We start from the raw sequence: 57,671 nt of genomic DNA, 5'->3' as shown, positions 1-57,671 counted from the left end.
AACCGGCTGGAGCTGCGGCTGGGCGACACCATGGACTCGGAGTTCGACCGTCGGGTGGCGGCGAACGTTCCCGCCGGAGTCCCCGGGCGGGGCCAGACCCCCGAGCGCCTGCACTTCATGGGTGCCCTGCCCCGGTTGGACGGCAGCGCCGAGCAGGAGGACCTCTCCGAGGCCACGGCGCAGCTGTGCCGTACCGTCCGCCAGCACTGGTCCGGCCCGTCCGCGCCGTCGGTGCGGCTGCTGCCCCGGGAGTTGTCCGCCGACCAGTTGCCGGCCGGTGGCGGCCCGGAGCGGGGGGTGGCCTTCGGGATCGACGAGACCAACCTGGAGCCGGTGTTCGTGGACTTCGACACCGACCCGTTCTTCCTGGTGTTCGGTGACAGCGAGTCCGGCAAGACCAACGTGCTGCGGCTGTTGGCGAAGCAGATCGCCGAACGGTATCCAGAGGGCAGCGCGCAGATCGTGGTGGGTGACTACCGCCGAGCGCTGCTGGGCGAGATCCCGGAGTCGCACCTGCTGGAGTACGCGCCGATGGCCAACTCCCTGGAGGGGCACATGAAGGCGCTCGCGGACCTGATGCGCCGGCGTGCCCCGGCGGACGACGTCACCCCGGAACAGCTGCGGGACCGCAGCTGGTGGCAGGGGCCGAGGATCTTCATCATCATCGACGACTACGAACTGGTCGCCACCTCCAGCGGCAACCCCCTGTCCCACCTGGTCGAACACTTCCCGTTCGCCCGGGACATCGGGGTGCACTTCATCATCGCCCGCAGCGCGGCCGGCGCCTCGCGGACCATGTTCGAGCCGGTGATGCAGCGCATCAAGGAACTGGGCGCCCAGGGGCTGGTGTTGTCCGGGGACCCGGGCGAGGGGGACATCCTCGGCAACGTACGGGCCCGTCCCATGCCCCCGGGTCGGGGGCACTTCGTCTCGCGCCGACGGGGCGCGCCGCTGGTCCAGGTGGCCTGGTTGCCGCACCGGATCTGAGAACGGCGTACGGGGGTCCGCCTCGCCCCGGACAATGGGGACGCGAAGCGGCAGCACCCGGCACCGTGCCCGCTCAGTGCCACACAACGAACGCAGGAAGGACATCCATGGGGACGCAGCAGGAGAAGGACGAGCTGTACGCGATGGACATCTCCGACGCCGTCTGGGAGAGCGCTCCCGGAGGGCCGGAGGAGGAGAAGGTGGAGATCGCCCACCTGCCGGGCGGGGCGGTGGCCATGCGTAACTCCAAGGACCCCGACACCGTGCTGCGGTACACGGCGGCTGAGTGGCACGCGTTCGTCCTCGGTGTCAGGGACGGGGAGTTCGACATCGAGCCGTGAGCCGTACCGCCCGAGGGTCACCCGTCCGTGGGCGGCGACGTCGCGCCCCGAACTCGCGTCACCGCGGCGCGGCTTCGGGGCGTCAGCCCTCCCTGGTGGCCGGACGGGTCGGGGTACGCGGCGGAACGTGCGGACCGCCCGGTGCCGGTAGCGGCGTGGTCGGGGCGGAGCCACCGGGGGAACCATACGAAGGGGCTGTGTGCCAGCGGCGTGGAGACGCCCACTGGTACACAGCCCCTGTCAACGCGCGGGCGGCCGGGGGTGAGGACCCTCGGCCGGGAGCCCGACGCGGTCACCCTCCGAAGAGGCCGGCCGCCTTCTTGTCGGTGGCGCGGTAGTCACCGGAGGCGACCTTGAGTTCGGCGGCGATGCTCAGCAGAACGTTCTGCAGGTGGTCGGCCTTGAGGTCCCAGGTGTGCTGCACCTGCCGGTAGACGGTCTTGGCCTCGCCCTCCCACACGTCGTCCACCTGACGGATGGCCGCCTGGATGTCCTCCAGGTCCTTGCGCAGGTGCTTGGCCTCGGTCTGGATCTGCTGTGCCGCCTCCTCCAGGGAGGAGTAGGTGACGGTGAGCTGTGACGGATCGTGGGCCATGTGCCCTCCCTACGGGCGATGGTGAAGATGGGAAAACTGTCGGACGTGGCCGGGGCTCAGTAGCGGTCGAGCTTGGAGGCCAGGCTGCCCTGGGTGCTGGAGTCGCCGGCCGAGGTGTTGGAGGACAGTCCCCCGTCGACACTGATCCCGTTCATGCGCTGCAGCACGTCGTCGTCGGTGTTTCCGCTGAGGGTGCGGGTGTCGTGGATCGAGTTCTTGAACCCGTCCAGCATCTTCGCCAGGGCCTGCACGTCCTGGTTGATCATCATCTGCTTGTGGTTGAAGGCGCTGGCGCCGACACCCTGCCACCGGCCCTCCTGGGCGTCGATGACCCTCTGGAGGGTGGCCACCCGGGCGCGGAAGGCGTGGAACTTCGCCTCCAGTTCGCCCTCCAGCTTCTTCAGGCTGACACCATTTACCTTCTGCACAGCCATAACGGAGTCTCTCCTTCTCTCGTGGTGCCCCCGTACTCCGCCGGCACGCAGACACAAGTTGCGCGGTCCATCGAGCCGTGAACCGTGTGGGGCGGACGTGCTGGTTCCGCAGCGCGGCGTCTGCCCGCCACCTGCCGTCCCGGCCGGTCCACAGCGTCCTACGTCCGTGTGGTCCGCCCGCCCTTCCCCCGTACGATCCGATCGACGGCGTCACGACCAGTGACACCCTAGTCACGACCGGGGCCGGCGCCAACTGCCCTTTCCTCGTTGGGGACTTGACCCCTGAGATACGCAAGGGCAAACCCCCGGGAATCCTCCACCCCGCTCAGCCCCGGGCCTGGTCACGCCTCCGCCGTGGTGGTCCGGCTGCTACGTCGGCGCCAGTCACGGACCACCAGCGCTCCCCCGGCGATCACCGCCACCAGCACTCCCCCCGAGATCAGCGCGTAGGTGCCCAACCGCTCGTTGCGTTCCTGGGCCGTCTCGCCCTCGGCCAGTTCGATCCGGTCCGGGGGCTTCCCCTGGGCCAGCCCCTCGTGAGCCACGGGGTTGTCGATCGGGTGGCTGTCCTCGGTGAGCGCGCGGACCGGGTCCACCACGCCCCAGCCGACGTTGCGGTCCCGCCTGTCGACCGAGCGTTCAGCGGTCTGCATGATCTGGGCGGAGATGTGGTGTGGCCGCCATTTCGGGTGCTTGGCCGCCAGCAGGGCGGCCACACCGGCGACGTACGGGGCGGCGAAGCTGGTGCCGTTGTCCGGGCAGTGCCCGGAGATGGGGACGGTGGAGACCATGTCCACGCCCGGGGCCGCGACGTCGACGAAGTCGCCGGCCTGGGAGAACGGGGCGCGTTCGTTGTTGCGGTCGGAGGCGCCGACCGCCAGCACGTTCTCGTAGGCGGCCGGATAGGTCTTCTTGACCTGACCGCCCAGCCCGTCGTTGCCGGCTGAGGCGACGACCACGGTGCCCCGGGACACCGCGTGGTTGACGGCCTGTTCCAGTGCCGAATCGCTCTCCAGGGGACGTTCGGTGTCCTGGGAGATGTTGATGACGTCCACCCGCTGACTCACCGCGTAGCGGATGGCCCTGGCCAGGGAATCGGTGTCTCCGTTGCCGTTCTCGTCGTTCTGGATGATCGGGATGACGGTGGCCCGGGGAGCCAGCCCCACGAACCCGGTCCCGTCCATCTTGCGGGCCGCGATGATCCCCGCCACCTTGGTGCCGTGGCCCACCCGGTCGGAGGTGCCGTTCTTCCTGCCGCGTGGAGGCCGCTGACCGTACTTGTCCTTGGAGAGCTTGGCGGGCAGGTAGTTGGCCCCGTTCTTGGTGTCCACCGCTTTCCTCAACTGTGGGTTCCGGGGGTCGACACCGGTGTCGATCACGGCGACCCGGGCGCCCTCGCCCTTGGTCTCCCGCCACAGGTCGCTGAGCATCACCCGTTGCAGGGACCAGGGGGTGCCCTTGGTCGGCCGGGAGCCGAACTGGCACTGGCCAGCACCCTCGGCGTGAGCGGTGGGGGCCACGGCGCCCAGCGCACTCACGGTCAGCGCCGTCGCCGCCACCACGGACCACGGCCGCCGGGCGCGGACACACCTCCGCACGATCGGCCACTTCGCGAAGGTGTAGGGCGAGCGCGTGCCCTGAGACGATGTCATCGCTGTCCGCTTCTCCCCGATCCTCAATGACGGTTGCCGGGTTCGAGGCGTACCACGGTGCCGGTCCGCCGAACCCGGCCCCTACTATGCCTGTCGGTAGTCGCGCACTCCCCCTCGGGTAAGGTGACGACGGCTCAACACCCTTGAAAAACAGGGCGAATCAGACAAGAGGGGGACAGCTGGCGATGCCAGGCGCCACCACCACGCGCGCAGCCGGAAGGGGTCACCGACAGCCGGCACCGACGCCGGCCCAGCCGGCCTCCCCGGCGCCGGCCACCAGAGCTCCGGCGTCCACCCTGCTACGGCCGGAACCCCGGACCAGCCGGGTCGGACCGTTTCAGTTGCAACAACTCGTACTGTTCCAACTGGCACTGGCCACCCTCCTCGTGGCCGCGGCGGTGCACCGCTGGCTGCTGGTACCGGCGCTGCTGGTCGCCGCCGCGCTGGTGCTGTTCGCCGTGCTGCGCAGGAACCAGCGGAGCCTGAGGGACTGGTACGCCACCCGCGCCGAACTGCGCGCACGGCAGCGCCTCGCCCAGGGGCCGCCGCCCAGCGACGTGGACCCGGGGCTGGCTCCGGTCGCCGAGTGCGTACCGGGCCTGCGCACCCACGGATACGTCGACCGGGACCGTCGCACCGTGGGCATGGTCGGCGACGGCACCTTCCTCACCACGGTCCTCCGCGTCGAGGCCAAGGTCAGCGCGCTACGCCCACCAGGGGGCTCCCGAGCCCTGCCCCTGCGTCTGCTCCACGACGCCCTGGAGGTCGACGGCATACGCCTGGCCTCCGTCCAGGTCGTCCAGCACGTACAGCCGGCGCCCGCGACCCACCTGCCGGCCCAGGCGGTCGCTCGTACCAGCTACGCGCCGCTCCAGGAACGCTGCGGGGCCCCGGCCATGCGGCTGATGTGGGTCGCCCTGCGGCTCGACCCCGAACTGTGCCCCGAGGCGGTGGAGGCCCGGGGCGGCGGCCAGGAGGGAGCGCAACGCTGTCTGCTGCGCGCGGCCGACCAGTTGGCCAGCCGGCTGGTCGGAAGCGGCTTCGCGGCGACGGTGCTGGCGGAGGACGAGTTGGTGGCCGCGCTGGCCACCTCGGCCTGCGTCAACCCGCTGGAGAGCGCCCGCGCCGCGCAACCGGGAAGCCCCTCGGTGCGGCGCACCGAGGAGTCCGCCCAGAGTTGGCGCTGCGACGACCGCCTGCACTCCTCGTACGCGGTCAGCGGCTGGCCCGAGCTGGGGCGCGCGGCGACGCCGCTGCCCCGACTGGTCTCCCTGATCACCTCGACTCCCACCCTGACCACCACGTTCAGCCTCACCCTGGGCCGGGGCAGGCTGCGGAACGCGGTCGGGGTGTCGGGCTGCGTACGGGTCACCGCCCGCTCACCCGAGGAACTCACCCAGGCCCGACGGCACCTGGAGCACAGCGCCCGGGACGCCGGGGTCGGGCTGACCCGGCTGGACCGGGAGCAACTCCCCGGCGTACTGGCCACGTTGCCGCTGGGAGGCACCCACTGATGGTCACCACACCTCGCGGGCTACAGGGCCCCCGACGTGCCCGCCACGTGATGTCCGCCCAGGACCTGGGCGCGCTCACCCTGCCCATCGGCGACGACGGCGTGGTGGTCGGCGAGGACGCGGGCGGACGCCCGGCGATCCTCAGCTTCCACCACCCCGCCCCGTACGACGTGGTGTTGATCGGCGGACTGTGGACCGCCCAGGCGCTGGTCCTGCGCTGCGCGGGCACCGGGAGCAGGGTCGCGGTGGAGACCGGGCGCTCCCCGGCCTGGACCGGTCTGGCCCGGGCGGCCGGCGTCGGCGCGGGTGCGGGGGTGGACTACGTGACGGTTCACGACGTGGGCCAGGTCCCCCCGATGGGCCCGACGGTGGGCAGCCCGGTCCTGGTCGTGAGGGACTGCGGGATGCGTCCGCCCCGGGGGCGGGTGGCCTCGGCGGCCTGGCAGTCCGTCCTGACCCTGTTGCCGTACTTCAGTCCGTCGGCACCGCGTCTGATGGCTGGGGCCTCGCTGGTGGGCGTACAGCGGGTCTCTCCCGAAGAGGCCCGCGAGATCGGCCGGTTGATGTCCCTGCCCGCCGAGGACGTGGAGGCGCTGCCCACGCTGGGGGACGGCGTCACCCTGTGGTGCACCCGTCGCGACCGCCAGTACGTGGTCACCACACCCACCGACCCCGAGTCGGGTCTGCTGGGTGTCGCCCGACGGCTCGACTGAGTACGGAACCCGTCGCGTGGAGGGCCTCAATCCGGTCCCGACGGAGTTCGTTACACCGGTGTTGAAAAGCCTGTGACCTGCACCGTCACCGTACCCGGAAACCCGGGAACGTCGAGGTGGCCGGCCGCTGCCGGATCGCTCTGCCCACCGTTGCTCACGGCGACTACGCTGGGGCCGGCGTGAAGTAGTCCATTATCCGGTTACTGACCGGTTCGGCAGGAGGCGTTGTGAGCAGCGATCGGGATGAGATCCGCGTCGGGGAGCATGAGCCCGATACCGGTCGGCTCGAATCGGACAGTGATTCTGGACGTGAGTCGACGGGGCAGTTCACCATCGACTACACGCCCCCGGCCTGGTACACGGAGGAGGAAGGGCGTTCCTCGGGTGAGGAGTCGGCGTCCTCGGACGGGGACCGGACCCAGCACGGCGGTATCCCGGACGACGGCGGGGAGTTGCCGGCGATGCCGGCCACGGCGCCTCCCCTCCCCTCCTTCAGCCCGGACGCCGCGGAGGTCCGGGACGAGGAGCCGAACCGGAGCGGGGACCAGGAGCCGGAGGGGAACGCGGGGGCTCCTCTCGTCTCCGAGACGCCCCAGGACGCCGTCTCCGACCACACGTTCACCTTCACCCCGCCGAAGGACATCGCGGGGCGGCGGGCCGGAGCCGAGGACTCGGACGAGGCGTCCCGGACCGAAGAACCGCGCGCTGCCGACGCCGGAGCGGCGGAGGACACCGCGGAGAACGACGACGAGGTGGGGGGCCACTCCACCATGCGCTTCTACGTGGGCGACGTGAAGCGCCAACTGGCCGAACGGGAGGGCCCCTTGCCCTCCGGGGGCACTTCTTCCGAGGAGCCGGCCGACCGGATTCCCGAGTCCCACACACGCGAGGTGCCGACGCCGCCCCAGGGCCTGGGGCCGGACCCCCGGGCGGAGCGGCCCGCACCCGAGCCCGAGGACGCTCGGCCGGCCGAACCCCAGGACGCTCCGCCGTCCACGCCGCAGCCCGAGGACGCGTGGGCGCCCTCTTCCGGTCAGGGGCTTCCGCAGGGCCTTCCCCCGTTGCCGCCCCACTACCAGCCCGCCTCGATAAGTGACGCGGTGAGCGCTCCGATGTCGCAGCGTTCGGTCAGTCCCGGACAGGCCGGCCACACTCCCGGACAGCAGCCTGCCGGTCCGCAGCCACCGGCCGCGCCAACGCCCCCGGCAGAGGTTCAGCAGGGCCCGTCGAGCGCGCCGAACGCCCCCCTTCCGGGGCCTCCGTGGCAGGGCGACGGTCAGACGCCGCCCACCCCCTCCCCCACGCCTCCTGCTGCCGGTTCGCACCCCGCGCCCCAGCAGCAGGGCTACGGCTATCCCCAGGGCCAGCTCCCCGCACAGCGGACGGAGGGTTACGGCTACCCGCAGGGCCAGGAAAGCGGGTACGGGTACCCCCAGGGACATCCGGGCGCCCAGCAGCCCGGGGGGCCCCAGCGGTCCGCCCTCCCGGCGGCGAACCAGGTGCCCCAGCCGCCCGCCGTGCCCTCGCCGCCGCCTCCGTCGCAGCCGCAGCAGGGCGGTGTTCCGGTGCCTCCCACCGGCCTGCCGTCCCAGGCCCAGCCACCCCAGCAGGGCTTCCCGGGAGGCCCGCCGATGCCCGGCCAACCGCAGGGCGGTCCGGGGCTGCCCGCGCCCCTGGACTCCCAGGGTGGCGGTCCGTCGACACAGCAGCCGCAGAGCAACACCCAGCTGGGGTACACCGCCAACGTCGAGTTGACCTCGGACCGGCTGATCAACCAGAAGAAGAAGCCCAAGCCCCAGTCCGGGCGCTCCTTCTTCCGGTTCGGGGGCAAGGCGGCCGAGGAGGAGCGGCAGCGCAAGCTGTCCCTCATCCGCACGCCGGTGCTCTCCTGCTACCGCATCGCCGTGATCAGCCTCAAGGGCGGCGTGGGGAAGACGACGACCACCACGGCTCTGGGGTCGACGCTCGCGACCGAGCGGCAGGACAAGGTCATCGCCATCGACGCCAACCCCGACGCGGGCACGCTGGGCCGCCGGGTGCGCCGGGAGACCGGTGCGACCATCCGTGACCTGGTGACGGCCATCCCCTACCTGAACAGCTACATGGACATCCGCCGGTTCACCTCCCAGGCCCCGTCGGGTCTGGAGATCCTGGCGAACGACGTCGACCCGGCCGTCTCCACGACCTTCAACGACCAGGACTACCGCCGGGTGATCGACGTCCTGGGCAAGCAGTACCCGATCATCCTCACCGACTCGGGTACGGGCCTCCTCTACAGCGCCATGCGTGGAGTACTCGACCTGGCCGACCAGTTGATCATCATCTCCACCCCGTCCGTGGACGGGGCGTCCAGCGCCAGCACCACCCTGGACTGGCTGGCCGCGCACGGCTACGGAGATCTGGTGCGGCGGAGCGTCACGGTGATCTCCGGCGTCCGGGAGACCGGAAAGATGATCAAGGTCGACGACATCGTCAACCACTTCGAGACCCGGTGCCGTGGCGTGGTCGTCATCCCGTTCGACGAGCACCTGGCCGCCGGAGCCGAACTGGACCTGGAGCTGATGCGACCCAAGACCAGGGACGCGTACTTCAACCTGTCGGCGATGATCGCCGAGGACTTCTCCCGGGCCCAGAAGGAACAGGGGTTGTGGACCGGTGGTGCGGGCGCCCCACCCCCGCAACTGGCTCCCCCACTGCCCGGGCAGGGCGGTTACCCGGGGCAGGCCGGCGCACCGCAGCAGCTGCCGCAGGGCGGCCAGTACCCGCAGCCGCCCGGTATGGGGCAGCAACAGGGCTGGTGACCGTACGCGTCGGCACAGCGCCGTCGGCGCTGGCCTCGCGAGCCGGTGTCACGTGAGGGGGGTGGGACCCGGTTCGGTCCCACCCCCCTCACGTGGACGGCGCGGGGCACCGACGGTGCGTACCGCGCCGTCCACGCGTCAGAGAAGGACGACCGTTGAGGGCCGAGGCGCGTCAGTACCGTTCCGGCGTGGACGCCGCGTGAGGCCCCGGTCGGAGTGGGGCGTGGGGACCGGTCGTTCGCGACCGGTCTGCCGGGACTCAGTGGCGGTCAGCCCGGGCCACCAGGGCGCGGGCGCGATCCACGTCGTGGGCCATGCGTTCCAGCAGGGCGTCAAGGGTCTCGAACTTCTCCTGGCCTCGCAGGAAGGCGAGGAACTCCACGGCCACGTGGAGCCCGTACAGGTCCAGGCCGACACGGTCGATGGCGTACGCCTCGACGGTGCGCTCGGTGCCGTCGAACTGTGGGTTGGTGCCCACGGAGATCGCGGCCGGCATCGCCTCCCCCTCCACCACCAGCCAGCCGGCGTAGACCCCGTCCGCAGGGACGGCGGTGTGGGGCAGGGTCTCCACGTTGGCCGTCGGGTAGCCGAGTTCGCGCCCACGCTGGGCGCCCCGTACCACCACGCCCTCCACCCGGTGGGGACGCCCCAACACCCGCGCGGCGTCGGCGACGTCGCCGGCGGCGATCAGGCGCCGTACCAGGGTGGAGGAGTAGGGCTGGCCGTCCCGCCCCTCTCCGGCGCCGAGGTCGAGGACGGTCACGTCGAAGTCGTAGGTGTCGCCCAGTTCCTCCAGCAGCGCGACGTCACCGGCGGCCCGGTGGCCGAACCGGAAGTTCGGCCCCTCCACCACGGAGCGGGCGTGAAGCTTCTCTACGAGGATCTTCACCACGAAATCGGCGGGTGACAGCTTGGAGAACCCGGCGGTGAACGGGATCACCAGCACGGCGTCCACGCCCAGTTCCGCCATCAGTTCGGCCCTGCGCGGGTGCGGCGCGAGCAGTGGGGGATGGCTTCCCGGCCGTACCACCTCGTTGGGGTGCGGATCGAAGGTGACGACCACCGAGGGCAGTCCCAGTTGGCGGGCGCGCTCGACCGTACGGCCGATGATCAGCTGGTGGCCACGGTGTACCCCGTCGTAGGAGCCGATGGTGACAACGCTTCGCCCCCAACCCTCGGGGATGTCCTCCAAGCCACGCCAGCGCTGCACCGTGCCTGCTCCTTGCCTTGTGAGTTCCCTGCGTTCGCCGCTCCAAGACTGCCATGCCGCTGGTCCTGACCATGCATCGGACCCGTGTCCGCACGGCGTTCGCGGCGACGGCGCCCCAGAGCCCCGAGCCGGTCCCGGAACACCGTCCGTTCGGCTGCGTCGTCGCGGCCACGAGAGCGGCGACGGGGCGCCACCGCGAGCGCAACGCCCTTGCCACGCCGGTCACTTCCGCCACCGCCGCGCACCGCGTCGACGGCGCGGGGGCGCGCACCAGAGCGCGGGCGGCACGCTGAAGGCGGACGGGGGAGAACGCCAGTGCCCCCGAGCAACGCGCGTCCTCCGTGCGCCCCGGAGGTGCAACCGCCGCTCAGACGGGGAAGTGAATGCTTGGCTCCAAATGGATATGGAGACAAAGAAATAAGGAGGGGAGCCGTGGGGTGGACCATCGAACCCAGTGATCCGCCCCACGGTCAACTCCCTCCAGTCCCCAGGACGTTGGCGGGAGTTGCCCACCGGGAGCCAGTGGTTCCGACCACACGCCGGAGGCTCTCGGAAGGTCGGAGCAACGCGTACCGGGCCCGAGGACTTCCGGGAACCGCCCCCACCGCCTCGTACGTGCTTAGACAGGCCAGCACCGGTGTCGGCGGGTATCAGACGAAGACGGCCAGGCTCTTGGACCTACCGTCGTGCCGCTCTACCAGGGCCAGGAACTCCCCGCCCGGCCCGAACACTGCCACCGGACCTCCCTCACCCACCTCGGGCATCGGGATGCGCGCACCGTTGCCCAGCAACCGCGCGTGCTCGGCGTTCACCCGCCACTGGGGGAACGCGGCAGCGGCGGCATCGCCCAGGGGGATCACCGGCATCCCCCGTCCCGGCTCCCACTCCTGGTCCCGGTCACCGGACCGCTCCGACGGCGCGCCCTCCTCCGCCTCGGCCCGCGCCTCGTCCACGCCCTTCTGCAACTCCTCCAGCCCTCGGGCCGCGTCCAGTCCGTAGGGGCCGACCCGGGTACGCCGCAGCGCGGTCAGGTGGCCGCCCACTCCGAGGTCGGCACCCAGGTCGCGGGCCAGGGCGCGTACGTAGGTGCCCGAAGAGCACACCACCGAGACCAGCAGGTCCACCACGGGGCTGCCGTCGTCGGTGCTCTCCTCGTGGAAGGCGTGCAGGTCGAAGCGGGAGACCGTGACCGTCCGTGCGGCCAACTCCACCTCTTCCCCCTCGCGGACCCGCGCGTAGGAACGCTTGCCGTCCACCTTCACCGCGCTGACCTTCGAGGGAACCTGCTTGATCTCACCGGTGAGCCTGGCGATCGCCTCCTCGACCCGTTTCCGGGTCACCCCGGCCACCGGCTCGGTGGCCAGTACCTCGCCCTCGGCGTCGTCCGTGACCGTCGCCTGTCCCAGGCGCACCGTGGCCACGTACTCCTTCTCCGTGAGCGCCAGGTGCCCCAGGAGCCGCGTCGCCCGCTCCAGGCCCACCACCAGCACCCCGGTGGCCAGGGGGTCCAGTGTCCCCGCGTGGCCGACGCGTCGGGTACGGGCCATCCCACGGACCTTCGCCACGATGTCGTGTGAGGTGAATCCCGACGGCTTGTCGACGATCAGCAACCCGCCGGGACCGTTGTCACGCTTCCTCGCCATGGGTCAGGCGCCCTCGTCCCCTGGGGTCCGTTCCGACTCGTCGTCCGTCGCCGGCTTGGCGTAGGGATCCGCGTCCCCCGCGTAGGTGGCTCCGGTGGAGCGCTCGCGTACCTCGGCGTCAGCCGCCCTCGCCCGGTCCAGGAGATCGTCGATGGTGCGGGCGTTCTCCGGCAGGGCATCCAGCACGAAGGTCAGCGAGGGGGTGTGCCGCACCCCGGTCTGCCTGCCGACCTCGGAACGGAGCACCCCCTTGGCGCTCTCCAGGGCGGCTGCCGAGGAGACGCGTTCCTCCTCGTCGCCGTACACGGTGTAGAAGACCGTGGCCTCCCTGAGGTCACCGGTCACCCTGGCGTCGGTGACCGTGACATAGCCGAGCCGTGGGTCCTTGATACGTCGCTGGAGCGTCTCGGCGACCACGACCCTGATGCGGTCAGCGAGTTTGCGTGCCCGCGCGGTGTCGGCCATGCGCTTCTTCCTCTTCTCGGTACGAACGGGCCACCGGGGCCCGCCTTGTTACTCGTCTTCATCTCCGTGGAAGCGCCGTCGGACCGACAGCAACTCCACCTCTGGACGTGCGGCGACCATGCGCTCGCAAGCGTCCAGCACCTCAGTGATGTGGGCCGGGTCCCCGGAGACCACACCCAGGCCGATCACGGCCCTTCGATACAGGTCCTGCTCCCCCACTTCCGCGGCACTCACCGCGTACTTCCGTCGCAGCTCGGCGACGAGGGGGCGGACCACGGAACGCTTCTGCTTCAACGACCGTACGTCGCCCAACAGAAGATCGAACGACAGGGTTCCGAAATACATGCGGTACGGGTCAGAGCCGACCCGGAAGGCCTCGTCAGACGTCCCGTCGATCAACGGGACAGCAGCACGGTACACGGCGCGCTCAGGGTGATCGAGGGAATTGCGGTACGAGGGGTGGCCCCACGCGGTACGGGGCCGCCGACGCACCGAGTGCGCCGACGGCCCCGTCACCTGGGGATCAGCCGCGCGGCTTCTCCCTCATCTCGTAGGTGGCGATGACGTCGTCCACCTTGATGTCGTTGTAGCTGCCGAGGTTGATACCGCCCTCGAAGCCTTCCCGAATCTCGGTGACGTCGTCCTTGAAGCGGCGCAGACCCTCGATGTTGAGGTTCTCCGCGACGACCTTGCCGTCACGCAGCAGCCGCGCCTTGGTGTTCCTCTTGACCTCACCGCTGCGGATGAGGACACCGGCGATGTTGCCCAGCTTGGAGGAGCGGAAGACCTCGCGGATCTCCGCGGTGCCCAGCTCGACCTCCTCGTACTCGGGCTTGAGCATCCCCTTCAGGGCCGCCTCGATCTCCTCGATGACCTGGTAGATCACCGAGTAGTAGCGGACGTCGACACCCTCGCGCTCGGCCATCTGCGTCGCGCGCCCCTCGGCACGGACGTTGAAGCCGATCACGATGGCGTCGGAACCCGTCGCCAGGTCGATGTCCGTCTCGGTGACGGCACCGACGCCGCGGTGAAGGATCCTCAGGTCGACCTCGTCGCCGACGTCCAGCTGCAGCAGCGAGGACTCCAGGGCCTCGACCGAACCGGAGGCGTCGCCCTTGATGATGAGGTTGAGCTGCTGGACCTCGCCGGCCTTGAGCACCTTGTCCAGGTCCTCCAGGGAGACCCGGCGGGTGCGCTTGGCGAAGGCCGCGTTCCGCTCACGGGCGGCACGCTTCTCGGCGATCTGGCGGGCGGTCCGGTCCTCGTTCACGACCAGGAAGTTGTCACCGGCGCCGGGCACGTTGGTCAGACCCAGTACCAGTACGGGCGTTGAGGGGCCCGCTTCCTTGATGTTCTCGCCCTTGTCGTCGAGCATCGCGCGCACCCGGCCGTAGGCGTCGCCGACCACCATGGTGTCGCCGACCCGCAGGGTGCCCCGCTGTACGAGCACGGTCGCCACGGCGCCGCGTCCCCGGTCCAGGTGCGCCTCGATGGCGATGCCCTGGGCGTCCTGGTCGGGGTTGGCCCGCAGGTCGAGCGCCGCGTCCGCGGTCAGCACCACGGCCTCCAGCAGGGAGTCGATGTTCTCCCCCTGCTTGGCGGAGATGTCCACGAACATGGTCTCGCCGCCGTACTCCTCGGCGACGAGGCCGTACTCGGTCAGCTGACCGCGCACCTTGGTGGGGTCGGCGCCCTCGACGTCGATCTTGTTGACCGCCACCACGATCGGCACGTCCGCGGCCTTGGCGTGGTTCAACGCCTCGATGGTCTGCGGCATCACACCGTCGTTGGCCGCGACCACCAGGATCGCGATGTCCGTGGACTTGGCACCACGGGCACGCATGGCGGTGAACGCCTCGTGACCAGGGGTGTCAATGAAGGTGAGCTTGCGCTCCTCACCGTTCACATCGGTGGCCGCCTGGTAGGCGCCGATGTGCTGGGTGATGCCGCCGGCCTCGCCCTCGATGACGTTGGTCTTGCGGATGGCGTCCAGCAGTCGCGTCTTACCGTGGTCGACGTGACCCATGACGGTCACCACCGGCGGACGCGGCACCAGCGCCTTCTCGCCGCCCTCGTCCTCGCCGAACTCGATGTCGAAGGACTCGAGCAGCTCGCGGTCCTCCTCCTCCGGGCTGACGATCTGGACGACGTAGTTCATCTCCTCGCCCAGCAGGTGCAGGGTCTCGTCGGAGACGGACTGAGTGGCGGTCACCATCTCGCCCAGGTTGAACATCACCTGCACCAGCGAAGCCGGGTTGGCGTTGATCTTCTCCGCGAAGTCCGTCAGCGAGGCACCACGGGAGAGACGCACCGTCTCGCCCTTGCCGCGCGGCAGCATCACGCCACCCACCGACGGCGCCTGCATCTGCTCGTACTCCTGGCGACGCTGCCGCTTCGACTTGCGGCCACGACGTGCCGGGCCGCCGGGGCGACCGAAGGCGCCCTGCGTGCCACCACGGCCACCGGGACCACCGGGACGACCGCCGAAACCGGGGCGACCGCCGAAGCCGCCACCACCCGGACGACCGGCGAAGCCGCCACCGCCACCGCCGCCACCGGGACGACCACGGCCGGCGAAGCCGCCACCGCCGCCGCCGCGACCGGGAGCACCGCCCGGACGGCCACCGCCGCCAGCGGGGCCACCACGGCCCGGGCCGCCGCCAGGACGACCGCCCGCAGCGGGACGCTGCGGCATCATGCCCGGGTTCGGCCGGTTACCGCCGCCCGGACGGGGAGCGCCACCCTGACCGCCCTGCGGACGGGGCATGTTGCCCGGGCTGGGACGAGCACCACCGGGCGCCTGGGGACGGGGACCGCCACCCTGCGGACGGGGGCCGCCACCGCCCTGGCCGGGCGCACCACCGGGACGCGGGGCGCCTCCCGGACGGGGCGCCTGCGGACGCGCCATGCCGGTGGAACCACCGGAGGTGAAGGGGTTGTTTCCGGGACGAGGCCCGGACGGCCGCGCGCCGGGCTTCGGGGCCTGCCCGCCACCGGGCTTGGGGCCCTGGCCCTGGCCTCGGCCCTGACCGGGCTTCGGCGCCTGGCTCGGCTTGGGAGCACCCGGCTTGGGTGCGTTGCTCGCCGCCGCGGGGGAGGTGAACTCCGGCTTGGACGGCGCGGCCGGCTGCGCGGGCCCCGGCTTGGGACCCGGCGTGGGCCGGGGGCCTGGGGCGGGCGCGGCGCTCGGCTGTTCCTTCACGACGTCCGCGACGTCGTCGCTCGGCTTGGCGGGAGCAGCCGGCTTCGGGGCGGCCGGCTTGGGAGCACCCGGCTTGGGTGCGGAGGTCTTCGCGGTAGCGCCCGGCTTGGGGGCACCTGGCTTGGGGGCGGCCGTCTTGCGCGACGCCGCCTGCTTCGACGAGGACTTCTTGGCGCCGCCGGCGCCACCGTCCGCGTCGAACGCGTCAGTGAGTTTGCGTACGACCGGCGCCTCAATCGTCGAGGACGCCGAACGGACGAATTCGCCAAGTTCTTGGAGCTTGGCCATGACGACCTTGCTCTCTACTCCGAACTCCTTGGCGAGTTCGTATACCCGGACCTTAGCCACTTCGCTCCTTTACGGTCCGGGGTAGTCGTTCCGCCGGACCTTCGCTACTTCATGGGCGTACTCATCGCGTACTCATCGAGTGCTCATCGCAATCTCGACCTACTTCCAACTCGCGAGGTACCTAGCCCGCGCGGGGTTCCACACGGGTCGTCTTACGTGTCTATCGGACGCTGCGCCGATCCCTGTTCCAGACGCTCCACGTCATGGAACAACTCCGTGGTGTCAAGCGGTCCCCCACTCCGAAGAGCCCTGGGGAACGCCCGGCGCCGGAGGGCCGAGTCAAGGCAGGTCACCTTGGGGTGCACATAGGCACCCCGACCGGGCAGCGTACCGCGATGATCGGGGACGCACCGCCCCTCGCTCAACACCACACGCAGCAGATCGTCCTTGACGGATCGCCCTCGGCACCCCACACACATGCGTTCAGGGCGCGCTCGAGGGCACGTCCGGCCAGACAGATTCAATCCTACCTCCCCGCTCCACCCGTCTGTTGCCGGGTGTGAGCGCCGATCCACGTTTCAGCCAGCCACCGGGTCGCCCGAGGCCCTCAGCGGTCCAGTACCTCGCGCACCGTCGCAGCGCACAAGCCTGGCCCCAGGGCGTGCGGCCGTCGCCGCCCGCCCTGAATCCGGGAAGGAGACACCACGGCGACAGACGAAGGGTCTGGAGCGGTGTCAGCTCTCCTCGGTGGGCTCGACGACGGAGGACCGCCCCTCGTCGGAAGCCGCTCCCTGGCCCTCGGTGTCCGGTCGGATGTCGATACGCCACCCCGTCAAACGGGCCGCCAGGCGGGCGTTCTGCCCTTCCTTGCCGATGGCCAGGGAAAGCTGATAGTCGGGGACGACCACCCGGGCCGACCGGGACGCCAGGTCGATGACCTCCACCTTGCTCACCCTCGCCGGGGAGAGCGCGTTGGCCACCAACTCTGCCGGGTCCTCGGACCAGTCGACGATGTCGATCTTCTCACCCTGCAACTCGGCCATGACGTTGCGGACGCGACCGCCCATGGGGCCGATGCAGGCACCCTTGGCGTTCAGCCCGGTCCTGGTCGACCGCACCGCGATCTTCGTACGGTGGCCCGCCTCACGGGCGATGGCCGCGATCTCCACGGCCCCCTCCGCGATCTCCGGGACCTCGAGGGCGAACAGCTTCTTCACCAGGTTGGGGTGGGTGCGGGAAAGGGTGACCGAAGGTCCACGCACGCCCTTGGCGACCCTCACCACGTAGGTGCGCAGCCTCGTGCCATGGGCGTAGTCCTCGCCCGGCACCTGTTCCTGGGGCGGGAGGATGGCCTCCAGCTTGCCGATGTCCACCAGCACGCTCTTGGGGTCCTTGCCCTGCTGGACCACGCCGGTGACCACGTCGCCCTCGCGCCCCGCGTACTCGCCGAAGGTGACTTCCTCCTCGGCGTCGCGCAGACGCTGCAGGATGACCTGCTTCGCCGTGGTCGCCGCGATGCGGCCGAAACCCGAGGGGGTGTCGTCGAACTCGCGCGGCTCGGCGCCCTCTTCGAGGTCCTCCGCGTCCTCCTTGGCCCACACCGTCACGTGACCGCTCTTGCGGTCCAACTCCACACGTGCGTTGCGCCGGCTGCCCTCGGTGCGGTGGTAGGCGATCAGCAGTGCTGACTCGATGGCCTCCACCAACAGGTCGAAGGAGATCTCCTTCTCCCTGACCAGTCCCCGTAGGGCGCTCATGTCGATGTCCACGGCTACGCTTCCTCCTGCTCCTCGTCGGCCGCGGACACACGTGCTGCCTTCTCAGCGGCCTTGCGGTTGAACTCGATCTCGACACGGGCCCTGACGATGTCCCCGAAGGCCAGGCGTCGGTCCGTTGGCTTGCGCCCCTTCACTCCGGGCACTTCAAGGTCGAGGCCCTCGTCGTCGACGCTCATGATGCGGGCCACCAGTTCGCCGCCCCCCGCCGGCTCGTTCAGGGTGGCCCTCATCAGCCGCCCCCTGGCCCGGCGGTAGTGGCGCAACTCGGTCAGCGGTCGTTCGGCACCCGGGGAAGTGACCTCCAGGACGTACGGGGCCCCGCCCATCGCGTCCTGATCGTCCAGCACCGTGGACAGCGAGCGGCTCAGCTCCGCGCAGGTGTCCAGCTCCACGCCCTCGTCGGAGTCGACGACCACTCTGAGGACTCTGCGCTTGCCCGCCGGTGTCACCTCGATCTCCTCGAGGTCCAGCCCCTGTTCGGTCACGAGCGGCTCCAGTAGTCCTCGCAGCCTCTCGTGCTGGGTGGTGCTCATCCGGGTGACTCCTCGGCCGCGTCTGCTGTTGTGGGGCGTCGTGACTTTCCGGGGGCAAGCGTAGCGCGTCCGGGGGGCTCCGCCGACCGGACGGGACGCGGCTTCCGTGCGGCGGGGGCTGCGGCGACGACGCGCGGGAGGAGCGGTACTCTCACGTGCCGTGATCGCCGCTGATATGACTGGTCAGACCGGCGCTCACAGGCCCCTCGTCCCGAGGTGAGGGGACGCGCCACTGCCCAGGGAGTGTTCGATGCCGCTCTTCCCCCCCACGTCCTCCCTCCCACGGAGACGCTCTGTTCTCGCGACCGCTCTGGTCGTGACCACCGGCACCGGCGTGACCGTCACCTCGGGGTGCACGGCCTCTGAGGCCCGGGGCGGGGGCCCACCGGCGGCGGAACCCCGCCTACGACGCAGCACCGCTCTGGAGAGCCGCGAGTTGCTCGCACGCTACCGAGCCACGGCCAAGGCGCACCCCGACCTCGCCGACCGGCTCCGCCCGCTGCGAGACGAAGTCACCGCGCACATCAGGGAGTTGGACACCGAGCAGAGCTCCCCCGGCTCCACGCAGCGCCGTGACCGTCCCGCGCCGACGGTGCCGAAGGACGAGGACCAGGCTCTGGCCGAGCTCGCCAGACAGGAACGGCTGGTCGCCGACGCCCGGACCAAGGCCCTGGTGACCGCACCCCCGGAAGTGGCCCGGCTGCTGGCCTCTCTCGCCGCCGCCGGAGCCACACACGCCCTGTTGCTGGGCGAGAAGTCACCTGTCGACGGTCAGGGAGGCGCTGGATGAGCGGGACGCTGACGCGGGACGGTTCGCCCGAGGCCCTGTCCGCGGCACAGGCCGCGCTGGAGGCCGAACATGCGGCCGTGTACGGCTACGGCGTGGTGGGCAGCCACGTGTCCGAAGAGCACCGGGACCAGGCGCGCACCGCCTTCGAGGGGCACCGCGCCCGGCGCGAGGTGTTGCGGCGGGCCGTACGGGATCTCGGGGGGCGGCCGGCGTCCTCCGCCGGGGCCTACGCGTTGCCGTTTCCCGTCGACGACGCGAAGGCCGCGGTCCGTTTGGCGGCCGAACTGGAGGACCGGGTCGCCGCCGTCTACGCGGACCTGGTTCGGGCGGCGTCGGGCGAGCTGCGGCGCGACGCCGCCAGTGCCCTGCGTGAAGCGGCGGTTCGTTCGGTGCGATGGCGCGGCCGGAGCGTGGCGTTTCCCGGGATGACGGAGCTGGCCCGCGGCGAGGCCAGTCCCTCACCACAGACGTCGGGTCGCGCCTAGGGTGCGTCGTCCGGTTCACGAGGGATGGGCACTGAGCCCGACCGGTGCCGTACGACAGGAGCGGAGGTCGTCGCGGCGGCGGCGCTTCGGGCCGGGCGACGAGCCGACAGGGCTGACGTGCGAACGAGGGGAGGCGTCCGCAGTAATCCCACCAGCCCCACGGGCTTCGGAGGGACGGCGGTAGCCACCTCACCCGTCGCTCGAGGGGACCGGAGGTATCCGTCACGGACACTCGACCGCGTACCCATCGACTCGAAAGGCGGGACCCCACTGATGCCGTTCGTCCAGCCCGGGGAGCTTCCACAGCGGTTGGTGCGGGCGCTGCTCGACAGCCCCGACGGTGCGGAGGCACACCGGTGGTTGCGGAGCCTGCCCGCCGTGGTGGACGAACTGCTCGACGCGTGGGACCTGTCCCCTGAGCGCCTGGTGGTGCCCGGCGGACGCCGCAGCCTGGTGGTGCTGACCAGGCAGCCCGGCGGCGCGCCGACGGCGCTCAAGCTGCTGCCACCGTCCCCGCCGGACGAGGAGTCCCCTGACGCGTGGACGGCGCGGTCCGTTGAGGCGGAGAGCGCTGCTCTGGAGTGCTGGGGAGGTCTGGGAGCGGTACGTCTGGTGCGTACGGACATCCGACGGGGCGCGCTGTTGCTGGAGCGGGCCAGGAGCGAGGTGTCACTCCGCTCCCTGCCCGAGGCGAAGGCCCTGTTGGAAGCCGCCTCCGTCGTACGCCGGCTCTGGGTCCCGCCCCCTGGGGACACCCGCTTCCGCTCCGTCGCCGCGCAGACGGCGCCGTCGGTGACCCGCTGGCCGCTGACCGCACCGCCCGAGGCGCTACCCCTGGTTGACGAGGCGCTCCGACTCCGCGAAGAGCTTCTCGCTTCCGCCCCTGAACCGAGGCTGCTGCACGGTGACTTCCGGCAGGCGGCGGTGCTGGCCTCCCCCTCGGACCGCGCTCCTTGGCTGGCGGTGGGACCAGAGCCACTGATCGGTGAACCCGCGTACGACATCGCCCGGCTCGTACGTGACAGGCTGCACGACCTGGTGGCCTCCCCCGGCGCCGCGTCCATGACGCGACGCCGGATCCGCACCCTGGCGGACTCCCTCGAACTGGACCGAGAACGAGTCCGGGCCTGGTCGCTGTACCGCGCCGTGGAGTCCGCGCTGCGCCAGCTACCCGTGGGTGGAGGGGGAGAGGCTCAGTTGCTGTGGGAGTTCGCCGGCTGGCTCTGAGTCGGATCGTGCCGAGTCAGGGCGGTGATCCGGGCGAGGGCGTCGTCCACCGACAGTTCCTCGCGCTCGCCGGTGCGCCGGTCCTTGAGTTCCACCACCCGCTGCGGCGCGCCCCTGCCGGCGATCAGGATGGTGGGGACGCCCACGAGTTCGGCGTCGGTGAACTTCACTCCGGGCGAGACGCCCGCCCGGTCGTCCACGATCACCCGTACCCCGGCCGCCGAGAGGCTGTCGGCCAGTTCGAGGGCGAGTTCGGTCTGCGCGGCCTTGCCGGCGGCGACCACGTGCACGTCGGCCGGGGCAACCTCGCGGGGCCAGCAGAGGCCCTGGTCGTCAGCGGTCTGTTCGGCGAGGGCCGCCACGGCACGGGAGACCCCGACGCCGTAGGAGCCCATGGTGACGCGGACCGGCTTGCCGTTCTGGCCCAGCACATCGAGTTCGAAGGCGTCCGCGTACTTGCGCCCCAGCTGGAAAATGTGGCCGATTTCGATCGCTCGGTCCAGTTCCACTCCGGCGTCGCACCGGGGGCAGGGGTCGCCCGGCTGCACCTCGGCGACATCCACGTACTGGTCCACCTCGAAGTCACGTCCGCACACCACGTTCCGCACGTGGGTGTCCGGCTTGTTGGCACCGGTGATCCAGGTGGTGCCCACGGCCACCCGGGGGTCGGCGAGGTAGCGGAAGGCCTTGCCCGCCATGCCGTCCTGGGGGCCGACGTAGCCGCGTACCAGGTCCGGGCGTTCGACGAAGTCCTCCGCCGTCACCATCTCCACCACGGCCGGGGCGAGCGCTTCGCCCAGCTTGCCGAGGTCCACCTCACGGTCGCCGGGTACGCCCACGGCGACGATCTCACCGTCCACCTTGATCAACAGGTTCTTCAGCGTGGCGGAGGCCGGGACGCCCAGGAAGTCGGCCATGGCCTCGATGGTGGGGGTGTCCGGTGTGGCCACCTCCTCGGGCGCGGGATGCCCGTCGACGGCGCCGGCGGGAACAGTGACGGTGAACGCCTCGGTGTTGGCCGCGTAGCCACACGAAGGGCAGGACACGAAGGTGTCCTCACCGGCCGCCGCGGGAGCCAGGAACTCCTCGGAGGCGGAACCGCCCATGGCGCCGGAGACCGCGGAGACGACGCGGTAGTCAAGGCCAAGCCGCTCGAAGATCCGCTGGTAGGCCCCACGGTGCAGGGCGTAGGCATGGGCCAGCCCCTCGTCGTCGAGGTCGAAGGAGTAGGAGTCCTTCATCTGGAACTCCCGACCGCGCAGGATCCCGGAGCGCGGGCGGGCCTCGTCGCGGTACTTGGTCTGGATCTGGTAGAGGATCACTGGCAGGTCGCGGTACGAGGTGCACTGGTCCTTCACCACCTGGGTGAAGATCTCCTCGTGGGTGGGCCCCAACAGGTAGTCGCCGCCCTTGCGGTCCCGCAGCCGGAACAGCAGGTCGCCGTACTCCTCGTACCGTCCGGTGGCCTCGTAGGGCTCCTTGGGCAGAAGGGCGGGCAGCAGCACCTCCTGCCCCCCGATCGCGTCCATCTCCTCGCGCACCACACGGGCGACGTTCTCGTACACCTGTTTGCCAAGGGGCAGCCAGGACCAGACCCCGGCAGCGGTGCGCCGTACGTAGCCGGCGCGTACCAGCAGCTTGTGGCTCAGCGTCTCGGCGTCGGCCGGATCGTCCCGCAGCGTCTTGAGCATCAACTGGGAAAGGCGCTGGACTCGGGCTGCCATGAGGTCTTCTCCATGCTTGGGACGTACCGAAGGGCTCAAGCGCGGTACCCGCGGCAAGAGGCTGTGAGGAGAGTAACGCCCGCCGCGTACGGTGCGGAAACCGCGCCGCGTATCAGGGCGGTGACCGGTCCGTGCCGCTCCTAGCGCCGACGGAGCGGCAGCGGGGCGCCCATCACCACGTACGGGCTCGTGGCACTGGGGAAGTAGACCTGCCCGGTCAGCTCCCGGTAACCGAGCCGGCGGTACAGCACGCGCGCCGGACTCTCCAGGTACAGGGCCGAGAGCAGCGACTTCGGCTGCGTCGCCGCGTCGGTCAGCCTGGTGATCAGGCGCCGTCCCAGCCCACGTCCCTGGAACGAGGGAAGGACGTGAAGCTCGGTGATCACGAAGGAGTCCTCCAGCCAGTGCTGTTGGCCGTGGTGGCGGAGGTACGGCTCCACCACGGTCGACCACCACTGGCCCCGCTCGTTCGGCATCCCGTAGACGAAGCCCACCAACCTTCCGTCGTCCCGCGTGGCACCGAGCGCCCTCGCCTGGGGGTGCGCGAGGTGACGGAGCACGATGGGACGGCGGATGGCCATCTCCTCGTCGGTGAGCCCGAAGGCCAGGGCCTGCACGGCCAGCGCCTCGTCCACGCGGGCCGCGAGGTCCAGCGGCTCCACGGCGACGCTGGAGTGTTCGCTCGGGTGACCCGGTGAGTGCGACATGCGGGGAGGCTACTGCCGCACCGTCAGAACAGCACGCTCATGAAGGCGCCGACGTCGCGGAACCCCACAGCGCGGTACACCGACCGGGCGGGCAGGTTGTAGTCGTTGACATAGAGGCTGGCCACCGGGGCGATTTCGTTCAGCGCGAACCGCAGCACCGCCGCCATACCCGTCTTGGCCAACCCCTGGCCCCGGTACTCGGGGGCGACCCACACCCCCTGGATCTGGCACGCGTGGGGCGTGGCGGCGCCGATCTCGGCCTTGAACACCACCTTGCCGTCCTCGACCCGGGCGAACGCCCTTCCCGCGCCCAGGAGTTCGGCGACCCGCGCCTGGTAGACCAGGCCACCGTCACCGGCCAGCGGGGAGACGCCCACCTCCTCGGTGAACATGGCGACGGAGGCCGGCATGACCAGATCCATCTCGTCCTTGCGGAGCCGTCTGACCCAGGGATCCGGGGCGACGTCGGTGGCCAGGGTGTCGGTCACCATCAGGGGCTGCCGGGACCGTACGTCGCGTGCGGGCCCCCAGTGGGGCTCCAGGTAGGCCCACAACGCGGCGGTGGGGTCGGCCGGACCCACCAGCGAGGAACAACGGCGCCCCTGTCGGCGGGCCCGCTCGGCGAAGGCGTACACCGCCTCGGGGCCGGCGCAGATGGGTACGAGGTTGGCCCCGGCGTAACACAGCGACTTCAGGCTGCCCCGGTGGAACCAGCCCCACATCTCCCCGCCGAGACGCCAGGGGTCGAGGCCCGAGGCGTACACACGGGAAGCGACAAAGGCGTTGTTCACCGGCTCACGCCGCAGCACGGCGAGAGCGTCGGCCAGCTCGTCGGGTTCCAGAACCCTGGTGTTGGTGGTGGTCAGCACGGGCGCCTCACCCTGGCCTGAGGGCGGTATCGATCTCCCGCACTGTACCCCTCCCGCGAGCGGCCCACCTCTCCTGTTTCGTCGCGGCGTCGGCGCCGTCGTCGCTGTTGAGCGGTCCGAGCGGAGTCAACGGATGGCGCGTAGACGCCGCAGCGCCACGAGGCATCGAGTCAGCTGACCGAGACCTCCGGCTCGCCGGAACTGACACCGTCCTTCTCCATCTCCTCGGCGATCTTCATCGCCTCGTCGATGAGAGTCTCCACGATCTTGGACTCCGGTACGGTCTTGATGACCTCGCCCTTGACGAAGATCTGCCCCTTGCCGTTGCCGGAGGCCACACCGAGGTCGGCCTCCCGGGCCTCCCCCGGGCCATTGACGACGCAGCCCATCACGGCCACTCGCAGCGGGACCTCCATGCCCTCCAGGCCCGCCGTCACCTCGTCCGCGAGCTTGTAGACGTCGACCTGCGCACGGCCGCACGAGGGGCAGGACACGATCTCCAGGCCACGTTGGCGGAGGTTGAGGGACTCCAGGATCTGGATCCCCACCTTCACCTCCTCCACCGGGGGCGCCGAGAGGGAGACCCTGATGGTGTCCCCGATCCCCTCGGACAGCAGGGCGCCGAAGGCGACCGCGGACTTGATCGTGCCCTGGAACGCCGGCCCCGCCTCGGTCACGCCCAGGTGCAGCGGGTAGTCGCACTGCGCGGCGAGCTGGCGGTAGGCGTTCACCATGACCACCGGGTCGTTGTGCTTGACCGAGATCTTGATGTCCCGGAAGCCGTGCTCCTCGAAGAGGGAGCACTCCCACAGCGCGGACTCCACCAGCGCCTCAGGGGTGGCCTTCCCGTACTTCTGGAGGAGCCGCTTGTCCAGCGAGCCGGCGTTGACGCCGATCCTGATGGGCACACCCGCGTCCGAAGCGGCCTTGGCGATCTCCTTGACCTTGTCGTCGAACTGGCGGATGTTGCCCGGGTTGACGCGCACCGCCGCGCAGCCGGCGTCGATCGCCTGGAACACGTACTTGGGCTGAAAATGGATGTCGGCGATCACCGGGATCTGCGACTTCCTGGCGATCACCGGCAGCGCCGCGGCGTCGTCCTGCGAGGGGCAGGCGACCCGGACGATCTGGCAGCCGGAGGCGGTCAGTTCGGCGATCTGCTGGAGGGTGGCCCCGATGTCCGCGGTGTTGGTGGTGGTCATGGACTGGACGGAGACGGGTGCGTCGCCGCCGACCGCCACCGCTCCCACATGGATCTTCCGACTCGCGCGCCGGTCGGCGAGCTTGGTCGGTACGGCGGGCATTCCGAGCGAAATCGCTGTCATGTGACGTGCAACCCCATAGCTGGCTGTGAATCGCGGTGAAGCGGAGCCCGAGAACGACGGGCTCCGGGCCCGAGATTACGGCACGGCACCAGCACCGGGCACATGTCGGCCTCCCGGTGGAACCCGCCGGTGGCCCGATGTGTGCCCCCGCCGACGTGACGGGGCGGAGGCACACATGACGTCGCTCACCTCGCTAACCGGCCAGACGTACCGGGTTGACCACGTCAGCGACCAGCACCAACAGCGTGAAGCAGATGAAGATGCCGGCCACCACGTAGGCCACCGGCATCAGCCGTGCCACGTCGAAGGGGCCCGGGTCCGGCTTGCGGAACACCTTGGCGACCATGCGTCGCAGCGACTCCCAGAGGGCGCCGGCGATGTGGCCACCGTCCAGCGGCAGCAGGGGAAGCATGTTGAACAGGAACAGCGAGAGGTTGAAACCGGCGACCAGGAACAGCATCGTCGCCACCCGCTGCTCCGGCGGGATGTCCAGGGAGAAGACCTCTCCACCGACCCTGGCCGCGCCGACGACGCCCATCGGGGAGTCCTGCTTGCGCTCGCCGTCGGCGAACGCCGCGTTCCACAGGTCCGGCACCTTGGAGGGCACGTCGACCAGGGCCTGCACGCCGGTGACCATCATGGTGCCCATGCGCTCGGTGGCCTGGGGGAACGACTGCTCCACGATGCCCCGGGCCGGGGTGAAGCCGAGGAAGCCCGCGGAGATGGTCTCGCCCTCGACGTAGCCGCCGTTGCCGTCCGTCTTGGCGACCTTGTTCCTGATGAGGTCCGCCTGGAGGGTCTTCTTGGCGCCGTCCCGCTCGACGGTGATGGTCGCGGGCCCGATGGTGTCGCGGATCTTCTGCTGGAGCGTGGACCACTCGTCGATCCGCTGGCCGTCGAACGCGACGATCTTGTCTCCGGGCTTGAGTCCGGCGGCCTTCGCCGGGGAGTCCTTGGCGCCGGAGGGGCACTTCTCGGTCTGCGCCGTCGCGGGGATCACGCACTTGGAGACCGAGGAGACCGTGGTGGTCTGGGTGTTGACCCCGAAGGTCATCAGTACGCCGAGGAAGATCACCACGGCGAGGATCAGGTTCATGAAGGGGCCGGCGAACATCACCACGACGCGCTTCCAGGGCTTCCTGGTGTAGAGCATCCGCGTCTCGTCGCCGGGTTGGAGTTCCTCGTAGTGAGCCGCCCGGGCGTCCTCGATCATGGCCCGGAACGGCGAGCTGGACCGCTGCCGGACCGCGCCGTCGTCGCCCGGCGGGAACATCCCGATCATGCGGATGTAACCACCCAGCGGGACCGCCTTGATCCCGTACTCGGTCTCGCCCTTCTGCTTGGACCACAGGGTCGGCCCGAAGCCCACCATGAACTGCGGCACACGGACACCGAACATCTTGGCCGTCGAGAAGTGCCCGAACTCATGCCACGCGATGGAGAAGAGCAGGCCAAACACGAAGACGACTATCCCGAGGACGGTCATCAGGGTGGTCATGCGCGGGCCTCCGCTGTCGAACCGAGTGAAGAGGTGCCGGTCGTGGACCGGCCGGGGGGCCGCTCCGCCAACTCACGAGTACGGGCACGTGCCCATGTCTCGGCGGCTAGAACGTCTTCCAGGGTGAGTTCCGTTCCCGACGGCGAACCGTGCTCGTCCACCACGGCGGCGACGGTGTCCACGATCCCGTTGAAGGGGAGCCTCCCGGAGAGGAAGGCGTCCACGCACTCCTCGTTCGCGGCGTTGAACACCGCCGGAGCGGTACCGCCCAACCCTCCCACATGGCACGCCAGCGGAACAGACGGGAAGGCGCGCTCGTCGAGAGGGTAGAAGTCCCAGGACATCGCCTTGCCCCAGTCGAAGACCGGACCGGCGTTCGGCACCCGCTCCGGCCAGCCCATGCCGAGGGCGATCGGCAGTCTCATGTCCGGCGGTCCGCACTGGGCCAGCGTCGAACCGTCCACGAACTCCACCATCGAGTGGATGGCGGACTGGGGGTGGACCACGACCTGGATCCGGTCGAAGGGGATGTCGAACAGCAGGTGTGCCTCGATGACCTCCAGCCCCTTGTTCACCAGAGTCGCGCAGTTGACCGTGATCACCGGGCCCATGCTCCACGTGGGATGGGCCAGGGCCTCCCGCGGTGTCACGGTCTCCAATTCGGCGCGGGATCGCCCCCGGAACGGGCCGCCACTGGCGGTGACCAGAAGCTTGCGCACCTCTCGCCGCTCGCCCCCGAGCAGGGCCTGGAAAAGGGCGGAGTGCTCGGAGTCCACTGGAACGATCTGTCCGGGGGCTGCCAACTCCCGTACCAGCGGCCCCCCGACGATCAGGGACTCCTTGTTGGCCAGGGCCAGCACATGTCCGGCGCGCAGCGCCGCCAGAGTGGGAGCCAGCCCGATGGACCCGGTGATGCCGTTGAGCACGGTGTGGCACGCGCTTCCGGCCAGCTCCGTCGCGGCGTCGGGGCCGGCGAGCACCCAGGGGATCGGGGTGCCGGGACCGTACTGGGCCCGCAGCGCCTCCCTCAGTTCGACAACCTTGTCCTCCCGGGCGACGGCGACGCTCTCCACCTGGAGGCGGTGCGCCTGTCCCGCGAGCAGCTCGACCCGGCCACCCGCCGCGGAGAGTCCGGTGACCCGAAACCGGTCCGGGTTGCTCAGCACCACGTCCACGGCCTGGGTACCGATCGACCCGGTGGATCCGAGGATCACGATGTCGCGGCGGCCGTCGGTCATCGCGGTGGGGGCGAACCGCTGGCGCGGATCAGCGAGAGAGTCCTTCATCCCCCCATTGTGGCCGTTCACCCGCTCCACCACGGTGCCGGGGCACTCCAGGGCGAGCATTTCGGCCTCCGCCGGCCCTGCCCACCGGGGGCCGGCCGACCCGAGCCGGCCCCGAGCGTGGTCCGCCCCGTCGGGGCCGTACGGAGTGGTGGGCGCACCCGGAGTGCGATGCCCTATGAGCCTCAGGTCAGGGGGCGGTGGACGTTCTGCTGCTTCGACGGTCCGGTGGGAGTCTCCGCGATCCAGGGGCCCTCGACGGAGGGATCCAGCACACCCTCCTCCAGCCAGGAGTAGGAACCGGACAGCACCCCTTGGACGACCTTGCCGTCCACCTCGTCGGTGTTGTGCCAGAGGCGGCCGAACAGTTCTTCCACCCGGACGCGGGACTGAACGCAGAAGGCGTAGGCGAGCTGGTACGCCGCGGCTCCCTGCGCGGCGTCGTCGCGCCGTAGCCGTTCGGCCCGAACACAGGCGGCGCTCATCGCGAACAACTCGGCGCCGATGTCCACGATCCGTCCGAGGAACCCCTGCTTGGTTTCCATGCGCCCCTGCCAGCGGGACATGGCGTAGAAGGTGGACCGCGCCAGTTTCCGCGCGGTGCGCTCCACGTACCGCAGATGAGGCGCGAGTTGGCCGAACTCGGCGTAGGCCGTGGGAACCTGGCCGCGGCCGGCGACCAGTCCGGGAAGCCACCTGGCGTAGAACCCGCTCGCCCGGGCACCCGCCCGTGCCTTGTCCGCGAGGTTCTTCTCCGGGTCGATGAGGTCACCCGCCACGGAGAGGTGGGCGTCCACGGCCTCCCTGGCGATGAGCAGGTGCATGATCTCGGTGGAGCCCTCGAAGATCCGGTTGATGCGCTGGTCGCGCAACATCTGCTCGGCGGGGACCCCGCGTTCCCCTCGCGCGACGAGGGACTCGGCGGTCTCGTAACCGCGTCCGCCCCGGATCTGCACCAGTTCGTCGGCGATCAACCAGCCCATCTCCGAGCCGTAGAGCTTGGCCAGGGCCGCCTCGATACGGATGTCGTTGCGGTCCTCGTCAGCCATGTGGGAGGCCAGGTCCACGACGGCCTCCAAGGCGAAGGTGGTGGCGGCGATGAAGGAGATCTTCGCGCCCACCGCCTCGTGCTTCGCCACAGGCCTCCCCCACTGGACCCGCTCACCGGCCCACTCGCGCGCCACCTTCAGGCTCCACTTCCCGGCGCCGAGACAGGTGGCGGGCAGGGAGAGTCGTCCGGTGTTGAGCGTGGTGAGGGCGATCTTCAACCCCGCCCCCTCCGGGCCGATACGACGTGACGCGGGGACCCTCACCTGGTGGAAGCGGGTGACGCCGTTCTCGATGCCGCGCAGACCCATGAACGCGTTGCGGTGCTCCACGGTGACGCCCGGGGCGTCCCCCTCCACGACGAAGGCGCTGATCCCGCCCCGATGCCCTTCCCGTGCAGGCACCCTGGCCATGACCACCAGCAGGTCCGCCACCACGCCGTTGGTCGTCCACAGCTTCACGCCGTCCAGCAGGTAGTCGTCGCCGTCGGGGGTGGCGGTGGTGGCCAGCCTCGCGGGGTCGGACCCCACATCCGGTTCAGTGAGAAGGAAGGCCGAGATGGCGTCCTTCGCACAGCGGGGCAGGAACTCGTCCTTCTGCTCGTCCGTGCCGAACAGCTTCAGCGGCTGCGGCACGCCGATGGACTGGTGGGCGGACAACAGGGCGCCGACGGCGGGGCTCACGGAGCTGACCAGGGTGAGGGCCTTGTTGTAGTAGACCTGGCTCAGACCGAGGCCGCCGTAGGCGCGGTCGATCTTCATGCCCAGGGCACCCAGTTCCTTGAGGCCCGCCACGACCTCGTCCGGGATCCTGGCGTCCCGTTCGATCCGGGCGCTGTCGATGTGCGTCTCACAGAAGCGTCGAAGCCGGTCGAGGAACTCCTCACCACGCCGTACGACCTCGGGGTCGGCTGTCGGATGAGGGTGGATCAGGTCCAAGCGGAAGTGGCCGAGGAACAGTTCCTTGGCGAAGCTCGGCTTGCGCCAGTCCTGCTCTCGCGCCGCTTCGGCGACTTGACGGGCTTCACGTTCGGAGACGGTCACAGCCAGCTCACCTCACCACGAGTCAGGGCGGCACCTTGCGGAGCGTTCTGAGTGTGTACCCCGTGTTGACGGTGCTACCCACCCACCCGTGGCGGTCAGGTGAGGCAGGGCGCGGACGACCCGGCCCGCGGCGACGTAGCGTCCGACCAGGCGGTTCACGGACCCCTTCCGCTCCGGCCCGAGAGCGACCGGGTGGGGATGGTGGACTGGTCCACCGGGACGTGGTCGGAGCCGCGCGAACCCACGGGCTCCGACCACACGGTGCGACGACGGCTCAGAGGTCCAGGCCGGTCAGCACCATCACCCGCTCGTAGGTGTAGTCCTCCATCGCGAACTGGACACCCTCGCGGCCGACGCCGGACTGCTTGGCGCCGCCGTAGGGCATCTGGTCCGCCCGGTAGGAGGGCACGTCGCCCACGATCACGCCACCGACCTCCAGGGCCCGGTGCGCCCGGAAGGCCGCCTGTACGTCATGGGTGAAGACGCCCGCCTGGAGGCCGTACTTCGACGCGTTGGCCTCGGCGTAGGCGGCCTCCTCGCCGTCCACCCTGGTGAGCGAGACGACCGGGCCGAAGACCTCCTCACAGCCGACCTTGGTGTCCGCGGGGACGTTCTCCAGCACCGTCGGCGCGTAGGTGGCTCCGTCACGCTTGCCTCCGGTCAGGAGTCGGGCGCCGGCGTCCACCGCTTCCTGGACCCAGGACTCCACCCGCCTGGCCGCGTCCTCGCTGACCAACGGGCCGACATCCGTGGCGTCGTCGGAGGGGTCGCCGGTGTTCAGGGACTCCACGGCGGCGATCACCCTGGGCACGAGGCGGTCGTAGACCGAGGTGTCCGCGATCACCCGCTGTACGGAGATGCAGGACTGGCCACCCTGGTAGTTGGAGAAGGTCGCGATGCGCTCCGCGGCCCAGTCCAGGTCCTTCTCGGAGGCGTAGTCGGCGAGCACCAACGCCGCACCGTTGCCGCCCAGTTCGAGCGTCACGCGCTTGCGGGGCACCGAGTCGAGCAAAGACCAGCCCACCGGGCCGGAACCGGTGAAGGAGATGATCGGCAACCGCTCGTCGCGTACCAGGGACTCCATGCGGTCGTTGGGGACCGGCAGCACGCTCCAGGACCCCGCCGGGAGATCGGTCTCGCTGAGCAGCTCGCCGAGCAGGATGCCCGACAGGGGGGTGGCCGGCGCCGGCTTCAGCAGGATCGGCGCACCCACGGCGATCGCCGGCGCCACCTTGTGGGCACAGAGGTTCAGCGGGAAGTTGAACGGCGCGATGCCCAGGACCGCACCTCGGGGGAAACGGCGGGTCAGGGCGAGTCGGCCCACCCCTCCGGCGTCGGAGTCCAGGCGCTGGGCCAGCCCGCCGTTGAAACGACGCGCCTCCTCCGCCGCCCAACGGAAGACCGACACACAGCGGCCGACCTCGCCGCGGGCCCACTTCATGGGCTTCCCGTTCTCGGCGGAGATCAGCTCGGCGATCTCCTCAGTGCGTTCGACGAGACGTCGGGACACGTGCTCCAGCGCGTTGGCCCGCACGTGGGCGGGGGTCGCGGCGAACTCGTCAGCCACCTCGACGGCGGCGACGATGGCTTCCTCGACCTGTTCCGGGGTGGGAACACTCACCGCGCCGACTACGCGGCCGTCCCAGGGAGAGGTGACCTCAAGGGTGGTGTCGCTGGTGGTCGCCCGGCCGGCAAGCCAGAACGTGTGGGTGGGTGTCGCTGTGGTCACTGCGGATCCCGGCCCTTCCGATTGGTGGGTGTCGCCGATTGGCTCTGCCTCCACCGTAGGCCGGTGAGACCCACGAGGCTCTTGTCCGACGCGTAGCAGAGTTCCGACGGTCTCCTCCTGATTGGCACAGCCCCCGGTTGACGCACGTGCCATTGACCAGAACATGCCACTGCCGGAAGGATTCCGAAGGTAACCCCCCACCGTCGCACTGAATCAGATGGAGTTGCGATGCGACTACGAATACGCGGCCGGCGACGTACGCTCACCGCCGCCGCCCTGACCGTGGCCCTGGCCGTACCGCTCGGCACACAGGCCATGGCCTCCGCCTCGGACGCGCCCCCCAGCGCGTCGTCGGAGCGCGGCACGGCGCAGGAACGGCAGTACGAGGTCAAGGACATCACCACCAAGGCGCAGCGAACCGCGATCGCCCGGTCCGGTGTGTCGATCGACGCCGTACGCAAGGACTCCGTGGTCATCACCACGGGCGCCGACGGAGCGGCGAAGGTCCGGGACCTGGGGCACAAGCTCAGCCCGCTGCCCGGCCCTCCGAACCGCAACAAGGGCGTCAAGAACGTCAAGCCCAACGACTTCCCCGACGAGGACTCCGGCTACCACAACTACGACGAGGCCACCGAGGCCGTCGACGGGTTCGTGGAGAAGTACCCGGACATCATGTCCAAGAAGGTCATCGGCAAGTCCCACGAGGGCCGTGACATCGTCGCGGTGAAGGTCAGCGACAACGTCAAGGAGGACGAGGACGAGCCCGAGGTCCTCTTCACCCACCACCAGCACGCGCGGGAACACCTGACGGTCGAGATGGCCCTCTACACCCTGGGGGAGCTGGGCTCCAAGTACGGCTCCGAGGACCGCATCACCAAGATGGTCGACGAGCGTGAGATCTGGGTGATCCCGGACGCCAACCCCGACGGCGGCGAATACGACATCGAGCCGGGCGACTACCAGATGTGGCGCAAGAACCGGCAGCCGAACGAGGACTCCACGATCGGCACGGACGAGAACCGCAACTGGGGCTACAAGTGGGGCTGCTGCGGTGGCTCCGACAGCGACCCCGGCGGAGAGACCTACCGGGGATCCGCCGCGGAGTCGGCGCCCGAGGTCAAGGTGATCGCGGACTTCGTACGGAGCCGGATCGTCGACGACAAGCAGCAGATCAAGGCGTCCATCGACTTCCACACCTACAGCGAGCTGGTGCTGTGGCCCTTCGGCCACACCGACGACGACACCGGCGAGGGTATGACGCAGGACGACCACGACGCGTTCGAGGCCGTCGGCACGTCCATGGCCGAGACCAACGGCTACACGCCGCAGCAGTCGAGCGACCTGTACATCACCGACGGCGCGATCGACGACTGGCTGTGGGGCGACCAGAAGGTGTTCGCCTACACCTTCGAGATGTACCCCGGTCCGTCGGGTGGCGACGGCTTCTACCCGCCCGACGAGAAGATCGAGGAGGAGACCGCGCGCAACAAGGAGGCGGTGCTCCTTCTGCTGGAGAACGCCGACTGCATGTACCGCTCCATCGGCAAGGAAGGCGAGTACTGCGAAAAGTAACCGGCCTCGCCGGGTGTCAACCTGACGTCCGGTACGCCTAGTTACGGCTAGCTACCGCGCCGTCGTCGCGCCGTGTCCGTTCTCACGGTGCGACGACGGCGCTCGGCGTTCGCCTCCCACGTAGGCCCCCGCTCCGAGCGTTGTCGACCGACCCCCGTGACAGCCCCAGCCCCGCTACGACGCCGCGCCAGGTGGCGCCTCAGTTGCTGTCAGCAGCCGCAGGGAGCCCGCTTCCTGGGCGTGGCCGGTACCACGCACCGATGCCGGTCGGCGCCTCAGTGCCGACGGCTCACTGGCTCGTGGCCTTGAGGGCCAACCACAGCTCCATGCGGACGTCGGGGTCGTCGAGGGAGCGGCCGAGGATCTCCTCCACCCGGCGCATCCGGTACCGGAGCGTGTGCCGGTGCACTCGGAGCTTGGCCGCTGCGGCGTCCCACTGCCCGTGGTGGGCCAGCCACTCGCGGAGCGACTCCACGAGGTTCCCCCGACCTGTCGCGTCATGCTCGTGCAGGGCACGGAGCATCCCGTCGGCGAACGCCCGCACCGCGTCGTCGGCCAACAACGGCATCACCGAGCCGGCCGCCACGTCCTCGTGCTCGACCAGGGCGACACCTCGCCTCCGGGCGACCGAGAGCGCCTGCTCCGCCTGCTTGAAAGCCACCGCCGCAGCGGCCAGCCCCGCCGGGGCGGAGATGCCGATCACCGCCTCCGGTTGGCCCCCTTTCTCCCGGCATCGGTCGGCAGCCTCGGCATAGGCGATACAGCCCTCGACCGCCGAGCCTCCGTCCGCAGCGAGGACCACCAACCGTCCCCCGTCCGGCACCAGGAGCACCGCCTCACCGGCACGTGCGGCGGCGGCCTCGATCGCCTCCCCCAGCCCCTCCAGGGAAGAGCCGCCCTCCTCCGCGACGACGACGCGCAGGGGAGCGTCCAGCAACCCCCCGTAGAGCCGTCCGGCAACGGCCCGCGCGTGGTTGGACTCCCCCACCAACAACATGCGCAGCACCGCGGCGCCCAGGCGCCCCTCCGCCTCCTGGAGCGCCCTGGACCGCTCCGTGGTGAGCGTCAGCAGGGCGATGGCGGAGTTGACCGCGTAGCGCTCCCCGGTACCCAGGGGGGCACCCGTCCCAATGGCCAGTACGGCACGCGCCCGGCGACCGGATCCCACCCCCACGGACTGCAGCTCGATCCGGTCGTCGGCCACCTCACCGCCACTGACCACGGCGCTGGCCGGGGCAGGCCGATCTCGCAGTCGTTGCACCTCGGTGGTGATACGCGCCGCACGGCGGGCCGCCCAGTGGGGTGCCGAGGCCACCACGGCGGCGGAGGCATCGTAGAGGGCCACCCATCCGTCCAGATGCTGGGCCAGCTTGCCCAGCAGCGCCGCCGGCCCCTCGTGGGACAGTGCGGCACTGGTCAGCTCACGCTGGGCGTCGAACCCAGCCGTCACCGACCGGTACCGCTCGGCGGCCAGAGAGTCGGACACCACCTTGCTGATGGCCAGGAAGGGCGTCCGTCGGGGGACCTCGATCAGCGGGAGGGAGGCCGACTTGGACGCCTGGAGCAGAGCGTCCGGCACCTGCTCGTAGTGCACCCCGGCGGCGAAGCCGATCCCCACCACGTCCTTGTCGACAAGGCGACGCACATAGGCGTCCATCGCCTCCGAGTTCGTCACGTCCAGTTTCAGGGCGGTCAGCAGCAGCAGTTCGCCCCCGTCGAGATACGGGGTGGGGTCGGTCAGCTCGCTGACATGCGCCCACCGCACGGCGCGGTCCAGCCTCTCCTGCCCCGCCAGCACGGACAGCCCCAGCGCGGAGTGCTGGACCAGGTTGGCAAGCGTCGGAGGCATAACGTTCCTCACCGTACTGTCGACCGTATCCCCGTCATTCTCGCAGCCGGCCGATGCCGGAAATCGACCCCTGGATCAGGCTGCGGCGACGTAGCGGATCTCAGTTGCCCAGTCGGGTCAGGATCGGAGCGGTCCGCTTCCCCGCCGTCGTGGTCAGGGACAGCACCGCGTGCTCGGGCGGCAGGGAATGGGCCAGGTCAGAGGCGGACCACCGTTCCCTCTGCACCTTCCGTACGGTCACCGACTCCGCCGTGACATAGCGCCCGGTCGCCAGTCGCCGTACCGAGTGCATCACCTTGGTGAAGGGCTCGTCCGAGATGATCTGTCGATTGGTGACGTCACGGGTCTCCACCCACTCCGTGCCCCAGGTTTCAGAGAAGTGACCTCCGTCCCGGGGGGAGATCCCGGCGCACGCCATGCGGCATCCGACCGCCGACAGCAGCGGTCCACGCAGGGCGGCGGGGACGTCGTCCAGCGTGCGGAGGGTCAACACCACACCGGCGTGTGCGGAGCGCAGACGTTGCAGGCCACGCAGGGACTCCGGCGAGATGACGTGCGCGGCGTCGTCCACGACGAGGGTGGCGAACAGCGAGGTGTCGGCCCGGGTCACAGCACAGGAGCTGAACTGGGCCAGCAGCAGCCTGGCCAGGATGCGGGAGGCCTCGGAGTGCCCCCGCTCGGGAAGGTCGACCCTGACCCGGACGGGACGCTCCAACGCGCGCATCGAGAAGAGTCGGGGTCCCTGCTCGGCCACGTCGCCGCCCGAGGACTCCGGTGGGCCGAACTGGCCGGCGAAGGCCGAACGGTCCAGGAGGGCGACCCGGTCCGCCATCAGGACGCGAACGTCACCGTGGCGGTCGGAGTGACGCTGGAAGGCCTCCAACTCCCGCAACTGGACCGGGGATTGCCTCTCCTCCAAGCGGGCCCGCAGCGCCCCTATCAGGTTGGAGCCCTCTTCCAGGAGGTCACGCAGTTCGGCGACCCGGGGGAAGCGCCCGTAAGCGGCGCGGAAGGGGCCGATCAGCTGGGCAAGGGTCACGGCCGCCCGGCGGCTGTCGCCTCCGGGGAGGTACTCCGTGAGGTCGCCGACAAGGCCCTCGGCCAGCAGGCTGGCCGCCTCGTCGGGGTCGTCGACGCCGCAGTAGAGGTCCAGTCCGTGACGGGAGTCGGGACGGCCCATCCTGATCACCACGTCGAACGCCTCGTCACCGAGCAGTCCACTGCCCTCGGCGGTGACCGCCACCACGGATGACTGACCCAGCAGGGCCTGGAGACAGAGCGATTCGACCACGGGTCGCACCAGGTGCTGGGTCTTTCCCGCGCCGGGAGGCCCCACCGCGAGGAGTGAGGTGCCCAGGACCGTCGGGTCCAGAGCGATGCCTGCTCCCCGGTACTCCTGCTGGTTCCTCTCGTTGCCGGGTGCCTGGCCGATGCGCACCTGGGACAGCCGCAGATCGTGAAGGGCCCGACGTACCGGAAGATCGCGCTCACCCGAGGGGTGCGCGTACGCCGTAGCTCCCCGTCGTCGCACGGTGTCCACGAAAGAGGCCAGCCGGTCCGGGTCAGCGCGGACGGCCTTCCACATCCTCTCGATACGGGTGTGGTCGAGATCGGTCAGCACGCCCTGCTGTGCTTCGGCCTGGAGCCGGTCGGCGGCCTCGTGAGCACCGACCTCGCGCAGCTCGGGCCAGTCGATGGGGTCACCCTCGGGCCTCCTGAGCTGCCGCGTCACCGGTGCGGCGTCGGCGCCTGGCTGCGGGCGCCGACGCCGCCCGAGCCTGCCCATGGCACGACGGCCGAGTTCGTCCCAGTGCCCCATACGACCGCACACCACGGCGAGCCCACCGACGACGAGGGCATAGTAGAGATACAGGGACGTGACGTAGGCCATCTGATGGCCGCCCTCCGAACGCCACGAGTCCGGGGTCATGGCGAGCAGGGGCCACAGCCAGTAGCTCCCGAGGTAGCCGTTCCACAACAGGGACCAGGCCAGCCAACCGATCAGAAAGGACACGATGGCGCCGCTGATCAGCTGCCGGTTGGGAATCCTGTCCTTCTCCACGATCCGCGGCGGCTGGTGCTCGTAACGCCAGATCCCCGGTTCCGCCTGCGGTCGGGGAGCGCTGAGCCACTGGGCCAGTAAGGGCCGTGTCCGGGGGGCTCCGGCCGGACGAGGCGGAGGCACCGGGCCCGCGGCCTTCTGGGACGGCACGGCATCCCGGTACTGCGTCGCTTCGAGACCGGCCCCCGTGGAGGGGGGCGGCCCCTGCTGCTCTCCAGCGGAATCGTGTGCGCCGGCCCTGTCCATCTGCTCCCTCTTACCGCTTGACCACCGTGATGCTCCCCGGACTGGACCCAATCTAGCCTCGCCGCCCAGGAGTTGGCCTGCCTCGGCTGAACGCGGCCGGCCCCCGAACTCGGGCACCGCCGCGCACCGACGGGGCGGCAGGTCGCGCCTCCGGCCCTCGCGCCGTCGGTGCGCGGCGGCCGATGAGGCAGGCCACACCGATGTGCTACGGGACCGACTCCGCGCGAGGCCTCCGGCTATGTGCGTCTCGTCCAACACGACACACGTACTTCTCCGCCGAGGTGCATGTCCCGGGCTCCTCCTGGCGCCTAGCCTGCCAAGGACCGCACACACACCATCCATCCCCACGGAGGAGAGCTCATGAGCACGATGGCCGAGAAGACCGGGGGCCCCGGGCTGCCCCAGGAGCGCCGCCTCGTCACCGCTATCCCCGGCCCCCTGTCGCAGGAACTGATGGCGCGGAAGGAAGCCGCGGTGGCGAGCGGCGTCGGCGCGGTGATGCCGGTCTTCGCGCGGCGCGCGGGGGGTGGAGTGCTGGAGGATGTGGACGGCAACTCACTGATCGACTTCGGCTCGGGCATCGCCGTCACCTCGGTCGGGAACAGCGCCGAGGCCGTCGTACGGCGGACGACGGAACAGTTGACGCAGTTCACCCACACCTGTGCCATGGTCACGCCCTATGAGGGCTATGTGGAGGTGTGCGAGGAGCTGGCACGGGTTACCCCGGGCGACCACGCGAAGAAGAGCGCCCTGTTCAACTCCGGGGCGGAGGCGGTGGAGAACGCGGTCAAGATCGCCCGTACTCACACCAAGCGTCAGGCCGTGGTGGTCTTCGACCACGGCTACCACGGGCGGACCAACCTCACCATGGCGCTGACCTCGAAGAACATGCCGTACAAGCATGGCTTCGGCCCCTTCGCGCCGGAGGTGTACCGGGTACCGGTGGCCTACCCCTTCCGCTGGCTCACCGGTCCCGACAACTGTGCGCAGGAGGCGGCCGACCAGGCCATCGACCAGATCACCAAGCAGGTCGGGGCGGAGAACGTCGCTGCCATCATCATCGAACCCGTACTGGGCGAAGGTGGCTTCATCGAACCGGCCAAGGGGTTCCTGCCACGCATCGCCCGGTTCGCCAAGGACAACGGGATCGTGTTCGTGGCGGACGAGATCCAGTCCGGGTTCTGCCGTACCGGACAGTGGTTCGCCTGCGAGGACGAGGGGATCGTCCCGGACCTGATCACCACCGCCAAGGGCATCGCCGGTGGGCTTCCCCTCGCCGCCGTCACCGGACGGTCGGAGATCATGGACTCGGCCCACTCCGGTGGTCTGGGCGGGACCTACGGCGGTAACCCGGTCGCCTGCGCGGCCGCCCTCGGCTCCATCGAGACGATGCGCGAACTGGACCTGGCCGGCAAGGCCCGGCGTATCGGGGAGGTCATGAAGCCCCGGCTCGCGGCGATGGCCGAGAAGCACGAGGTGATCGGCGAAGTCCGTGGGCGGGGCGCCATGCTGGCGATCGAGTTGGTCAAGCCGGGCGGCAAGGAGCCCAACCCCGAGGCGACCGCGACCCTCGCCAAGGCCTGCCACCAGAAGGGCCTGCTGGTGCTCACCACGGGCACCTACGGCAACGTGATGCGGTTCCTGCCGCCACTGGTGATCGGCGAGGACTTGCTGAACGAGGGGCTCGACGTCCTGGAAGAGGCACTTGCCGAGTTGTGACGGACGCCCGATGACCTGGGTGAAGAATATGTGCGAGCACGATGGGCGAGCAGTGATCCATCTTTTGTGCTTGTTCTCGAAGCCGTACGGTGCAGCGGGATGAACGCAACATCTCGCTCGGGGGAAACCCCGGGCGACACCTACTCGGCGCCTCCCCTGCGCCGGGTTGGTGGAGCGCTGACGCGCACTCCTCACCGATCGGTCCGTCGTCCGCCCCACACCCCCCGGGGTGTACGGCGGCCTGGTCGGTGCGACCGCCCCGGAACACTCTCCCCCCTTGTTCCGGGGCGGCTTCGCGTCATGGCGCTCTGTCTGGTGGTGTTCGCCCCCGTCACCTGGCAGGTACGGGTGGACGGCCCGCTCCTCACCCCGGACGAGGTTCTCTCTCGCGCCATGGTCGGTCGTCTGCCCGCCCTGGTGACCGAGTTCCTGGCGGACCTGGGCAACCTCGAAGTCGCCTTGGTCGTACTGGTTCTGGCCCTGGCCGCACGGTGGTGGGTCGAACGGCGGGTCACACCCCTGCTCTACGCCCTGCTTCCGGTGACCTGTGTGCCACTGCTCGTGGCTCCGTTGAAGGCGTGGACGGAGCGCCCGGGACCGCTGGACCAAGGCACGGGCTACTACCCCTCCGGCCACGCGGCGACGGCGCTGGTGGTGTACGGGGTGGCGCTACTCCTCCTCGTCCCCTACGTGCGGTGGAGGCGGGGCTCACCACTGGTCCTGTTGGCCGTCGTGGCGGTGGGCAACGGTATCGGCCTGGTGAGCCGTGGCTACCACTGGCCGCTCGACGTGCTGGCGAGCTGGGCACTGGGAGGTGTCCTGCTGCTCGCCATCGACTACCTGGGGCTCCTCGACGCCGCGTATCCCGCGCGCAGTCGTCGCGGCGACCAGGGCGCGAGTCCCACGCTGAACACCGGAGGCCCGGGGCGCCGTTCCTCAGCCGATGAACCTGCCGAAGACCAGCAGCACCAGTAGCAGGGCGGACCCCACCAGCCCGATGATTCCCATGACCACCCCGGCGTGGGCCTGGCTGTAGCCTCCCTGCTCACCCCGCGCGATGGCCGCCTTGGCCGAAAGACCCAAGCCGAGAGCGACTGGTGAGGCAATGATCGAAAGGATGCCGCCGTAACAGGTCAGCATGAACGCCAGACCCACGATCCCCATCACCATCGAGACGGTCGCCTGGGCTGTCGGCAGAGGCCGCCAACCGTAGGGGGCGCCGGGTGGGAAACCGGAGTGGTGCGGCGCACCGTAGGGAAGCGGCGGCTGCCAGCCGTAGGGCGATGAGGGTGGGGCGGGCGGGTAGCCGGACATCGGACCGGTGGGGAAGTCGCCGATGTCCGGTGCCGAAGGGGCTCGGCCGGGGGTGGCGGTCGGGCCGCTCGTTTCGGTGAGGCGATCCGAACGGGCTGGTTCCGGCGACCGTCCAGAACGGGAGCGTGGACGGCGGTCGGTTTCCACCAGCCAGGGTTCGTCAGGAGTGTGTGGCGCTCGCGTGCCGGAGGGCTCCCTCACTGAACCGTCCCCCGCCACTTCGGGTCCGCCCGAGGTGCCCTCTTCTCCGTGGGGCGACTTGTTCAGCCAGGACTGTCCGGGATCGTCCTCGGCGCCACTTCTCGGTTCGCTGTCCATGTCCCCCTCGCCGTCCCCCTCGCCCTCTTCCAGGCACCCATGGTAGGTCTCCGCCCGTGCCAACCGACCTAGACTGCACGCAAACTTGACCCCGGGAGGAATCGTTGTCCGACCTCGAAGTCTTCATCGCCGGGCTTCCCAAGGCCGAACTGCACGTACACCACGTCGGTTCTGCCTCGCCCCGCATCGTGGCCGATCTGGCCGCACGGCACCCCAGTTCCAAGGTCCCCAAGGATCCCGAGGAGCTCCGGCGGTACTTCACCTTCACAGACTTCGCCCACTTCATCGAGGTCTACCTCTCGGTGGTCGACCTGATCCAGGACGCGGAGGACGTACGGCACCTCACCTACGAGGTGGCCAGGGACATGGCGGCGCAGAACGTGCGCTACGCCGAACTGACGGTCACCCCGTACAGCTCCACCTCCCGGGGCATCCCCGACCAGGCCTTCGTCGAAGCAATCGAGGACGCCCGGAAGGACGCCGAGAAGACGTTCGGCCTCATACTCCGCTGGACGTTCGACATCCCCGGTGAGGCGGGACTACCGGCCGCCGAGGAGACAACCCGGATCGCCACCGAGCTGGCGCCGGAGGGGCTGGTCTCGTTCGGTCTGGGAGGGCCCGAAATTGGGGTTCCCCGGCCCCAGTTCAAGCCCTACTTCGACCGCGCGATCGCCACCGGCCTGCACAGCGTCCCGCACGCCGGGGAGACCACCGGACCGGGAACCATCTGGGACGCGCTGACCTCGCTGGGCGCCGAACGCATCGGCCACGGCACCAGCGCGATACAGGACCCCCGGCTGTTGGAGCATCTGGCCGAGAACGGGATCCCGCTGGAGGTCTGCCCGACCTCGAACGTGGCCACCAAGGCGGTGGAGGACCTCGACACGCACCCGCTGCGCGAGATGGTGAAGGCTGGCGTGACCGTGACCATCAACAGCGATGACCCTCCGATGTTCGGGACCGACCTGAACACCGAGTTCGCCATCGCCGCCCGCCTGTTGGACCTGGACGCGACCGGTGTGGCGGAACTGGCCAAGAACGGGGTGAAATGCTCCTACCTCGACGAGACGTCCAAGCGCCGTCTACGCGAGGAGATCGACACCTACCTGACGAACTGGAACGCCACCCGTTCCTGACCGCCCCGGTCGTCGGGGCTACCCGACGCCGGTGTCCGCTCGTCGTGGGTGGTCGCGATGGAGAGGCGACCACCCACGCGGCGTCGGAGCCCCGCACGCCGCGAGCTTCCCTGAACCGTGGCGACGTCCGGCCGGGCTCAGTTCTGGTGGGGAGGCTGCTGGGGGTAGGTGGGCTGGGCGAAGGGGTTGCCCTGCCCGCCGGGCTGCTGGCCGTACGGCTGCTGCTGACCGTACTGGGGTCCGGGCTGCCCCATCTGCGCACCCATGCCCGGCTGTTGGGGAGCACCCTGGGCCAGCAGTTGTTCCGCCTGTTCCTTGGTGATGTCCGAGTGTCCTCCGCAGAAAGTGCATTGCAACGAGTGCTTGGACGGGGCTATCGGAAACAGCGGTATGAAGAAGAGCGTGAACTTGGTGACGCGACGCCGGAGAGCGTGCGCCGAAGGGTTGCCGCAGAACCCACACAGCAGACTCAGCATCGCGAGCTGAATAACCTTCGAGGATGTGCCGAAAATGATCACGAGATTCTACTCCTGAGCGGGCTACGGCACTTGATGGCCGCAGACGGTGAGGTCAGGACAATGTACTCGTGGCACTGAACAGGGCGCACTCGCTGGCCACCCCGACTTTCGTCGTCCGCGTCCGTCCCAACAGGGCCGTCGGGCGATGCACTTGCCGGGAATGCCGCGTGGCCAGCCGATGAAGATGGCCAGCCACGCGGCGTCGTCGCGGTTCCCGGGAATTCAGGGGCGCGGCCTCACAGCGAGGTCATCACGTGCTTGACCCGCGTGTAGTCCTCGAAACCGTAGGCGGAGAGGTCCTTGCCGTAACCGGACTTCTTGAAGCCACCGTGCGGCATCTCGGCGACCAGCGGAATGTGGGTGTTGATCCACACACAGCCGAAGTCCAGGGCCTTCGACATCCTCATCGCCCGGCCGTGGTCCTTGGTCCACACCGAGGAGGCCAGGGCGTACTCGACATCGTTGGACCACTGGACGGCCTCGTCCTCGTCCCGGAAGGACTGGACGGTGATCACGGGACCGAAGACCTCCTGCTGGATGATCTCGTCGTCCTGCTTCAGGCCCGTGACGATGGTGGGCGCGTAGAAGTACCCCTTGTCACCCACGCGCTCGCCCCCGGTCACCACGCGGGCGTGAGCCGGCAGCCGGTCGATGAACCCGGAGACCTTGGCCAGGTGGTCCTTGTTGTTCAACGGGCCGTAGAAGCAGTCCTCGTCGTCCACGTCACCGGTCTTGACCTCCGCAGCGGCCTTTGCAAGGGCGCTGACGAACTCCTCGTGGACGGACTCGTGGACCAGCACACGTGTCGCCGCGGTGCAGTCCTGGCCGGCGTTGAAGAAGCCCGCGTCCCGGATGCCCTCGGCGGCCGACGCGAGGTCGGCGTCGTCGAAGACCACGCAGGGGGCCTTGCCACCCAGTTCCAGGTGGACGCGCTTCAGGTCCTTCGCGGCGCTACCCGCCACCTGCATCCCGGCGCGCACCGAGCCGGTGATAGAGGCCATCGCGGGGGTGGGGTGCTCCACCATCATGCGCCCGGTGTCACGGTCACCGCAGACGACGTTGAACACACCCTTGGGCAGGAACTGGCCCATCACCTCGGCCATGAACACGGTGGAGGCCGGCGTGGTGTCCGACGGCTTGAGTACGACCGTGTTCCCGGCGGCGAGCGCGGGAGCGAACTTCCACACCGCCATCATCATCGGGTAGTTCCACGGAGCGACCTGTGCGCACACACCTACCGGCTCACGCCGTACGAAGGAGGTGAGGCCCTCCATGTACTCCCCGGCGGCCTTCCCTTCCAACATGCGCGCCGCACCGGCGAAGAAGCGGATCTGGTCCAGCATCATCGGCAGTTCCTCCTGCCGGGTCAGCTCCAGGGGTTTGCCGGTGTCACGACACTCGACGGCGAGTAGTTCGTCGGCGCGGGCCTCCAGCGCGTCCGCGATCCTGATGAGCGCCAGCTGCCGGGTGCCCGGGGTGGCGTCCCTCCACCCCGGGAACGCGGTCTTGGCCGCGTCCATGGCGGCGTCCACGTCCGACTGCCCCGAGAGGGCAGCGGTGCCGTAGACCTCGCCGGTGGCGGGATCGATGACCTCTGTCGTCCGGCCGTCAGCGGCGTCCCGGAACTCTCCGTCGATGTAGTTGCGTAGACGTCGCAGTTCGGCGGTCACTTCGCACCCCTCCACTCACCTGTTCCAGTACCTGAGACAACCACCCTAACCAGCCAGGTGGTACTTCCGATACGAGGCCAGGACGCCGCCTCCCGCCCGGTGCCCCGTCGCCGCCCACCAGGACGGTCCGCCGCCGAGCCCGACTCACCACGAGAGCGTACCGACCCACCGCCAGTGGCTCCGTTCGAACGATTCTCGGCCCCCGACATCCACCACCTCGCCAAGCGTGCGACCGGACGGTCCTACGGTGCGGCAGTGACCAAATCTCCCCGTCGCCGTTGCACACAGGGCCAGGGAGGCCGGGCCGAACTGTGTGGAGGTGCCCATGGAGACCCCGCCGGACAACGACGTGCTCTGGTCGCGCGGACTACACCACGCCCATGAGGGCTCGCCAGCGCTCACGGGCGTGTCACTCGGAGTGCGCGAAGGCGAGATCCTCTCCGTGAGCGGACCCCGGGGGTGCGGTAAGACGACACTGCTGCGATGCCTTTCCGGCCAGCTGCGACCGCAGGCCGGTGAGGTGTGGTTCAACAGCCTCCCGCTCCACACCATGGGCCCCCAGGCCCGGGAGAATCTCCGACGCCGACACTTCGGGTGGATCGGCAGTCAGCCTGAGCTGGTACCTGAACTGACCGCCTGGGAGAACGCGGCACTGCCCCTGCTGCTGTCGGGCGTACGCCACCGCGTCGCCCGTGACACGGCCCACGAGTGGCTGGAGCGCCTGGACGTCGCCGACTGCGCCAAGCGCCGTCCGGGGAACCTGTGCCAGGCGGAACGCCAACGCGTGGCCATCGCCCGGGCCCTCACCCACGAGCCCTCAGTGCTGTTCGCGGACGAACCCACCGCGCCGTTGCACGCCACCGACCGCGCCCAGGTGCTGCGTACCCTCACCGCCGCGGCACGCTCCCACCGGATCACCTGTGTCATGGCCACCCACGACGCCCTGCTGAGTACGGAACAGGAGATGGTCGGACCCACCCTGGCCGACCGCGAACTGGCCCTGATGGACGGCCGTCGCATCCACCCCGACTCCGTGACGCCCCGCGAGAGCAGGACGACATGCTCACTCTCCGCCTGATCCGAGGCGCTACACCCCTCGCACTGGTCCGGCGCACCGTCGTCCTGGCGGCCAGCATGGTCGTGGCCTTCCTGCTGTTCACCACACTCGGATACGGCCTCGACCATCCAGAGCGCGCCGACGAGGCGACAGCACGGCTGCTGTGGTGCCTGCTACCGACGATGGCCATGGTCCAGCTCGCCGCCTGCCTGGTACGCCTCGACCTGGGCCCCGCCCTGCGACGAGGTCTCACCGCGGCGGGGCTCGGCCCTCCCCGCCTGCCCCTCCTCGCGGCGGTTTCCACCTGGTTGACCTGTTCCCTGGGCAGTCTGCTGACGTTGCTCGTCTGCTTGTTCCTCCGCGGCGAGTGGGGCGCCGCCCCCTTCGACGGGGCGCTAGCGGATGCCCTCGCCGCCGAACGTCACCTGCCGCTGGCGGGCACCCTCACCCTGCTCCTCGTACCACCTCTCCTGGCGGCACTCGGCAGTGCGTGGACGATGCGGGGACGTGAACGGGCACGGCGCGAGACGAGGGGCACGGCTACCACCGCACAGGAACTCGCGGAAAAGCACTCCGGCGAGTCCCGTTCCCGCGACGACGCCGCGCGGACGGAGCCGACTCCCGGTCGGCAGTTCGCCAGGTTCCCCTGGGGCGTGGCCCTGATCGCGGCGGGACTCGCGTGGGGCTCCCTCACCAAGGATGTGAACCCGCGCCCCCTGGGAGGCGCGTCCGACATCCACGACGGTTTGCCATCGCTTGTCCCCCCGCTGTCAGCGAGCTGGCTTCTCACCTTCGCCGGCCTGATCATGGTCGGGCCCGGCGTCGTCGCCATGTGCGGTCGGCTTCTCACCATCTGCCGGCCGGGACCCACACGACTGGTCACCGGCCGTCTGCTGTACGCGGAGGCCCACCCCACGGGATACGCCCTGGGTACTCTGTGCGCCGTCGGGGCAGCCGCGTTCGCGGCCCGGGAGTTCCAGAAGATCCACCATGGCGCCTTCGGCCCCCTCACCGGGCTCGCGGCCGCACTGATCGTGTCCTGCGTGACGGTGAGCGTGGTCGCCACCGTCGCCGAGTCACGCAGATCCCAGGCCTCGACAGTGGCCCTGGTGCGGAGGATCGGAGCACGCTGGTCGTTGGCCCTGAAGGCCCAGGTGCTCCAGGTGTTCGTCCCTCTCGCGGTGATGGCCCCACTCGCCTGGACGGTGGGGCGGCTCACCGCACTCACCTTCTGACCGCTTCGTCCCGGAGCCGCGCACACGGACTGGTACGTCACGTGGGCAACGAAGAGGCGGGCAACGGCACCACCTCCTGGGAGTCGAAGGTCACGCCCACCTCCTCGGGGAGTTCCGCCGCCTCACGCAACGAGCAGGAAGCCTGGAGAGGTGGGCCGCTGAGGGGAAGGAGGTGGACGAGCACGTGGTCGCCCCGGAACACCCGAGCCCGTACCCGGCAAGGCAGCCCAGGTTCGCGAGGGCCAATGCGTACCCCACCCGGCCTGACCAGTACCTTCCTCCCCTCACCTGTCTCTTCCGCCTTCTCGGGCAGCGGAAGACTGCCCCAGGGGGTGAGGGCCCGGTCGCCCTTCAGGGTGGCTTCGACGATGTTCTCGAACCCCAGGAAGCGGGCGACGAACTCGGAGTTCGGGTGGCTCCACACCTCCCACGGACTACCGACCTGACGCACCCGTCCCTGGTCCATCACCGCGACCTGGTCGGCGAGGGCGAAAGCCTCCGACTGGTCGTGGGTCACCGCCAGCACCGTGGTGCCCAGGTTCTTGAACAGTTGGCGCAGTTCGATGACCAGTCGCTCGCGAAGCCCCCGGTCGAGTTGTCCCAGGGGTTCGTCGAGCATCAGCAGACGGGGTTGCGGAGCGAGCGCGCGGGCGAGCGCGACCCGTTGCTGCTCCCCGCCGGACAACGTGGAGATCTCCCGTTCTCCCGCGCCGGACAGTCCGACCAAGCCCAGCAGTTCGTCCACCCGCTGCCTCACCCCACTCCTGGAGACACGGCGTACGTCCAGGCCGAAGGAGACGTTGCCGGCGACGTCGCGCTGGGGGAACAGCTGCTGGTCCTGGAACATCAGCCCCACACCACGACGGTGCGGTGGGACACCCGACAGGTCGCTGTCCTCCAGCAGGATCCTGCCTCGGGTCAGGGGCTGAAGTCCGGCTACCGCACGGAGCAGCGTCGACTTCCCGCTGCCACTCGGTCCCAGCACGGAGAGGATCTGGTGCTCTGAGACGTCGAGTCGCACCTCGTGGAGCACTTCGACGTCACCGATCCCGACCGTGACCTCTTCCAGACGTAGCATTCAGAACTCCCCGAGGTGGCGGGTCTGTAGACGGTCCAACAGCACGAGGGTCAGCGCGCACAGCGCCATCAGCAGAGTGCTCAGGGCCATGGCCTGTCCGTAGTTGATCTCACCGGCTCGTCCGAGGAGTCGGGCGATGGCGACCGGCATGGTGGGGTTGTCCGCACGAGCGATGAACACCGTCGCGCCGAACTCCCCGAGCGACACGGCGAAGGCGAAGCTCGCGGCGACGACCAACGCGCGCCGTGCCATGGGGAGGTCCACCTCACGCCACACCCGGAAGGGCGAAGCCCCCAACAGCGCGGCGGCCTCGCGTAGTCGGGGCTGTACGGCGCGCAGCACGGGAAGGACGGTACGCACCACGAAGGGCACCCCCACCAGTGCCTGGGCCAGGGGGACGATCAGCCAGGTCGACCTGAGGTCGAGTGGGGGCTCGTCGAGCGCGATCAGGAAGCCGAAACCGACCGTGACCGCCGAGGTTCCCAGAGGCAGCATGAGCAGCATGTCGAACCCCCGTACCAACCTCCCCGCCCTGGCGGTCAGCGCGGCGGCGGCCAGCCCTCCGACGAACAGGGCGATGACCGTCGCCACTCCGGCGTAGAGCAGGGAGTTGCCCAGTGCTTCCAGCGGGGCGACGGTGAAGGTCCCGCTGTCCGTGGAACGCAACGCCTGGTAGAAGCGGAATCCGTAGCCGTCGGAACTGTGCAGCGATCTCTCGATCAGTGCGCTGAGCGGGACGAGGACGAGGACGAGGACCACCAGGAGGACGAAGCCGAGTACGGCCCGGTCTCCCGCTCCGCGTGGACGGCGCCGGGCCGCCGTGCTGGAGACGAGTCCCAGCGCGGACTCCCTGCGCCGCACCGTCCACGCGTGCAGCAACAACAGACCGGCCACGGCAGCGAACTGCACCAACGTCAGCACCGCCGCCGTGGGCAGAGCCAACAACTGGGAGGTCTGGCGGTAGATCTCCACCTCCAGGGTGGCGAAGCGGGGACCGCCCAGAATCTGGATCACGCCGAAGGACGTGAAGGTGAACAGGAACACCATCAACGAGGCGGCGGACAGCGCGGGCACGAGTGCGGGGAGCGTGAGCCTGCGCCAGGCCGCGAAACGGCTCGCTCCCAGCAGCCGCGCGGCCTCCTCCTGGCGGGGGTCCAGTGCACCCCACAGCCCGCCGACGGTGCGCACCACCACCGCGTAGTTGAAGAACACGTGGGCGAGCACGATCGCCCAGACGCTGGTGTCCAGGCGTACGCCCCACCAACTGTCCAGCAGCCCACCCCGTCCGAGCAGGCCGAGGAAGGCCGACCCCACGACCACCGTGGGCAGCACGAACGGGACCGTGATCAGGGCGTACAGCAGACGCCGCCCTCGGAACTCGAAGCGCGCGAACACGTACGCACCCGGCAACCCCACCAGAAGTGTGACCAGCGTCGAGACCAGGGCCTGCCAGGTGGTGAACCACAGGACGTCCAGCACCTGGGGGTCGGTCACGATCCCCGGTATCCGACCGAGGTCCCAGTGACCCTCCGGGCGGAGCCCCCGGGCCACGATGGCGAGCACCGGGTAGGCGAAGAAGACGCCGAAGAAGGCCAGCGGGACCACCATCAGGACGACCCGGGGGGACAGAACACGGCGCGGCTCCCCCGCCGCCGAGCGTCGGTCCGGCCCTGGAGGCAGGGAACCCGGTTGGTCGGCGACGACGGGCTCCGCTCCGACGGCGCTGCCAAGTCGCGCCGTCGGAGCGGGAGTTCCGCGTGTGTCAGTACTCACCGGACCACGAGCGCGGTCCACGCCTTGATCCATCCGTCACGACGCTCAGTGATGCGCTTCGGTGGCATCGTCGCCGAGTCCTCGACCTTCTCGCCGTACTTGGTGAACAGCTTGGGAAGCTTCGCGTCCTTCCGTACCGGGTTCACGAACATCTGGAGGGGCAGGTCTTCCTGGAAAGTGCGGTCGACCAGGAAGTCGAGCAGCTTCTTCCCGCCCTCGGGGTTGTCGGCTCCGTTCAACAGACCCGCGAACTCGACCTGTTCGAAGCAGGTGCCCTTGGACACCCCGGTTGGCGCCTGTTCGGGCTCCGGCTTGACGTCGAGCACCTCCACCGGCGGGCTGGACGCGTAGGAGACGACCAGGGGCTTGTCGCCCTTGCCCTTGCTGGCTCGCGCACCGGAGAAGCGGTCGTTGTACGCCTGTTCCCAGCCGTCGACGACCTCCACGCCGTTGGCCTTGAGCTTCTTCCAGTACGAACGCCAACCGGACTCCCCGTACTCGGCGACGGTCGCCAGCAGGAACCCCAGACCCGGCGACGACGTCGCGGCGTTCTGCGTCACCAGCAGGTCGCGGTATCGCGGTTTGACCAGGTCGTCGAGTGTCTCGGGGGGATCGAGCTTCTTCTTGCGGAAGTACTCGCGGTCGTAGTTGACGCAGATCTCGCCGTAGTCCACGGGTGTCACCCGGTGCTTGGCGGCGTCGAGGCGGAACCGCTCGGGGATGTGGTCCAGTCCCTTCGCCTGGTACGAGGCGAACACGTCCGCCTCCAGCGCCCGGGAGACCAGGGTGTTGTCGGCGCCGAAGAACACGTCGCCTTGGGGGTTGTCCTTGGTCAGTACGGCCTGGTTGGTGGCCGAGCCGGCATCGCCGCCCGTCACCAACTTGACCGTGTAGCCGGTGCGCTTCTTGAACTCCTTGAGTACGTGGTCGGACACGGCGAACGAGTCGTGTGTCACCAACCTGACGGTCTTCTTGTCGTCTCCCTCGTCCGAAAGTGCTCCACAGCCGGCGACCAGACTGACGGCCGTGGCTATCACGAGAGTGGTGACGATGTGTTTCACGCTGCAGCCTCTGTTTCCGGGCGCAGCACAACAGCAGAGAGTGACCGAACTTCCTACCCGGCATGACCCGGGCGAGGTTCGAGGGTCTGCGGCCTTGTCTCGCCGCACTCTCAGCGCCGCTTGCGCTCCCCTGTCGGTGTTTCGATAAACCAGGGCCACCGTACCAGCGCGGTCCTGGCGGACTTCGCGGGGTGTCTACCGCTCCGTCGCCGCCAACTGTCCGCAGGCGCCGTCGATCTCTTGGCCGCGGGTGTCACGCACCGTCACCGGAACTCCATGTGACTCCAGGACCCGGACGAACTGTTGCTCGTCCTCGGGACGGGAGGCGGTCCACTGGGAACCCGGGGTGGGGTTCAGCGGGATGAGGTTGACGTGTGCCCGCTTGTTCTTGAGCAGCCGCCCCAACAGGTCGGCCCGCCATGCCTGGTCGTTGATGTCACGGATCAGGGCGTACTCGATGGACACCCGCCGACCCGAGCTGCGCGCGTACTCCCAGGCGGCGTCGAGCACCTCACTGACCTTCCAGCGGGTGTTGACCGGGACCAGGGTGTCCCGCAGTTCGTCGTCGGGGGCGTGCAGGGACACCGCCAGCCGGCACTTGAAGCCCTCGTCGGCGAAACGGAGCATCGCCGGTAGCAGGCCGACCGTGGAGACGGTGATGCCGCGCTGGGAGAGACCGAGTCCGTCAGGTTCGGGGTCGGTGAGCCGCCGGATGGCGTCGACGACGCGACGGTAGTTGGCGAGGGGCTCCCCCATGCCCATGAAGACGATGTTGGAGAGTCGCGCGGGCCCACCGGGCACCTCGCCCTCGCGCAAGGCCCGAACCCCCTCGACGATCTGGTGCACGATCTCCGCCGTCGACAGGTTGCGGTCCAGGCCGGCCTGCCCGGTGGCGCAGAAGGGGCAGTTCATCCCGCAGCCGGCCTGCGAGCTGATGCACATCGTCACGCGGTCGGGATAGCGCATCAGCACCGACTCGACCAAGGTGCCGTCGTGCAGTCGCCAGAGGGTCTTGCGCGTCGCGTCGTCGTCGCAGCTGACGTGCCGCATCACGGTCATGAGTTCGGGCAGGAGCGCCTCCGCGAGACGCTCCCTCGACGCGGCCGGCACGTCCGTCCACTCCTCCGGGCGGTGCGCTTGCCGGACGAAGTAGTGCTGTGACAGTTGCTTGGCGCGGAAGGGCTTCTCCCCGATGGCCGTCACGGCTTCGCGTCGCTCCGCTGGAGTGAGGTCGGCGAGGTGGCGAGGGGGCTTCTTGGCCCCTCGGGGGGCGGCAAAGGTCAGTTCTCCAGGTGCAGGCATGGTGCGTCCAGTGTGGCAGACGGCGAGTACCCCTCCTGACCCCGCTGCCGGGTGGAGGGGGTACTCGTGAAGGCTCAGCCCTGTCCCACGCAGAGGGCCAGGATCAGCCACACCACAGGCGCGGTGGGCAGCAGGGAGTCGAGGCGGTCCATGATGCCGCCGTGTCCGGGAAGGAGGGTGCCCATGTCCTTGATCCCGAGATCCCGTTTGATCATGGATTCCCCGAGGTCACCCAACGTCGCGCTGAGGGCGACGGCCAGCCCCAGCAACAGTCCCTGCCACCACACGCCCTGGTCGATCAGGAACTGCGTACAGATCGCTCCCACGAGCATGGTGGAGACGACCGCGCCCATCAGCCCCTCCCGGGTCTTGCCGGGGCTGATGCGGGGGGCCAGCTTGCGCTTGCCGAACTTCCAGCCCACGGCGTAGGCACCGGTGTCGCTCACGACCGTGAGCAGGAGGAAGGTGAGAACCCTGAGCGCGCCGTCGTCGGCGGAGAGCATCATCGCGACGAAGGTCGCCAGGAAGGGTACGTAGAACGCGGCGAACACCGCGGCGCTGACGTCCCGCAGGTACGTCAGCGGGGCGTAGGCCATCCGCCAGACCAAGACCGCGAGCACGGTGACCGCCATCACCGCGCCCGCACCACTCGCTCCCCAGGCGTAGCCCGCCACGACCATCGACACCCCGCCGGCCACGAGGGGCACCAGCGGCGTACGGATGTCTCGGCACTCCTGCAGCCGCCGGGTCAGCTCCCACAGACCCACCGCCACAGCCAGTGCTATGACGCCCAGGAAGACAGGCTTGTAGACGAAGAGCGAGACCAGGATGACCACGCCGAGGGAGACCCCCACGCCGATGGCGGCACGGAGATCTCTCCCCGCACGCTTGCGGCCACCCTCGCTTCGCCCCGCATCCGCTCCCGGCCCCGCCGACGGAGCGCCGGGGGCGGGTGCCTGAGACCCGACGGGGGTTCCCTGCGCTTCCTGAGCGCCGTGAGCCTCTTGGGCTCCGTTTCCTGGGCCGTACGAACTCTCTGGACCGGGCACGATGGGCATACGCCGAGTCTGCGACGCCGCCGGGCTCCCGCGCTCGGGACCCGCCGTCGCCGAAGTGAGATCTCCGGTGGGGGGAGGCGGCGGCGTCCACGGCGTGCGCGCGAGGCCGTTCTGGGGCGACGAAGGCCCCGGGGAAGGGTCGTTCACGAGTGCAGCCTCAGACCTCGAGCAGCTCTGATTCCTTGTGCTTGAGCAGTTCGTCCACCTGCGCGACGTACTTCGCGGTGGTGTCGTCCAGCTCCTTCTCCGCGCGGCGCCCCTCGTCCTCGCCGACGTCGCCGTCCTTGATCGCCTTGTCGATGGCTTCCTTCGCCTTGCGCCGTACGCTGCGAATGGAGATCTTGGCGTCCTCCGCCTTGGTCTTGGCGACCTTGATGAAGTCCTTGCGGCGCTCCTCGGTCAGCTCCGGGAAGACGACCCGGATGATGTTGCCGTCGTTGGAGGGGTTGACTCCCAGGTCGGAGTCACGGATCGCCTGCTCGATGTTGCGCAGCGCGCTCTTGTCGAAAGGCGTCACCACGGCCATCCGCGGCTCCGGCACGGAAAACGAGGCGAGTTGGTTGATGGGCGTCGCGGCGCCGTAGTAGTCGGCGACGATCTTGTTGAACATCGCCGGATGCGCACGGCCCGTGCGGATCGCGGCGAAGTCCTCCTTGGCGACCACAACCGCTTTCTCCATTTTCTCCTCGGCTTCGAGGAGGGTCTCTTCGATCACCACGTGCTCCTGGTTTGGTGGGCCTCAGTGCTACAGCTGTGTTGCCTGAACGGTCGCTGACCGACAGGCCGTTGTCCATCCCCGTGCGTCACGCTGCCGGGGACGGTGGTGACCGGGTGTGTCCGAACGGAACGCCATCCGCCCGTCCACAGCGGTCATGTGACGCTCCGTCAGTCCCGGCTTCCCTGGTCGCTGACCAGCGTGCCGATCTTCTCACCCTGCACCGCTCGCGCGATATTCCCCTCCACCAGCAGTTCGAACACCAGGATGGGGAGCTTGTTGTCCCGGCAGAGGGTGATCGCGGTGGCGTCGGCGACCTTCAGGTCGCGGGTGATGACCTCGCCGTACTCCAGAGCGTCGAACTTCACGGCTTCGGGGTTCTTGGCGGGGTCGGAGTCGTACACGCCGTCCACGCCGTTCTTGCCCATCAGCAGGGCCTTGGCGTGGATTTCGAGGGCGCGCTGGGCAGCCGTGGTGTCGGTGGAGAAGTAGGGCATCCCCATCCCGGCACCGAAGATCACGACTCGTCCCTTCTGCAGGTGCCGGACCGCCCGCAGGGGAATGTACGGCTCGGCGACCTGCCCCATGGAAATGGCCGTCTGTACACGGGAGTCGATGCCCTCCTTCTCCAGGAAGTCCTGGAGGGCGAGGCAGTTCATCACCGTGCCCAGCATCCCCATGTAGTCGGAGCGGGCGCGGTCCATGCCGCGCTGCTGCAGCTCGGCGCCTCGGAAGAAGTTGCCACCACCGATCACCACGGCGATCTGGGCGCCGTCACGGACCACCGCGGCCACTTCTCTGGCCACCTTGTGCACCACGTCCGGGTCCACCCCGAGTCCGCCGCCCCCGGCGAAAGCCTCGCCGGAGAGTTTCAGCAGAAACCGGCGGTCCCGACCGTCCGTTACGCCCTTGCCCGTGCCTGGGTCATCGGCTGCACCCTGGTTCATCGATCTCTCCTCGCGCACATACGAAGGAGGCCACTGCCGGGTGGATCCTCAGGGTTCCGTCCACGGCAATGGCCTCCTCGTCACAACTGCCCTCGCTCGACCCTATAGGGGCGGAGTGGTTTCCGCCGGCTACCGGGGCCCGGGCCGGTCAGTGTTCGTTCTCAGGCACCGACACGGAAGCGAGCGAAGTTCTTCACGACCACGCCGGCCTCGTCGAGCACCTTCTCCACGGACTTCTTGTTGTCCTTGGCGAAGGGCTGGTCCAGCAGGCAGTTCTCCTTGAAGAAGCCGGTGACCCGACCCTCAACGATCTTGGGCAGCGCCTGCTCGGGCTTGCCCTCCTCACGCGCGGTGGCCTCCGCCACGCGACGCTCGTTCTCCACCGTCTCGGCGGGAACGTCCTCGCGGGACAGGAACTTCGGCGCGAAGGCCGCGATGTGCTGGGCGACGTCGCGCGCCAGCTCCGCGTTCTCCTTGTCCAGCTCGACCAGCACGCCCACCTGCGGGGGCAGGTCCGGGTTGGTGCGGTGCAGGTAGGTGGCGACGTAGGCGCCGGCGAACCGGGCGTAGCGCCCGAGCACGATCTTCTCGCCCAGCTCGGCGTTCTTCTCGTCCACGAAGGCCTGGACGGTCTTGCCGGCCTCGATCTCGGAGGCGAGCAGGGCGTCGGTGTCGACGGAAGCGGTGGAGGCCGCGTGCTCGGCGATGGCGTTGGCCGCGGCGACGAAGCGGTCACCCTTGGCGACGAAGTCGGTCTCGCACTTCAGCTCGACCAGCACGCCGCTGGCCTTGTCGTCGGCGATCAACGCGATCACCGCACCGTTCTCAGCGGTACGGCTCTCCCGCTTGGCCACGCCCTTCTGGCCCTTGACCCGCAGGATCTCTACGGCCTTGTCGACGCTGCCCTCGGCCTCGTCCAGCGCCTTCTTGCAGTCCATCATGCCGGCGCCGGTCAGCTCACGGAGCTTCTTGACGTCAGCGGCGGTGAAGTTCGCCATGGTCTGTGTCTCTTCTCGATGTATCGATCAGGGTGGTCGATTCGGATCGCAATCCGGGTGTGCACGGGGATACGGCGGAGGCACCCACCCCCGCCGTATCCCCGTGCTTCGCTGTTGAGCTGGGTCAGCTCTGCTCGGCCGGCTTCTCAGCCTCGACCGGCGCCTCCTCGGGCTTGGCCTCTTCAGTCTTGGCCTCTTCGGCCTTGACCTCTTCAGCCTTGGCTTCCTCGGGCTTGGCCTCCTGGGCCTTCTCGCCCTCGGCCTTGTCCTTCTCACCCTCCAGGAGGTCGCGCTCCCACTCGGCGAGGGGCTCCCCGGCGGCCTTCTCGCCCTTGGCCTCCGCAGCGCCGGAACGCGCGATCAGGCCCTCGGCGGCGGCGTCGGCGATGACGCGGGTGAGCAGAGTGACGGAGCGGATCGCGTCGTCATTGCCCGGGATCTTGTAGTCGACCTCGTCCGGGTCGCAGTTGGTGTCCAGGATGGCGACGACCGGGATGTTGAGCTTCCGGGCCTCACCGACCGCGATGTGCTCCTTCTTGGTGTCGACGATCCACACCGCGCTGGGGACCTTCTGCATCTCGCGGATGCCGCCGAGGGTCTTCTCCAGCTTGGCCTTCTCGCGGGAGAGGACCAGCAGTTCCTTCTTGGTCAGGCCGGAGGCGGCCACGTCCTCGAAGTCGATCTGCTCCAGCTCCTTGAGCCGCTGCAGCCGCTTGTAGACCGTCGAGAAGTTGGTCAACATGCCGCCGAGCCAACGCTGGTTGACGTAGGGCATACCCACACGGGTGGCCTGCTCGGCGATGGCCTCCTGGGCCTGCTTCTTGGTGCCCACGAACATGACGGATCCGCCGTGAGCGACGGTCTCCTTGACGAACTCGTAGGCGCGGTCGATGTACGACAGCGACTGGAGCAGGTCGATGATGTAAATGCCGTTGCGCTCGGTGAAGATGAAGCGCTTCATCTTCGGGTTCCAGCGGCGGGTCTGGTGCCCGAAGTGGACGCCGCTCTCCAGCAGCTCCCGCATCGTGACGACGGCCATGGCCGTTCTCCTTGAGGTACTCGGTTCTCAGCGGTGGCGGGAATGCCTCCGCCTGCCTGGTGCCCCTACGCGTTTGCCCCGGAGGCTTGGAGGCCTGCCGAGGACCGAGATACGCGGCCATCACGCGATGGATGAGGGGCACGCGAAGTCGACCCAGTCACCTGGATCGCCCTAGAAGTGTACGGGACCACCGCCGTGCCCGATGACACGCCCGTCGACGGCTACCACAGGTGACGCCGCGCAGGCCGAACGCGCACACGGTCTCCCCGGCAGCCGGTCCCACGGAAGGCGTCAACCAGGAACCAACAGCTCCTCCCTACGGGTCAGTTGGTTATCCACAACCGGCCGGTACTCCACAGATTCGTGGCCCCGCCAGCGGGCCAGGCCCGTCCACGTCACCGTGACCTCATGGCGATCACGACATCCCGACCTTCCCTCCTCCGCCGCTGCCGGAGCGCCCTGCTCCTCGCTGGAGTAGCCGGCCTCGCCGGATTGGCCTGGCTGGCCAGTACCGGCCTGACACAGGTGGCTTCGGCCACAGAGGCTCCGCCCCCTCCCGAAACGGGACCCCCAGGCCTCACCTCGCCGAACCGGCCACCGGCAGGTGGTGCCCCCTCGGCTTCCCGGGCCTGGCCGGTCAGCAGTCCCGGAACCCGGGTCCCCCAGATCCTTCGAGGCTGGGATCCACCGGAGTCCCCCTGGGGTCCGGGGCACCGTGGAGTGGATCTCGTCGCCCGGCCCGGTGCTGTCGTACGCGCAGCCACCGACGGCAAGGTCACCTTCGCCGGCAGGGTTGCCGGACGAGGCGTGGTCTCGGTGACGGTGGCCGGCAGCGGCGACCCACCGTTGCGCACCACCTACGAACCGGTGGAGGCGTCCTTGCGCAAGGGGACACGGGTACGGGCCGGAGAAGTCATCGGGCGGGTAGAGGCCGGGACCTCACATTGCGAGGGCTCCTGCCTGCACTGGGGGTTGCGCCGCGAGAAGCGCTACTTCAACCCGCTCTCCCTCCTCCCCTCGGAGATGCTTCACCCCCGCCGGCCACGCCTCTTGCCCTACCTCGACGTTCCGGCCCCCAGGCCCGCCACGGTCCACCTCGGGGAGGGAACGCCGAAGGGAAG

47 protein-coding genes, 1 pseudogene and 1 riboswitch (1 of these 49 running past the window's edge) are annotated in these 57,671 nt (G+C 69.6%); of the genes and pseudogenes, 15 read left to right on the top strand and 33 right to left on the bottom strand.

Translation table 11 applies throughout. The features are described 5' to 3' along the window. Together eccCa and ABZT14_RS24155 are read left to right on the top strand one after the other, a co-directional pair. Positions 1–987: the 3' portion of a type VII secretion protein EccCa gene (eccCa, locus tag ABZT14_RS24160; protein ID WP_356306210.1), read on the top strand. The gene continues 2,973 nt to the left of window position 1, outside the view; the window shows 987 of its 3,960 coding nt (coding positions 2,974–3,960); its start codon lies off the left edge, out of view; the stop codon is at positions 985–987. Positions 988–1,094: 107 nt separating this feature from the next. Then, positions 1,095–1,328, top strand: coding sequence for a DUF397 domain-containing protein (locus ABZT14_RS24155; RefSeq protein ID WP_356306208.1), 234 nt, complete (start codon positions 1,095–1,097; stop codon positions 1,326–1,328). Positions 1,329–1,620: 292 nt separating this feature from the next. Here ABZT14_RS24155 and ABZT14_RS24150 read toward each other — a convergent pair whose 3' ends face one another. The 3 genes from ABZT14_RS24150 to mycP all read right to left on the bottom strand — a co-directional run bounded on the left by ABZT14_RS24150 (position 1,621) and on the right by mycP (position 4,009). Next, entirely contained in the window at positions 1,621–1,923 is a 303-nt protein-coding gene (locus ABZT14_RS24150; RefSeq protein ID WP_356306206.1) for a WXG100 family type VII secretion target, read from the bottom strand. A 56-nt stretch (positions 1,924–1,979) separates the two neighbouring features. Then, positions 1,980–2,357, bottom strand: a complete 378-nt coding sequence (locus ABZT14_RS24145) for a WXG100 family type VII secretion target (protein ID WP_356306204.1) — start codon at positions 2,355–2,357, stop codon at positions 1,980–1,982. A gap of 341 nt (positions 2,358–2,698) precedes the next feature. Further along, entirely contained in the window at positions 2,699–4,009 is a 1,311-nt protein-coding gene (gene mycP / locus ABZT14_RS24140) for a type VII secretion-associated serine protease mycosin (protein WP_356306202.1), read from the bottom strand. 341 nt (positions 4,010–4,350) lie between these two features. On the opposite strand from mycP, the gene eccE reads away from it, so the two are divergent. From eccE to ABZT14_RS24125, 3 genes are all read left to right on the top strand, one after another. Beyond that, entirely contained in the window at positions 4,351–5,523 is a 1,173-nt protein-coding gene (gene eccE, locus ABZT14_RS24135; protein WP_356306200.1) for a type VII secretion protein EccE, read from the top strand. Continuing rightward, the gene (locus ABZT14_RS24130) at positions 5,523–6,236 is read left to right on the top strand and encodes a hypothetical protein (protein ID WP_356306197.1); all 714 of its coding nucleotides are present in this window, start codon (positions 5,523–5,525) and stop codon (positions 6,234–6,236) included. Before eccE ends, ABZT14_RS24130 begins: the two co-directional genes overlap by 1 nt. 227 nt (positions 6,237–6,463) lie before the next feature. Further along, a complete protein-coding gene (locus tag ABZT14_RS24125; RefSeq protein ID WP_356306195.1) occupies positions 6,464–9,037 on the top strand; it encodes an SCO5717 family growth-regulating ATPase in 2,574 nt (857 codons plus the stop codon). A 259-nt stretch (positions 9,038–9,296) separates the two neighbouring features. Here the strand turns inward: ABZT14_RS24125 and ABZT14_RS24120 are convergent, their stop codons facing one another. The 8 genes from ABZT14_RS24120 to rimP form a co-directional block, all read right to left on the bottom strand. Next, a complete protein-coding gene (locus tag ABZT14_RS24120) occupies positions 9,297–10,247 on the bottom strand; it encodes a bifunctional riboflavin kinase/FAD synthetase (RefSeq protein WP_356306193.1) in 951 nt (316 codons plus the stop codon). Positions 10,248–10,897: 650 nt separating this feature from the next. Then, on the bottom strand, positions 10,898–11,890 hold the full coding sequence (gene truB, locus ABZT14_RS24115; RefSeq protein ID WP_356306191.1) for a tRNA pseudouridine(55) synthase TruB: 993 nt from the start codon (positions 11,888–11,890) through the stop codon (positions 10,898–10,900). A gap of 3 nt (positions 11,891–11,893) precedes the next feature. Beyond that, the gene (gene rbfA, locus ABZT14_RS24110) at positions 11,894–12,355 is read right to left on the bottom strand and encodes a 30S ribosome-binding factor RbfA (RefSeq protein ID WP_356306189.1); all 462 of its coding nucleotides are present in this window, start codon (positions 12,353–12,355) and stop codon (positions 11,894–11,896) included. 48 nt (positions 12,356–12,403) lie between these two features. Continuing rightward, positions 12,404–12,700 carry a DUF503 domain-containing protein gene (locus tag ABZT14_RS24105; protein WP_356306187.1) on the bottom strand — a complete coding sequence of 99 codons (297 nt, stop codon included), beginning with the start codon at positions 12,698–12,700 and terminating at the stop codon, positions 12,404–12,406. A gap of 178 nt (positions 12,701–12,878) precedes the next feature. Further along, positions 12,879–15,905, bottom strand: coding sequence for a translation initiation factor IF-2 (gene infB, locus ABZT14_RS24100; RefSeq protein ID WP_356306185.1), 3,027 nt, complete (start codon positions 15,903–15,905; stop codon positions 12,879–12,881). 152 nt (positions 15,906–16,057) lie between these two features. Continuing rightward, complete coding sequence (locus ABZT14_RS24095; RefSeq protein WP_356306245.1) at positions 16,058–16,363, bottom strand: YlxR family protein; 306 nt, start codon at positions 16,361–16,363, stop codon at positions 16,058–16,060. 216 nt (positions 16,364–16,579) lie between these two features. Next, complete coding sequence (gene nusA / locus ABZT14_RS24090; RefSeq protein WP_356306183.1) at positions 16,580–17,614, bottom strand: transcription termination factor NusA; 1,035 nt, start codon at positions 17,612–17,614, stop codon at positions 16,580–16,582. Positions 17,615–17,616: 2 nt separating this feature from the next. Next, positions 17,617–18,156: a ribosome maturation factor RimP gene (gene rimP / locus ABZT14_RS24085; protein WP_356306181.1), complete on the bottom strand. Its 540-nt coding sequence runs from the start codon at positions 18,154–18,156 to the stop codon at positions 17,617–17,619. Positions 18,157–18,472: 316 nt separating this feature from the next. Here rimP and ABZT14_RS24080 point away from each other — a divergent pair, with 316 nt between their 5' ends. The 3 genes from ABZT14_RS24080 (at position 18,473) to ABZT14_RS24070 (ending at position 20,658) form a co-directional block, all read left to right on the top strand. Beyond that, entirely contained in the window at positions 18,473–18,946 is a 474-nt protein-coding gene (locus ABZT14_RS24080; RefSeq protein WP_356306179.1) for a hypothetical protein, read from the top strand. After that, positions 18,943–19,431: a ferritin-like domain-containing protein gene (locus tag ABZT14_RS24075; protein WP_356306177.1), complete on the top strand. Its 489-nt coding sequence runs from the start codon at positions 18,943–18,945 to the stop codon at positions 19,429–19,431. Before ABZT14_RS24080 ends, ABZT14_RS24075 begins: the two co-directional genes overlap by 4 nt. 273 nt (positions 19,432–19,704) lie before the next feature. Next, positions 19,705–20,658, top strand: coding sequence for an aminoglycoside phosphotransferase family protein (locus ABZT14_RS24070; RefSeq protein WP_356306175.1), 954 nt, complete (start codon positions 19,705–19,707; stop codon positions 20,656–20,658). On the opposite strand, the gene ABZT14_RS24065 is transcribed toward ABZT14_RS24070, so the two are convergent. From ABZT14_RS24065 to ABZT14_RS24030, 8 genes are all read right to left on the bottom strand, one after another. Further along, on the bottom strand, positions 20,625–22,382 hold the full coding sequence (locus tag ABZT14_RS24065; protein ID WP_356306172.1) for a proline--tRNA ligase: 1,758 nt from the start codon (positions 22,380–22,382) through the stop codon (positions 20,625–20,627). The genes ABZT14_RS24070 and ABZT14_RS24065 overlap by 34 nt on opposite strands. A gap of 140 nt (positions 22,383–22,522) precedes the next feature. After that, positions 22,523–23,089, bottom strand: coding sequence for a GNAT family N-acetyltransferase (locus tag ABZT14_RS24060; protein ID WP_356306170.1), 567 nt, complete (start codon positions 23,087–23,089; stop codon positions 22,523–22,525). Positions 23,090–23,112: 23 nt separating this feature from the next. After that, the gene (locus ABZT14_RS24055; protein ID WP_356306168.1) at positions 23,113–23,958 is read right to left on the bottom strand and encodes a GNAT family N-acetyltransferase; all 846 of its coding nucleotides are present in this window, start codon (positions 23,956–23,958) and stop codon (positions 23,113–23,115) included. Between the two features lie 170 nt (positions 23,959–24,128). Beyond that, on the bottom strand, positions 24,129–25,283 hold the full coding sequence (ispG, locus tag ABZT14_RS24050) for a flavodoxin-dependent (E)-4-hydroxy-3-methylbut-2-enyl-diphosphate synthase (RefSeq protein ID WP_356306166.1): 1,155 nt from the start codon (positions 25,281–25,283) through the stop codon (positions 24,129–24,131). 193 nt (positions 25,284–25,476) lie between these two features. Further along, positions 25,477–26,781, bottom strand: coding sequence for a site-2 protease family protein (locus tag ABZT14_RS24045; RefSeq protein ID WP_356306164.1), 1,305 nt, complete (start codon positions 26,779–26,781; stop codon positions 25,477–25,479). After that, complete coding sequence (dxr, locus tag ABZT14_RS24040) at positions 26,778–28,067, bottom strand: 1-deoxy-D-xylulose-5-phosphate reductoisomerase (protein WP_356306162.1); 1,290 nt, start codon at positions 28,065–28,067, stop codon at positions 26,778–26,780. The genes ABZT14_RS24045 and dxr overlap by 4 nt, the downstream gene beginning before the upstream one ends. Positions 28,068–28,249: 182 nt before the next feature. After that, complete coding sequence (locus ABZT14_RS24035; RefSeq protein ID WP_356306160.1) at positions 28,250–30,154, bottom strand: acyl-CoA dehydrogenase family protein; 1,905 nt, start codon at positions 30,152–30,154, stop codon at positions 28,250–28,252. Positions 30,155–30,428: 274 nt separating this feature from the next. Further along, positions 30,429–31,883 (bottom strand): aldehyde dehydrogenase family protein, encoded by a 1,455-nt coding sequence (locus ABZT14_RS24030; RefSeq protein WP_356306158.1) that lies wholly within the window; start codon positions 31,881–31,883, stop codon positions 30,429–30,431. Positions 31,884–32,111: 228 nt separating this feature from the next. Here ABZT14_RS24030 and ABZT14_RS24025 point away from each other — a divergent pair, with 228 nt between their 5' ends. Next, positions 32,112–33,455, top strand: a complete 1,344-nt coding sequence (locus ABZT14_RS24025; protein ID WP_356306156.1) for a M14 family metallopeptidase — start codon at positions 32,112–32,114, stop codon at positions 33,453–33,455. Between the two features lie 289 nt (positions 33,456–33,744). On the opposite strand, the gene ABZT14_RS24020 is transcribed toward ABZT14_RS24025, so the two are convergent. Together ABZT14_RS24020 and ABZT14_RS24015 are read right to left on the bottom strand one after the other, a co-directional pair. Continuing rightward, positions 33,745–35,304, bottom strand: coding sequence for a PucR family transcriptional regulator (locus tag ABZT14_RS24020; protein WP_356306154.1), 1,560 nt, complete (start codon positions 35,302–35,304; stop codon positions 33,745–33,747). Between the two features lie 100 nt (positions 35,305–35,404). Continuing rightward, positions 35,405–37,612 (bottom strand): ATP-binding protein, encoded by a 2,208-nt coding sequence (locus tag ABZT14_RS24015; RefSeq protein WP_356306152.1) that lies wholly within the window; start codon positions 37,610–37,612, stop codon positions 35,405–35,407. 369 nt (positions 37,613–37,981) lie between these two features. On the opposite strand from ABZT14_RS24015, the gene gabT reads away from it, so the two are divergent. Both gabT and ABZT14_RS24005 read left to right on the top strand, forming a co-directional pair. Next, a complete protein-coding gene (gene gabT, locus ABZT14_RS24010) occupies positions 37,982–39,331 on the top strand; it encodes a 4-aminobutyrate--2-oxoglutarate transaminase (protein WP_356306243.1) in 1,350 nt (449 codons plus the stop codon). A 300-nt stretch (positions 39,332–39,631) separates the two neighbouring features. Beyond that, the gene (locus tag ABZT14_RS24005; protein ID WP_356306150.1) at positions 39,632–40,306 is read left to right on the top strand and encodes a phosphatase PAP2 family protein; all 675 of its coding nucleotides are present in this window, start codon (positions 39,632–39,634) and stop codon (positions 40,304–40,306) included. On the opposite strand, the gene ABZT14_RS24000 is transcribed toward ABZT14_RS24005, so the two are convergent. Beyond that, positions 40,268–40,501: a DUF4190 domain-containing protein gene (locus ABZT14_RS24000; RefSeq protein ID WP_356306148.1), complete on the bottom strand. Its 234-nt coding sequence runs from the start codon at positions 40,499–40,501 to the stop codon at positions 40,268–40,270. The genes ABZT14_RS24005 and ABZT14_RS24000 overlap by 39 nt on opposite strands. A gap of 566 nt (positions 40,502–41,067) precedes the next feature. On the opposite strand from ABZT14_RS24000, the gene ABZT14_RS23995 reads away from it, so the two are divergent. Beyond that, positions 41,068–42,099, top strand: coding sequence for an adenosine deaminase (locus ABZT14_RS23995; RefSeq protein ID WP_356306146.1), 1,032 nt, complete (start codon positions 41,068–41,070; stop codon positions 42,097–42,099). Positions 42,100–42,236: 137 nt separating this feature from the next. On the opposite strand, the gene ABZT14_RS23990 is transcribed toward ABZT14_RS23995, so the two are convergent. Then, positions 42,237–42,617: a zinc-ribbon domain-containing protein gene (locus ABZT14_RS23990; protein WP_356306144.1), complete on the bottom strand. Its 381-nt coding sequence runs from the start codon at positions 42,615–42,617 to the stop codon at positions 42,237–42,239. A gap of 236 nt (positions 42,618–42,853) precedes the next feature. Beyond that, the gene (locus tag ABZT14_RS23985) at positions 42,854–44,287 is read right to left on the bottom strand and encodes a gamma-aminobutyraldehyde dehydrogenase (RefSeq protein WP_356306142.1); all 1,434 of its coding nucleotides are present in this window, start codon (positions 44,285–44,287) and stop codon (positions 42,854–42,856) included. Positions 44,288–44,612: 325 nt separating this feature from the next. Between ABZT14_RS23985 and ABZT14_RS23980 the strand changes: the two genes are divergently transcribed. Next, complete coding sequence (locus tag ABZT14_RS23980) at positions 44,613–45,365, top strand: ATP-binding cassette domain-containing protein (protein WP_356306140.1); 753 nt, start codon at positions 44,613–44,615, stop codon at positions 45,363–45,365. Continuing rightward, on the top strand, positions 45,347–46,579 hold the full coding sequence (locus tag ABZT14_RS23975) for a hypothetical protein (RefSeq protein WP_356306138.1): 1,233 nt from the start codon (positions 45,347–45,349) through the stop codon (positions 46,577–46,579). The genes ABZT14_RS23980 and ABZT14_RS23975 overlap by 19 nt, the downstream gene beginning before the upstream one ends. 37 nt (positions 46,580–46,616) lie before the next feature. Here the strand turns inward: ABZT14_RS23975 and ABZT14_RS23970 are convergent, their stop codons facing one another. From ABZT14_RS23970 to rpsB, 9 genes are all read right to left on the bottom strand, one after another. Further along, the gene (locus tag ABZT14_RS23970; protein WP_356306136.1) at positions 46,617–47,657 is read right to left on the bottom strand and encodes an ABC transporter ATP-binding protein; all 1,041 of its coding nucleotides are present in this window, start codon (positions 47,655–47,657) and stop codon (positions 46,617–46,619) included. Next, entirely contained in the window at positions 47,658–49,265 is a 1,608-nt protein-coding gene (locus ABZT14_RS23965) for an iron ABC transporter permease (RefSeq protein ID WP_356306134.1), read from the bottom strand. It lies immediately after the preceding gene. A gap of 161 nt (positions 49,266–49,426) precedes the next feature. Next, positions 49,427–50,467, bottom strand: a complete 1,041-nt coding sequence (locus tag ABZT14_RS23960; protein WP_356306241.1) for a thiamine ABC transporter substrate-binding protein — start codon at positions 50,465–50,467, stop codon at positions 49,427–49,429. A gap of 56 nt (positions 50,468–50,523) precedes the next feature. Next, a riboswitch (TPP riboswitch) is annotated at positions 50,524–50,633 on the bottom strand. A 53-nt stretch (positions 50,634–50,686) separates the two neighbouring features. After that, a complete protein-coding gene (gene rlmN / locus ABZT14_RS23955; RefSeq protein ID WP_356306132.1) occupies positions 50,687–51,793 on the bottom strand; it encodes a 23S rRNA (adenine(2503)-C(2))-methyltransferase RlmN in 1,107 nt (368 codons plus the stop codon). 74 nt (positions 51,794–51,867) lie between these two features. Then, positions 51,868–52,998: a phosphatidate cytidylyltransferase gene (locus ABZT14_RS23950; RefSeq protein ID WP_356306131.1), complete on the bottom strand. Its 1,131-nt coding sequence runs from the start codon at positions 52,996–52,998 to the stop codon at positions 51,868–51,870. A gap of 10 nt (positions 52,999–53,008) precedes the next feature. Beyond that, positions 53,009–53,566, bottom strand: coding sequence for a ribosome recycling factor (gene frr / locus ABZT14_RS23945; protein ID WP_356306130.1), 558 nt, complete (start codon positions 53,564–53,566; stop codon positions 53,009–53,011). Between the two features lie 170 nt (positions 53,567–53,736). Next, positions 53,737–54,513, bottom strand: coding sequence for a UMP kinase (gene pyrH / locus ABZT14_RS23940; protein WP_356306129.1), 777 nt, complete (start codon positions 54,511–54,513; stop codon positions 53,737–53,739). 161 nt (positions 54,514–54,674) lie between these two features. Next, the gene (gene tsf, locus ABZT14_RS23935; protein WP_356306127.1) at positions 54,675–55,511 is read right to left on the bottom strand and encodes a translation elongation factor Ts; all 837 of its coding nucleotides are present in this window, start codon (positions 55,509–55,511) and stop codon (positions 54,675–54,677) included. A 124-nt stretch (positions 55,512–55,635) separates the two neighbouring features. After that, a complete protein-coding gene (gene rpsB, locus ABZT14_RS23930; RefSeq protein WP_356306125.1) occupies positions 55,636–56,550 on the bottom strand; it encodes a 30S ribosomal protein S2 in 915 nt (304 codons plus the stop codon). A gap of 408 nt (positions 56,551–56,958) precedes the next feature. Here rpsB and ABZT14_RS23925 point away from each other — a divergent pair. Next, positions 56,959–57,540: pseudogene (locus tag ABZT14_RS23925) on the top strand (M23 family metallopeptidase); the annotation flags it as partial. Positions 57,541–57,671 lie beyond the last annotated feature (131 nt).

Source organism: Streptomyces sp. NPDC005438 (assembly GCF_040606315.1).
Taxonomy (GTDB): Bacteria; Actinomycetota; Actinomycetes; order Streptomycetales; family Streptomycetaceae; genus Streptomyces.
Note: the sequence above shows the minus strand (reverse complement) of the source record. Positions and strands in the feature narration are given on the sequence as shown.

Bases quoted from the DNA above. Each gene is read 5' to 3' on its own strand.
- ABZT14_RS24065 (WP_356306172.1), bottom strand. From the start codon at position 22,382: ATGGCAGCCCGAGTCCAGCGCCTTTCCCAGTTGATGCTCAAGACGCTG.
- truB (WP_356306191.1), bottom strand. From the start codon at position 11,890: ATGGCGAGGAAGCGTGACAACGGTCCCGGCGGGTTGCTGATCGTCGAC.
- rpsB (WP_356306125.1), bottom strand. From the start codon at position 56,550: ATGGCCGTCGTCACGATGCGGGAGCTGCTGGAGAGCGGCGTCCACTTC.
- ABZT14_RS24025 (WP_356306156.1), top strand. From the start codon at position 32,112: ATGCGACTACGAATACGCGGCCGGCGACGTACGCTCACCGCCGCCGCC.
- ABZT14_RS24070 (WP_356306175.1), top strand. From the start codon at position 19,705: ATGCCGTTCGTCCAGCCCGGGGAGCTTCCACAGCGGTTGGTGCGGGCG.
- ABZT14_RS24075 (WP_356306177.1), top strand. From the start codon at position 18,943: ATGAGCGGGACGCTGACGCGGGACGGTTCGCCCGAGGCCCTGTCCGCG.
- ABZT14_RS24060 (WP_356306170.1), bottom strand. From the start codon at position 23,089: ATGTCGCACTCACCGGGTCACCCGAGCGAACACTCCAGCGTCGCCGTG.
- ABZT14_RS24005 (WP_356306150.1), top strand. From the start codon at position 39,632: ATGGCGCTCTGTCTGGTGGTGTTCGCCCCCGTCACCTGGCAGGTACGG.
- ABZT14_RS24150 (WP_356306206.1), bottom strand. From the start codon at position 1,923: ATGGCCCACGATCCGTCACAGCTCACCGTCACCTACTCCTCCCTGGAG.
- ABZT14_RS24130 (WP_356306197.1), top strand. From the start codon at position 5,523: ATGGTCACCACACCTCGCGGGCTACAGGGCCCCCGACGTGCCCGCCAC.
- tsf (WP_356306127.1), bottom strand. From the start codon at position 55,511: ATGGCGAACTTCACCGCCGCTGACGTCAAGAAGCTCCGTGAGCTGACC.
- rimP (WP_356306181.1), bottom strand. From the start codon at position 18,156: ATGAGCACCACCCAGCACGAGAGGCTGCGAGGACTACTGGAGCCGCTC.
- mycP (WP_356306202.1), bottom strand. From the start codon at position 4,009: ATGACATCGTCTCAGGGCACGCGCTCGCCCTACACCTTCGCGAAGTGG.
- ABZT14_RS24105 (WP_356306187.1), bottom strand. From the start codon at position 12,700: ATGTATTTCGGAACCCTGTCGTTCGATCTTCTGTTGGGCGACGTACGG.
- ABZT14_RS24015 (WP_356306152.1), bottom strand. From the start codon at position 37,612: ATGGACAGGGCCGGCGCACACGATTCCGCTGGAGAGCAGCAGGGGCCG.
- rlmN (WP_356306132.1), bottom strand. From the start codon at position 51,793: ATGCCTGCACCTGGAGAACTGACCTTTGCCGCCCCCCGAGGGGCCAAG.
- ABZT14_RS23980 (WP_356306140.1), top strand. From the start codon at position 44,613: ATGGAGACCCCGCCGGACAACGACGTGCTCTGGTCGCGCGGACTACAC.
- ABZT14_RS24045 (WP_356306164.1), bottom strand. From the start codon at position 26,781: ATGACCACCCTGATGACCGTCCTCGGGATAGTCGTCTTCGTGTTTGGC.
- gabT (WP_356306243.1), top strand. From the start codon at position 37,982: ATGGCCGAGAAGACCGGGGGCCCCGGGCTGCCCCAGGAGCGCCGCCTC.
- ABZT14_RS24145 (WP_356306204.1), bottom strand. From the start codon at position 2,357: ATGGCTGTGCAGAAGGTAAATGGTGTCAGCCTGAAGAAGCTGGAGGGC.
- ABZT14_RS23970 (WP_356306136.1), bottom strand. From the start codon at position 47,657: ATGCTACGTCTGGAAGAGGTCACGGTCGGGATCGGTGACGTCGAAGTG.
- ABZT14_RS23965 (WP_356306134.1), bottom strand. From the start codon at position 49,265: ATGGTGGTCCCGCTGGCCTTCTTCGGCGTCTTCTTCGCCTACCCGGTG.
- ABZT14_RS24020 (WP_356306154.1), bottom strand. From the start codon at position 35,304: ATGCCTCCGACGCTTGCCAACCTGGTCCAGCACTCCGCGCTGGGGCTG.
- ABZT14_RS24155 (WP_356306208.1), top strand. From the start codon at position 1,095: ATGGGGACGCAGCAGGAGAAGGACGAGCTGTACGCGATGGACATCTCC.
- ABZT14_RS24000 (WP_356306148.1), bottom strand. From the start codon at position 40,501: ATGGTGATGGGGATCGTGGGTCTGGCGTTCATGCTGACCTGTTACGGC.
- pyrH (WP_356306129.1), bottom strand. From the start codon at position 54,513: ATGAACCAGGGTGCAGCCGATGACCCAGGCACGGGCAAGGGCGTAACG.
- rbfA (WP_356306189.1), bottom strand. From the start codon at position 12,355: ATGGCCGACACCGCGCGGGCACGCAAACTCGCTGACCGCATCAGGGTC.
- ispG (WP_356306166.1), bottom strand. From the start codon at position 25,283: ATGACAGCGATTTCGCTCGGAATGCCCGCCGTACCGACCAAGCTCGCC.
- ABZT14_RS23975 (WP_356306138.1), top strand. From the start codon at position 45,347: ATGCTCACTCTCCGCCTGATCCGAGGCGCTACACCCCTCGCACTGGTC.
- dxr (WP_356306162.1), bottom strand. From the start codon at position 28,067: ATGAAGGACTCTCTCGCTGATCCGCGCCAGCGGTTCGCCCCCACCGCG.